36 protein-coding genes, 1 other RNA gene and 1 pseudogene are annotated in these 45,110 nt (G+C 71.6%); 20 read left to right on the forward strand and 18 right to left on the reverse strand.

All coding sequences use genetic code 11. The annotated features are described in order from the left end of the window. From AWQ70_RS40075 to AWQ70_RS38270, 4 genes and pseudogenes are all read left to right on the forward strand, one after another. A pseudogene (locus AWQ70_RS40075) lies at positions 1-1,311 on the forward strand (hypothetical protein); the annotation flags it as partial. A gap of 52 nt (positions 1,312-1,363) precedes the next feature. After that, the gene (locus AWQ70_RS35155; RefSeq protein WP_067186190.1) at positions 1,364-3,664 is read left to right on the forward strand and encodes a SulP family inorganic anion transporter; all 2,301 of its coding nucleotides are present in this window, start codon (positions 1,364-1,366) and stop codon (positions 3,662-3,664) included. A gap of 85 nt (positions 3,665-3,749) precedes the next feature. After that, positions 3,750-4,766: an NAD-dependent epimerase/dehydratase family protein gene (locus tag AWQ70_RS35160; RefSeq protein ID WP_067186192.1), complete on the forward strand. Its 1,017-nt coding sequence runs from the start codon at positions 3,750-3,752 to the stop codon at positions 4,764-4,766. A 171-nt stretch (positions 4,767-4,937) separates the two neighbouring features. Further along, complete coding sequence (locus AWQ70_RS38270; RefSeq protein ID WP_084518154.1) at positions 4,938-5,594, forward strand: type II toxin-antitoxin system PemK/MazF family toxin; 657 nt, start codon at positions 4,938-4,940, stop codon at positions 5,592-5,594. Between the two features lie 54 nt (positions 5,595-5,648). Here AWQ70_RS38270 and AWQ70_RS35170 read toward each other — a convergent pair whose 3' ends face one another. The 4 genes from AWQ70_RS35170 to AWQ70_RS35185 form a co-directional block, all read right to left on the reverse strand. After that, positions 5,649-6,332: a hypothetical protein gene (locus AWQ70_RS35170; RefSeq protein WP_157530841.1), complete on the reverse strand. Its 684-nt coding sequence runs from the start codon at positions 6,330-6,332 to the stop codon at positions 5,649-5,651. After that, entirely contained in the window at positions 6,322-7,548 is a 1,227-nt protein-coding gene (locus AWQ70_RS35175; RefSeq protein WP_067186196.1) for a DUF7224 domain-containing protein, read from the reverse strand. The genes AWQ70_RS35170 and AWQ70_RS35175 overlap by 11 nt, the downstream gene beginning before the upstream one ends. Then, a complete protein-coding gene (locus AWQ70_RS35180; protein WP_067186198.1) occupies positions 7,545-8,300 on the reverse strand; it encodes an ATP-binding cassette domain-containing protein in 756 nt (251 codons plus the stop codon). The genes AWQ70_RS35175 and AWQ70_RS35180 overlap by 4 nt, the downstream gene beginning before the upstream one ends. Positions 8,301-8,364: 64 nt before the next feature. Beyond that, on the reverse strand, positions 8,365-8,679 hold the full coding sequence (locus AWQ70_RS35185) for a hypothetical protein (protein ID WP_157530843.1): 315 nt from the start codon (positions 8,677-8,679) through the stop codon (positions 8,365-8,367). Between the two features lie 530 nt (positions 8,680-9,209). Here AWQ70_RS35185 and AWQ70_RS40760 point away from each other — a divergent pair. Then, complete coding sequence (locus tag AWQ70_RS40760; protein ID WP_218004769.1) at positions 9,210-9,572, forward strand: hypothetical protein; 363 nt, start codon at positions 9,210-9,212, stop codon at positions 9,570-9,572. Between the two features lie 95 nt (positions 9,573-9,667). Here AWQ70_RS40760 and AWQ70_RS35195 read toward each other — a convergent pair whose 3' ends face one another. Continuing rightward, positions 9,668-10,336, reverse strand: coding sequence for a hypothetical protein (locus tag AWQ70_RS35195; protein WP_067186203.1), 669 nt, complete (start codon positions 10,334-10,336; stop codon positions 9,668-9,670). A 221-nt stretch (positions 10,337-10,557) separates the two neighbouring features. Between AWQ70_RS35195 and AWQ70_RS35200 the strand changes: the two genes are divergently transcribed. After that, on the forward strand, positions 10,558-11,232 hold the full coding sequence (locus tag AWQ70_RS35200; RefSeq protein WP_218004771.1) for a DNA alkylation repair protein: 675 nt from the start codon (positions 10,558-10,560) through the stop codon (positions 11,230-11,232). A gap of 253 nt (positions 11,233-11,485) precedes the next feature. Here AWQ70_RS35200 and AWQ70_RS35205 read toward each other — a convergent pair whose 3' ends face one another. From AWQ70_RS35205 to AWQ70_RS35230, 5 genes are all read right to left on the reverse strand, one after another. Beyond that, the gene (locus AWQ70_RS35205) at positions 11,486-11,920 is read right to left on the reverse strand and encodes a hypothetical protein (RefSeq protein WP_157530845.1); all 435 of its coding nucleotides are present in this window, start codon (positions 11,918-11,920) and stop codon (positions 11,486-11,488) included. 698 nt (positions 11,921-12,618) lie between these two features. Next, an RNA gene (gene rnpB, locus AWQ70_RS35215) (RNase P RNA component class A) lies at positions 12,619-13,020 on the reverse strand. Between the two features lie 236 nt (positions 13,021-13,256). Further along, positions 13,257-14,642, reverse strand: a complete 1,386-nt coding sequence (locus tag AWQ70_RS35220; protein WP_174552455.1) for a bifunctional RNase H/acid phosphatase — start codon at positions 14,640-14,642, stop codon at positions 13,257-13,259. Then, positions 14,639-15,379 carry a zinc ribbon domain-containing protein gene (locus tag AWQ70_RS35225; protein ID WP_067186213.1) on the reverse strand — a complete coding sequence of 247 codons (741 nt, stop codon included), beginning with the start codon at positions 15,377-15,379 and terminating at the stop codon, positions 14,639-14,641. Before AWQ70_RS35225 ends, AWQ70_RS35220 begins: the two co-directional genes overlap by 4 nt. Before the next feature lie 30 nt (positions 15,380-15,409). Further along, positions 15,410-16,225 (reverse strand): Nif3-like dinuclear metal center hexameric protein, encoded by an 816-nt coding sequence (locus AWQ70_RS35230; protein WP_067186215.1) that lies wholly within the window; start codon positions 16,223-16,225, stop codon positions 15,410-15,412. A 108-nt stretch (positions 16,226-16,333) separates the two neighbouring features. Here AWQ70_RS35230 and AWQ70_RS35235 point away from each other — a divergent pair, with 108 nt between their 5' ends. The 5 genes from AWQ70_RS35235 to AWQ70_RS35255 all read left to right on the forward strand — a co-directional run bounded on the left by AWQ70_RS35235 (position 16,334) and on the right by AWQ70_RS35255 (position 22,209). After that, positions 16,334-17,377, forward strand: coding sequence for a dipeptidase (locus tag AWQ70_RS35235; RefSeq protein WP_067186217.1), 1,044 nt, complete (start codon positions 16,334-16,336; stop codon positions 17,375-17,377). After that, complete coding sequence (locus AWQ70_RS35240) at positions 17,374-18,549, forward strand: M20/M25/M40 family metallo-hydrolase (protein WP_218004770.1); 1,176 nt, start codon at positions 17,374-17,376, stop codon at positions 18,547-18,549. The genes AWQ70_RS35235 and AWQ70_RS35240 overlap by 4 nt, the downstream gene beginning before the upstream one ends. Beyond that, entirely contained in the window at positions 18,546-19,523 is a 978-nt protein-coding gene (locus AWQ70_RS35245; RefSeq protein WP_245647304.1) for a GNAT family N-acetyltransferase, read from the forward strand. Before AWQ70_RS35240 ends, AWQ70_RS35245 begins: the two co-directional genes overlap by 4 nt. Before the next feature lie 70 nt (positions 19,524-19,593). Beyond that, positions 19,594-20,697, forward strand: a complete 1,104-nt coding sequence (menC, locus tag AWQ70_RS35250; RefSeq protein WP_084518155.1) for an o-succinylbenzoate synthase — start codon at positions 19,594-19,596, stop codon at positions 20,695-20,697. A 150-nt stretch (positions 20,698-20,847) separates the two neighbouring features. Then, complete coding sequence (locus AWQ70_RS35255; protein ID WP_245647305.1) at positions 20,848-22,209, forward strand: sensor histidine kinase; 1,362 nt, start codon at positions 20,848-20,850, stop codon at positions 22,207-22,209. A gap of 1 nt (position 22,210) precedes the next feature. Here the strand turns inward: AWQ70_RS35255 and AWQ70_RS35260 are convergent, their stop codons facing one another. Beyond that, entirely contained in the window at positions 22,211-23,809 is a 1,599-nt protein-coding gene (locus AWQ70_RS35260; RefSeq protein WP_067186258.1) for a thiamine pyrophosphate-binding protein, read from the reverse strand. A 130-nt stretch (positions 23,810-23,939) separates the two neighbouring features. Then, positions 23,940-24,929, reverse strand: coding sequence for a 2-hydroxyacid dehydrogenase (locus AWQ70_RS35265; protein ID WP_169808792.1), 990 nt, complete (start codon positions 24,927-24,929; stop codon positions 23,940-23,942). Positions 24,930-25,266: 337 nt separating this feature from the next. Between AWQ70_RS35265 and AWQ70_RS35270 the strand changes: the two genes are divergently transcribed. From AWQ70_RS35270 to AWQ70_RS35290, 5 genes are read left to right on the forward strand one after another with little or no spacing between them, the layout of a single operon-like run. Beyond that, on the forward strand, positions 25,267-27,099 hold the full coding sequence (locus AWQ70_RS35270) for an SCO2524 family protein (RefSeq protein ID WP_067186221.1): 1,833 nt from the start codon (positions 25,267-25,269) through the stop codon (positions 27,097-27,099). Positions 27,100-27,101: 2 nt separating this feature from the next. Further along, positions 27,102-28,016 carry an SCO2523 family variant P-loop protein gene (locus AWQ70_RS35275; protein ID WP_067186223.1) on the forward strand — a complete coding sequence of 305 codons (915 nt, stop codon included), beginning with the start codon at positions 27,102-27,104 and terminating at the stop codon, positions 28,014-28,016. Further along, positions 28,013-28,975, forward strand: a complete 963-nt coding sequence (locus tag AWQ70_RS35280; protein ID WP_084518157.1) for an SCO2522 family protein — start codon at positions 28,013-28,015, stop codon at positions 28,973-28,975. The genes AWQ70_RS35275 and AWQ70_RS35280 overlap by 4 nt, the downstream gene beginning before the upstream one ends. Before the next feature lie 27 nt (positions 28,976-29,002). Continuing rightward, on the forward strand, positions 29,003-29,980 hold the full coding sequence (locus AWQ70_RS35285; protein ID WP_067186225.1) for an SCO2521 family protein: 978 nt from the start codon (positions 29,003-29,005) through the stop codon (positions 29,978-29,980). A gap of 6 nt (positions 29,981-29,986) precedes the next feature. Further along, positions 29,987-30,931 carry a hypothetical protein gene (locus tag AWQ70_RS35290; RefSeq protein WP_067186227.1) on the forward strand — a complete coding sequence of 315 codons (945 nt, stop codon included), beginning with the start codon at positions 29,987-29,989 and terminating at the stop codon, positions 30,929-30,931. Here the strand turns inward: AWQ70_RS35290 and AWQ70_RS35295 are convergent. After that, the gene (locus AWQ70_RS35295; RefSeq protein WP_067186229.1) at positions 30,894-32,090 is read right to left on the reverse strand and encodes an NAD(P)/FAD-dependent oxidoreductase; all 1,197 of its coding nucleotides are present in this window, start codon (positions 32,088-32,090) and stop codon (positions 30,894-30,896) included. The two genes, AWQ70_RS35290 and AWQ70_RS35295, sit on opposite strands and share 38 nt — an antisense overlap. 218 nt (positions 32,091-32,308) lie before the next feature. Here AWQ70_RS35295 and AWQ70_RS35300 point away from each other — a divergent pair, with 218 nt between their 5' ends. After that, positions 32,309-33,112: an SDR family NAD(P)-dependent oxidoreductase gene (locus AWQ70_RS35300; protein ID WP_067186231.1), complete on the forward strand. Its 804-nt coding sequence runs from the start codon at positions 32,309-32,311 to the stop codon at positions 33,110-33,112. A 21-nt stretch (positions 33,113-33,133) separates the two neighbouring features. Here AWQ70_RS35300 and AWQ70_RS35305 read toward each other — a convergent pair whose 3' ends face one another. From AWQ70_RS35305 to AWQ70_RS35325, 5 genes are all read right to left on the reverse strand, one after another. After that, positions 33,134-34,705, reverse strand: a complete 1,572-nt coding sequence (locus AWQ70_RS35305; protein WP_084518159.1) for a glycoside hydrolase family 43 protein — start codon at positions 34,703-34,705, stop codon at positions 33,134-33,136. Between the two features lie 429 nt (positions 34,706-35,134). Next, positions 35,135-36,505: a glycoside hydrolase family 5 protein gene (locus AWQ70_RS35310; protein ID WP_067186232.1), complete on the reverse strand. Its 1,371-nt coding sequence runs from the start codon at positions 36,503-36,505 to the stop codon at positions 35,135-35,137. A gap of 67 nt (positions 36,506-36,572) precedes the next feature. After that, positions 36,573-37,427, reverse strand: a complete 855-nt coding sequence (locus AWQ70_RS35315; protein ID WP_067186233.1) for a carbohydrate ABC transporter permease — start codon at positions 37,425-37,427, stop codon at positions 36,573-36,575. After that, positions 37,424-38,314 carry a carbohydrate ABC transporter permease gene (locus tag AWQ70_RS35320; RefSeq protein WP_245647306.1) on the reverse strand — a complete coding sequence of 297 codons (891 nt, stop codon included), beginning with the start codon at positions 38,312-38,314 and terminating at the stop codon, positions 37,424-37,426. Before AWQ70_RS35320 ends, AWQ70_RS35315 begins: the two co-directional genes overlap by 4 nt. Before the next feature lie 253 nt (positions 38,315-38,567). After that, positions 38,568-39,830, reverse strand: coding sequence for an extracellular solute-binding protein (locus AWQ70_RS35325; RefSeq protein ID WP_218004772.1), 1,263 nt, complete (start codon positions 39,828-39,830; stop codon positions 38,568-38,570). 214 nt (positions 39,831-40,044) lie between these two features. Between AWQ70_RS35325 and AWQ70_RS35330 the strand changes: the two genes are divergently transcribed. The 3 genes from AWQ70_RS35330 to AWQ70_RS39605 all read left to right on the forward strand — a co-directional run. Further along, positions 40,045-41,061, forward strand: a complete 1,017-nt coding sequence (locus tag AWQ70_RS35330) for a LacI family DNA-binding transcriptional regulator (RefSeq protein WP_067186240.1) — start codon at positions 40,045-40,047, stop codon at positions 41,059-41,061. A gap of 423 nt (positions 41,062-41,484) precedes the next feature. Continuing rightward, positions 41,485-43,521: an alpha/beta fold hydrolase gene (locus tag AWQ70_RS35335; protein WP_169808793.1), complete on the forward strand. Its 2,037-nt coding sequence runs from the start codon at positions 41,485-41,487 to the stop codon at positions 43,519-43,521. Positions 43,522-44,156: 635 nt separating this feature from the next. Next, a partial coding sequence (locus AWQ70_RS39605) for a DUF222 domain-containing protein (RefSeq protein ID WP_157530847.1) occupies positions 44,157-45,110 on the forward strand: 954 nt, incomplete at its 3' end.

A 45,110-nucleotide genomic window follows, 5' to 3' on the forward strand; every position in this document is an offset into this window, starting at 1 on the left:
GCGCGCGGCCGGCGCGGTGTCGACGAGTGGGGCGAGCAGGACGACTACGACGACGGCTACTGGACCCGGGTCCGGGCCGACGAGGGCGGGTTCGACGGCGCGGCCGGCGGGCAGCCCGGCGCGTCCCGCCCGGTCGCCGTGCCCGAGCCCGACGCCGTCCCGCAGGCGGCGTCCGCGCAGCACACCGGCTCGCCCGGCCTGGCCGACCTGGTCGAGCCGCTGCGCGCCACCCCCACCTCGGCGCTCGCCGAGCAGAAGACGATGACGTTCTCCGCCTCCGACGCGCTCGGCGCGCTCGGCACCCCGGTCCCGGCCCCGGCCTCGCGGCCCGACCCGCTGCTCGACCGCGGCGCCCCGATGTCCACCGGCCCGCGGGCGGCCTCGCAGCCGACCGGCCCCTTCTCCGCTCCTCCGGCCGACCCGCTGACCAGCCCGCGCGGCAGCGGCTCCTTCGAGGCCGTACGCGGTGCGACCGGCCCCGGCGCGTCGACCGGTCCCTTCGAGGGCGTGATCCCCGAGACCGGCATGTTCGAGGCGATCCGCGACACCGGCCCCGCCCCCTCCGCCGCCCCGTCCACCGGCCCGTTCGAGAGCGTGATCCCCGAGACCGGCATGTTCGAGGCGATCCGCGACACCGGCCCCGCCCCGTCCACCGGCCCGTTCGAGAGCGCCGTCCCGATGACCGGGATGTTCGAGCGGCCCGCGTCCTACGACGTGCCCCCGGTGGACCCGTACGGCCCGACAGGGCGGTTCACCTCCGACACCGGACCGTCCTACGCGGTGCCCCCGGCGCCCGCTCCGTCCGCTCCGGCAGCCGAGGAACCGGCTTGGGGGCAGACGCCTCCCCCGCCCGCGACACCCGCCTGGTCGGGGGTGCGCGACGTGCTGGACGACCCCGAGCCCCCGCACGGCTACCAGTCCCCCTCGTACGGCGGCTACGACTCCTACTCCTCCCCTACCGGCGGCACGGCCTACCCGTCCACGCCGTCCACGCCGTCCTCGCCGTCGTACGAGGTGAGCGCCGGCTGGGCGACGATCGACGACTCCGACACGGTGACCGGCTCCACGCCCTCCTCCGCGCCTCCCGTCGGCCCGTCCCACGCCTCCCCGGCCACGCCGTACGAGCAGGGCGACCAGTACGGCCGGCAGGGGTACGGGGCCGCGCCCGAGCCCTCCGCGTGGCCGGAGCAGAAGCCCGCGGCCGGGAGCTGGCCGTCCTACGACGAGCTGTACGGGACCACACCCGAGCCGACCGGGCGGCGCGGCAGCCACCGCACCCCCGAGAGCGACTATCCCGACTATTACCGCTGACTTTCCCCCCGCTTGCCTGACCGGGACGCGACCCCTGTTTTAGGGTCGCGTCATGACGGAGAGCGGCTATTCGAGTACGAAGAGTGACTGGCGGTCGGTGCTCCGGCACGACGTTCCCGCCTCGCTGGTGGTCTTCCTCGTCGCGGTTCCTCTCTCACTCGGGATAGCCGTCGCGTCAGGGGCCCCGATCGCCGCAGGACTCGTGGCGGCGGTCGTCGGCGGCATCGTCGCCGGCGCCCTGGGCGGGTCCGCGGTCCAGGTCAGCGGTCCGGCCGCCGGGCTGTCACTGGTGGTCGCCGACCTCGTCCACACGTACGGCTGGCGCGCCACCTGCATGATCACGGTGATGGCCGGGCTGCTGCAGCTCCTGCTCGGCCTCGTACGGGTGGCGCGGGCGGCCCTGGCGGTGTCGCCCGCCGTCGTCCACGGCATGCTCGCCGGGGTCGGCGTCGTGATCGCGCTCTCGCAGCTCCACATCGTGCTCGGCGGCAAGCCGCAGAGCTCCGCGATCGAGAACCTCCTGGAGCTGCCCTCGCAGGTCGTGAACAACCACGGCCACGCCGTCATGGTGGGGGTCATCACCATCGCCGCCCTGCTGGTGTGGAACCGGCTGCCCCGCCTGCGCGCGGTCCCCGCGCCGCTCGCGGCCCTGCTGATCGGCGCGGTCCCGGCGACGGTGCTGGGCTGGGACATCACCCGGGTGGACCTGACCGGCGGGTTCTCCTCCCTGGAGGGACCTGTCCTGCCAGCGGGCGACTGGCACGCCATCGTGTCGTCCGTGCTGCTCGTCGCGCTGCTGGCCGGGGTCGAGTCGCTGCTCACCTGCGTCGCGTCCGACCGTATGCACGGCGGGCCGCGCGCCGACCTCGACCGGGAGCTGACCGCGCAGGGCGCGGCGAACGTCATCTCGGGCGCGCTCGGCGGCCTGCCCGTGTCCGGCGTGGTCGTACGGACCACGACCAACGCCCGGGCGGGCGCCCGCAGCCGCTGGTCGACCGTGCTGCACGGCGCGTGGGTGCTGGTCTTCACCCTGGCCTTCGGCTGGGCGATCACGCTCATCCCCATGGAGGCGCTCGCCGCGCTGCTGCTCTTCATCGGCGTCCAGATGGTGAACGTCGGCCATGTGCGCAACCTGCGCGGCCACGGCGAGATGCCGGTCTACTTCGTCACCATGGCGGGCGTGGTGCTGGTCGGGCTCGCCGAGGGCGTCCTGGCCGGGCTCGGCCTGGCCGCGCTGCTCGCGCTCCGGCGGCTCACCTGGCTCTCCGTACAGGCGCGGCCCGACGACGACCGCTGGCGCGTCGTCGTGACCGGCTCGCTCACCTTTCTCGGGGTGCCGCGCCTGACCGAGGCACTGCGGGCGGTCCCCGGGGGCGCGGCGGTCGAGCTCGACCTGCACGTCGACTTCATGGACAACGCCGCCTTCGAGACCCTGCACAACTGGCGGCTGGAGCACGAGCGCGCCGGAGGGACGGTCGACATCGACGAGCTGCACGACGAGTGGTACTCGGCGGCCGTGCGTGGCACCCGGATGTTCCCCGCCAAGAGCCCGTTCCGGCACGACCGGTGGTGGCTGCCGTGGGCGTACCGGCGTTCCGGCCCGCACCCCGGGGAGATCGCGCCGATCCCGGCTCCCGCCCTGCCGTCCCCCACATCCGAGGGCAGAGCTTCCGAGAACGGGGCTTCCGGGGGTGCGGCGCACGCCGTGCCGGACCTGCTGAAGGGGGCGCAGGAGTTCCAGCGGCGGACGGCCCCGCTGGTGCGCCCCCTGCTGACCCGGCTGGCGCGCGGGCAGGCGCCCTCCCACCTGTTCATCACGTGCGCCGACTCGCGGATCGTGCCGAACATCATCACCGCGAGCGGGCCGGGCGACCTGTTCACGGTGCGCAACATCGGTAACCTCGTCCCCCGCCACCGTGCCGCGCCGCACGACGACTCCGTCATGGCCTCGATCGAGTACGCCGTGGGCGTCCTCGGCGTACGGAAGATCACGGTCTGCGGGCATTCCGGGTGCGGCGCGATGGTGGCCCTGCTGGGCGAGATCCCGGCCGCGCCGGCCGAGTTCGACAGCGGCTTCCCCGCCCTGCGCGGCTGGCTTCGTCACGGGCGGCACACGCTGGCCAGGTTCGTGGCGTCGGAGAGCACGGAGGACGACGCGGGCCCGCTCGACCGCCTCTGCCGGGTGAACGTGATCCAGCAGCTCGAGAACCTGCGTTCCCATCCCCGCCTGGACGCCCTGCTCCGGTCGGGGGAGCTGGAGCTGTCCGGCCTGTACTTCGACATCGGCTCGGCCAGCGTCCATCTGCTGCAGCAGGAGCGCTTCACGCCCGTGCCCGCGCTGCGCACCGGTTGATCCGGGGCCGTCCGCTCCGGGCGCACTCCGTCCGCCCATCGTGAAACGGGGAGACAGCCGCGACCCGCGGGCGAAGGATGACGGCATGAGAATCTTGGTCATCGGCGGTTCCGTGTTCCTCGGCCGGGCGATCGTGGCGGACGCGCTCCGCCAGGGGCACGAGGTCACCACGTTCAACCGCGGCAAGAGCAGGCCGGACATGCCCGGCGTGGAGGCCGTGCACGGGGACCGCGAGGTGCCCGCCGACCTCGACCGTCTCGTCGAGGGGCGCCGGTGGGACGCCGTCATCGACGTCTGCGGCTACACCCCGCGGGTCGTCCTCGACTCGGTGCGCCGCCTGTCCGGCCACGCGACGCACTACACGTTCATCTCCAGCATCTCCGCGTTCCCGGACTTCCCGGCCGTGCCGGGCGTGAACGAGGACTCGCCGACGTACGAGTGCCCGGCGGACGCGGACGCGGACCACGGCGACTACGGCGTTCTCAAGGCGGGCTGCGAGCGCGCGGTCGAGGAGCACTTCGACGGCGACACGCTGATCATCGACCCGGGTCTCATCATCGGGCCGTACGAGAACGTGGGGCGGCTGCCGTGGTGGCTCACCCGCATCGCCAGGGGCGGCCGGGTGCTCGCGCCGGGTGACCCGTCGCAGGCCATGCAGCTCATCGACGCCCGGGACATCGCGGCGTTCACCGTGGAGCAGGCGGCCAAGGGCACGACCGGCCGGTTCCTCACCTCCGGCGTTCCGGGCAACACGACGTACGGCGACTGGCTGCGGGACTGCGTCGAGGTCACCGGCTCCGACGCCGAGCTGGTCTGGGTCGACGACTCCTTCCTGCGGGAGCACGACGTCCAGATGTGGACGGAGCTTCCGTTGTGGATGCCGGAGGGGCCCGAGACCGCCGGGGTGTGGCTGCCGTCCTCGGCCAAGGCCCTCGCCGCCGGGCTCACCTGCCGTCCCGTCAGCGAGACGGTGCGGGACACCTGGGAGTGGCTGAAGGACATCCCGGAAGACCGGCGCAGCTTCGGGTCCTCCGCGCTCAGGCACGGCATCGACCCGGAGAAGGAGGCCCGCATCCTCGCCGCCTGGGACGCCCGCTCCTGACCGGGGCCGCGGTCTCGTCCCCGCGCGTGCCGGGCGCGTCGAGCCGTGCCGGGGCGGCGACCCCGGCACGGTGCCCGCCGCTGAGCGGCCGCCGGGGCGCGCGTCCCCGGTCGGTCTCGTTGTCCACAGGCCGGCTTCGCACGGTTTCCGCGGCGCTCTAGGCTTGCGGCCATGCGGGATCTGCCACAGCTCGTCATTCCGATCATCGTGCTCGGGGCCGTTCTCGTCGCGGCGCTGACGGCCGCGTCGAGGCGGCGGAGCCGGGACGCGCACCTGCCCTCGACCGGATCGCGCGGTCCTTCACGCGGCGGCGCGCGCGGCTCCGGCGGCGGCTCGCGCGGGACCGCGTCGGGTGCGCGTGGCGGGCGCGCGGGCGGAGCACCGTCCAGACCGGCCCAGAGGCGCCCTGCGGGCCATGGGAGCGGCGCTCCCGCCCCCGGCCATCGGACCACCGGCACACCCGCCGGGCAGCGCCGAGGAGAGCCGTCACGCGGGCGGGACGCGGCCGCCGTCCAGCATCCCGGGGAGATCTGGTGGGCGGACGTGCCGTTCGAGGACGGGCCGGGCTCCAAGGTCCGGCCCTGCGTCGTCCTGCGGACGCACCGGGGCGGGGCCGAGGTGCTCAAGATCACGAGCCAGGATCAGCGGCATCGCAGCGACCACATCGAGATCCCCACGCGCACGTGGGACCACGACGCCGACCACAACAGCTTCCTCGACCTCAGCGACCCGATCCGGGTCACCACGTCGGCGTTCCAGGACCGCGCCGGGGAACTGGACCGCTCGGTCTGGCGTCACGTGTGCTCACTGCACGGGATCACACGTTAGGGAGGGTCCGGCAAAGGCCGCGGGCGGCAGGGGCGATGATCTCTCGGAGTCTCCCTAACGGCCGCGGGGCGCCGACCGGACGGCCGGCGATCGTGGAGGTACGCCGAGTGACGGGCCTCTGCTCCACCATCGGGTCAGCGCCGTACGCCGGATCAGCAGCGTCGTTCCGACGGCCATGAGGACCGCCGACACCGCCCAGGTGTACCCGCGCTCGGCGGGCAGCCGCGGCACCGCCCACGCCTGGAGCCCGCCCTCGCCCAGTGTGCCGAAGACGTAGACGAGGACGAGCACCGCCAGCGGCAACGGCCAGGCCAGCGCCCGGCCCATGAACGCGCCGGAGAGACAGCTCACCCCGATCCACCACATCAGGTTCCGGAGGGCCTCGGGAGCGAGTTCCAGCCCGCCGCCCGCGAAGAGCGCGGCCAGCAGCCCCGCCGTCGTCGCCAGGGTCAGAACGCCGAGCTGTGCCGCGTCCACCCAGTGCAGCGGGCGCGCCGCGGCCAGCTCGAAGGAGCCCATCCGGCTGGCCAGGCTGAGCACGATCAGGCAGGCGAGAGGCAGCGCGGCGAGCACGGCGATCGGCTCCGCCTCCGCCGACGAGTCCAGGAGCCGCGGGGCGTCCGTGGCGGTCTTCCCCCACACGCCGACCGCGGCCAGGATCGCCGCCTGGGCGTACAGGATGTGGGCGAGCCCCCTGGCGCGGAAGAGCAGCACGAGACCGGAGGCCCTATCGCTCATCGCACGACCAGGCCGTTCGCGCCTGCCGCCGCGCCCACTGGCGCTGGGACTGCGCCGGCTGCGCCAGGACCCCGTCCACCTCGGCCCGGTCCTGGTCTCTGATCTCCTGCGGGCCGAGCCCCGCGCTCTTCGCCACGTGCAGGGCCCTGCTCTCCAGCCAGGTCTCCAGCATCACGTTGGCGCGGAAGCGCTCCGTCGTCGCGGGGTCCTCGCAGTCGGCCAGTGGGACCAGCCAGAACGCCATCTCGCCGACCACGCGGCCACGGTCGCCCGTCGCGGTGAACGTCAGGCAGGAGCCACCGTTCCCGCACGCCAGACCCACGTCGACCACTCGCCGGGGGATGGGGACCGTGCCCATGGACGCCTCCACCAGCCTGCCCACGGCCTCCGTCGCCACGGCGAGGTGCGACCGGTTCTCCGGCCACACGCAGACCTCGGGCGCCGGGTCGCTGTCAGGGCGCGCACAGGCGGCGTGCGAGGGCTGCGCTCTCTCGATCTGCAGCGGCCCGGCCGCCCATACGGCCAGGAGACTCAGGGGGACGGCGACGGCCGCCGTCGCGCGTATCGCACGAGCCCGGCCTCCCCCGCGGAGCGACACGGCCAGGACCACGACCAGCAGGGCCATCAGACAACGGGTGGCCAGCGCCGCCGCAGCGACCGTGAGATGAGGCGGTCCTGACAGAGGGACGAACGAGAATATCTCGCTGAACTCCCGCAACCCCATGAGGACCAGGAAGACGACCGCGACGGCCAGGGCCGTCAGACGCGACCGCCACCGCAGTCCCGCGGCGAACCCGAGCCCGGCCGCGACCGTTATCGCGGCCACCGCCGACAGCGGGTAGGCCGGCCAGACGAACCCCGGCGACCCCCAGGCGACCGCGATGCCGACGAGCAGCGCGAGTGCCAGCGGCACGAGCGCCAGACACCAGAGAGCCGCGAACTGGACCGCCGCCACCTGCCACGCGGGGCGGGCCGCGGTGAACTGCGCGTCCGTCGCGGATCGGTGTACACGCTGGGCCGACCAGGCGCCGAGCGCCGCCACCACCGGCCATTCCAGATAACCGGCGACCATCGCCACTTCGGCGCTCGCCCGCGGCCACACGTCGGCCCAGAGATCCACTCTGCGGAACAGCGCCGCGATCACGGCGAGCGACAACAACGCGATCCACAGCAGCAGGGACGAACGCCGGATCTCAAGGAGAAAGATGTTCCTCATGCCTGGTGGGCCACCTGCTTGAGAACCGTCATGTAGCCGCGTTCCAGGGGGGTGTCCCCCTTGGCGTCGGGATTCGCCATGTTCTCGAGCGCCTGCGCCCTGCCCGCGAACACGATCTTGCCGTCGGACAACACGAGCAGGTCGCCGCACACCGCCGCGACGTCTTCGACCAGGTGGGTGCTGAGCAGAACGGCCGTGTCGTCCTCCACGAGGCTCTTCAGCAGTTCTCTGAAGTCCAGCCGCTGCTCGGGGTCGAGTCCGACGGTCGGCTCGTCCAGCAGCACGAGGCGCGGTCCCGCCACGATCGCCTGCGCGATGCCCGCCCGTCTGAGCATTCCTCCGGAAAGCGCGCCCATCTTCGTACGAGCCCGGGAAGAAAGGCCGACCCGCTCCAGCGCCTCGGAAACGGCGGCGGGCCGCACCTTCCGCGGGACCTCGCGAAGCCAGGCGCAGTAATTCACGAACTCATATGCGGTGAACGAGGCGAAGTAGCCGAAATCTTGCGGCAGAAAGCCTATGTTACGGCGCGCTTTCCTGATTTCACGCTCAGAGCGCAGTTCCTGTCCCAGGAAAGCCAGACGCCCTCTTCGCGGAGGCGCCACCGTGGCGAGAGTGCGCAGCAGCGTCGTCTTTCCCGCCCCGTTGGGTCCGAGGAGTCCGGTTATCCCGACGGAGACGGACAGCGTCACCTCCGGAATCACTTCCTTGGCCCCGTATCCCTGCGCCAGACCCTCTGCTTCGACTACCGGCATAGTCCCTCTCAGGACAGAGAAGAGGGCGATTGTGGTGACGCTTTCCCCACAATCGCCCTCGGCTTCAGTTTCCGCGGATCTGGTAGTCTACGCCGAGCAACTCGAAAACGCACTCGTTGTAGTAACTTCCAGAGTTCGTGTGCCATCCGGTCCGCGAGGGAACCCAGACGTCGGTCTGCCAGTCGCAGTCGAAAATGGCTCGCCACTGGCCGGTGCCGGAGCAGGTGGCCGTAGCGGCCAGCCCGTCTCCCTTGTAGTACGTCTTGCAGCTGAGCGCGGCGTTCGCGGTCCCCTGGGTAACCGCGAGCGTCCCCATGGCGAGGAGACCCGCGGCCGCGAGGCCACCGATCGTCCTCCGCGCGTAGTGCGCGATCCGCATGGTGAACTCCTTCACTGAGGGGGTCGGACATCGCACGGGGCGATTTCCACTGAAAGGGTTCGACCGGATCACAGAGATCATGACTCGGCGGGTTCACAATACTCAAGATCTCCTGTAAATCAACAGAGAATTGTTGTGTGATCCACGTCACCACGCGCATAAACGGTAGTTTTGGATGACCCCTGCCTTTCGATTTCCCTTCGTCCGGATATCCCATTTCTGGTTATCCGGACCACGACGGCAGGCCGTTCGACCATCCGGCGGGCAACGCCGGCCCGAGTGCGACTCGCATCGAAGCAGGGTGAATGCACGAGCTCCATGCGGTGTCAACGAATGGCGGCGTTGCGGCACCGCCGACCGGGCGCCGGCCGCGCCGATTCGGCTGACTTATCGCAGAGTGATGCCGAAGGAGCAAATCTCATGGAGAGTGTGTACGACGAGGAGCTCGCAGGAGAAGAAGCGGACAGCCCGCGGATTCACATTCCCGCATCGATGAGACGATGGCGACGTGACGATCACCGGAAAGAGCGATGCCCCGTAGACGGCCCGGCCACGTCCGTACCGGGCTTGCGCGCCGCTCGCGAACGCAGGACGGGACCAGGATCATTCCTGGTCTGTCCCGGGCGGCCCTCGCCGAGGTCCGGCGCATCGAGCGTGAGAAGAAGTACCTGTGGCCGGGCTCGGTCGGGTCCTCCTTCATTCGTTGGCGAAGCTTCGTCCACGACCCCGGTCGACGCCTGTGGGACGACGAGAGCGACGGTTGCACGGAATGGGCATGTTGCGGCGACCCGTGGCAGGCCCGTGAACAGCTTGAAGCGGTGATCTCCGGGATGTCGCGGCGGAAGGCCCGGGAGTTGCGCGGCCTGGTCGAGGCCCTCGATGGACGCTACTGATTCCGTGCGTCGCCGCCTCGGCTCATCGCATCGGACGCTTTCACGCCCGGCGGCGCCGGAGCCCGCCGATCGTCGCTCGCCGATCCAGCCGTCTCTCACCCAGCGGCGGACGGATACCGGCATGCCGCGAGGTCTTCGGCGAGGTCCTCCACGGTGAGGTCGGCGTTCAGCGCGGTGACCACCGCCTGTGTCAGCGGGCGAAGGGCATGAACGTGCCGCACCGCGTCGAGGTCCACGGGAACTTCGTAGTAGTCCTCGGCGAACCGCTGAAACGCCTCCGGAGACGGATCGACGAGCAGAGCGAACAGGTGCGCCGAGCCGTCCGGGTCGTCCACACCGCCGGGGTACTCGATCTCTCCCACGCGCCAGCAGGCGTCGGCGGCCTCGCGCGATATGCAGGTGGTCACGATCGGCATGCCGTCCTCGTCACAGAACGCGGGCTCCTCCACGCAATGGCGGAATGCGGCGGGGACGCCGTCCAGCACTCCCGGCCATGGGCCGTCGTTCCTGTACGGGCTCATCACCGCCTCGTGATCGAAGCCGCGAACGTACGCGCCTCCGGCCGAGAAGACGATGGAGTATTCGTCTCCCGAGCCGTTCCGCATCGAGGCCATCTCCCCGGCCACGCTCCAGCTCGGGTCGAAGGAGTGGCAGCGGTCCTCCCAGTCCGGGCTCAGGACCGCCTCCAGCAGGGCCATGGACCGGCACAGGTCACGCAGCACCGGCACAGCGGGCAACCGCCGGGCCACATCATGAGCAGTCATGAGCCCCATCCCATGCGGAAGCCGAACGGACGAGTCGGCGGGCGTCAGTCGATCTCGATCATGGAGTCACTGCCAGGACCGCGGCATGGCCGATTTTGAGAAGGCTGAGCTGACATGCGAGTGCTCGTAGGCTGAATCTCGCAGGTGATGGACAGGAGGCTGAGGTGGCCGAGACCACGCTGACCGAGACGACGGTGACCGAGACGACGGTGACCGAGACGATGGTGGCCGAGACGATGGTGGCCGAGGTGATGGCCGAGCTGGCCGGGCTCGAGGACCCGAGGACACGCGAGGTGAACGAGAGACACGGTGACGATCACGGTGTGAACCTCAGCAAGCTGCGCGCGCTCGCGAAGCGGCTGAAGACGCAGCAGGAACTCGCGTGCCGCCTCTGGGAGACGGATGACACCGCCGCGAGACTGCTGGCGATCCTGATCTGCCGTCCGAAGGCGTTCGAGCGTGACGAGTTGGACGTCATGTTGCGCGAGGCGCGCACGCCCAAGGTGCACGACTGGCTCGTGAACTACGTGGTGAAGAAGAACCCGCACTCCGAAGAACTGCGCCTGGCCTGGTCCGCCGATCCGGATCCAGTGGTCGCGAGTGCCGGTTGGGCGCTGACCACCGAACGCGTGGCGAAGAAGCCCGAAGGTCTCGACCTCGCAGGACTGCTCGACGTCATCGAGGCGGAGATGAAAGACGCCCCGCATCGCCTGCAGTGGGCGATGAACCACTGCCTGGCTCAGATCGGGATCGAGCACGCCGAGCACCGCACCCGTGCGATCGACATCGGTGAGCGCCTGGAAGTGCTCAAGGACTATCCGACTTCCCCGGGCTGCACGTCTCCGTTCGCGCCCATCTGGATCACCGAGATGGTGCGCCGACAGCACGACGAGTAGGAAGGCTCACGATCCTGGGAACAGCCCGGAACAGCGGCAGCCGACCTGAACATAACCCAGGTCAGAAAAGTAGGGGCGGACGAGTCGGCCTGCAGGCCGGGCTCTAATTCGGCAAGCTCACGACCTGCACGGAGATAGCCGACTGGCATTGACCTGGAAAACGCTCTCGTCGTTTGACAGTGATTGCCCCCGCTTCTCGGAGCGCTGCGCCCTGGATGTGCCCTGCTGAGAGACCCGTTACCAAGGCGGCAACTCAGCCCGAGCCGTATCCCTTGACGAGCCAGCGCCCGCCTTCGTTCTGGACCGTGAACGGGTGGGTCCACGGGTCGCCGTCACCGGTGAACTCGTGGGCACACAGCTTGAAGCTGACCGGGACCCGGACACACTGTTCGCCCGGTTCGCAGTCGATGGCCTCGTAGGGTTCACCGACTTCGAGGCCCGAAATGTCGATCCAGTTCTTGAAGGGGCCCTGTGAATGCTCGAACTCCATCGAGTGGTCCTCGCCGGGGACCATCAGGGCCAGCGCCGTCTCCGAATCCTTGGCGGTCATCGCCTCCAGCCACACCGTGACGACCTCCTGCGGGGTCGCGTTCGCGGGCGGCATGGCCACTTCGTGCCGGGATGGAACGCACACGCACCCCGCCATCAATGGCAGCGCCAGCAGATAGCACCAGACCCGGAAAGTCATGAATCGACATCGTAGATCGACTCAGGACTCCAGTTCATCGTGAACGAGTTCTCCGTCGGCGTAGTCTCGATGCGCTTCAGGTCGGCCGGCCCCCTGGGCCGGGACGAACGCCGCGAGCCCAAGGGCACCACGGTCAGGCGTCATGTGTCGTAGATCTGATCCCTTGTAACGGCTGACCCGCGATCGCCGCCCGGCTCGTACGCCGAGCTGGGCTTTCGGAGTTCGCTGGTTCTCGTCGTTTCGCGCGGCTTCTCACAGTCATGTGCCCTGGATGTGCCTCGACCCAGCCGCGCCTCTTCGGCGAGAACGAGATCTTCACGAACCCGTCGGTCACCACCTGGGCACAGTGGCCGACAACGAATGCCTACTCTTCCTCGCTGCTCCCTGTCGCCTCCGCCCATGCCTTCTCAGCGCCGTAAGGCCACGCACCCATCGGGGGCTACGCCGGAACGGGATCATCGGGCTCCTCCGAGTCGCCAACGACGGCGTAAGCGATGTTGGCCGCGCCAAGCAGCTCGATGGCAAGGTCACGCAGAGCCGCCACGGAGTCGAAGCGAACGACGGCCGTTCCGTCAGGGACGGTTTCCTTAACCTTGCGCCACATGGCATCGGCGTACCGCCACAGTGCGCTCCGGGCGCGGAGCTGCACCGCGCGCTCGGCCGGAGTCAGCGCGAGAAGCGCGGCACAGGCTTTGGGGCGGACGAGTCGGCCTGTAGGCCGGGTTCTGTGGCCGGCTTTCGCCGACCGGCGGCCATCCATCTAGGACCGCCGTTGCCGGCGGCCTCAAGCGGTCTACCCGCGCGGCTCGGGCGGGCCGCCCTCGAACGTCGCGCGCGGGACGCTCCTCGCGGAGCGTCCCTTCTTGACCTTGCTCCAGGTGGGGTTTACCGAGCCGCCCACGTCACCGTGGGCGCTGGTGGTCTCTTACACCACCCTTTCACCCTTACCCCCGCGAAGGGGGCGGTCTGCTTTCTGTGGCACTGTCCCGCGGGTCGCCCCGGGTCGGCGTTACCGACCACCTCGCCCTGTGGAGCCCGGACCTTCCTCGGCGGGATCCGTGCAGAACACGAGACCCCGACGCGGCCGCCCGGCCGGCTCGTCCGCCGTGCGTCCAAGCCTAACGGCCTCCCAAGCACCGTCCAACTCGGCGGCAAGGGCCAAAGGCCGTCCCACACACGATCGCTGACGGCAAGGGGGCCGCCGGGCGCTCGACCGGCGGGGCAGGGGCCGGAGGCCGGGCTCTACGCGACCGATGACGGGGAAGGGCACCACGACCGGTAGCGGCGGCCCGAGCCCTCCTCGACCTGCGGTGGCGAGTCGGCGCCCGCCTACGGCTCAGCCCAGGTGGGCGGTGTCGTTCAGGGCCCGTACGACGGCGGGGCCATCGGCGTAGTAGTCGATGACCGAGAGGCAGGCCAGGTCGAGATGCATCCGGTACAGGGCCTCGGGCGGCGCCATGAGCGCGAAGCGGAGCAGCAGCTTGATGGGCGTGACGTGCGAGACGACGAGCACGCTCTTGCCCTCGTGCTCGGCGACGATCCGTTCCCTGGCGAGCTCGACCCGGCGTCCCGCGTCCGCGAAGCTCTCGCCGCCGGGCGGCGCCACCGAGGGGTCGCCGAGCCAGGCGGCCAGCTCGGCCGGCCAGTCCCGCTGGATCTCGGCGAACGTGTGGCCCTCCCAGGCGCCGAAGTCGGCCTCGCGCAGGTCCCGCTCGACCAGTACCGGCACGCCGGTACGCGCCGCGACCGCATCGGCGGTCTGCCTCGCCCGCGTCAGCGGGGAGCTGACGATCACGTCGACCGTGTACGGCTCGCGCGAGAGGCGGAGCGCGGCCGCGTCGGCCTGGGCGAGGCCCGCGGGGGTGAGCGAGGGGTCGCCCACGCCGGAGAAGCGCTTCTCGAGCGACAACGGCGTCTCGCCGTGCCGGAGCAGCAGGAACGACGTGGCGACACGGGTGGGGCGGGCCATCCAGCCGGTGCCCTCGGCCCTGACCCGCTCCCGCTGGACCGGAGCCGCCGGAGCGGTCCCGGCGGCGGGCCTCGACGGCGCGGACGGCGCGGACAGCGAGGCGGCGGGCTCCGGCACAGTCTCGAGCTCGGGCTCGGGCGCGGCGCGTACGGGCCCCCGGGCGGGCGGCGCGGCTTCCGCGTGAGGCAGAGCCTCAGCAGCGGACTCCGGGATGGTCGGCGCGGCTTCCCCCAACGGCAGAGGCTCGGCGAGTACGGACTGCCGGGCGGGCTCCCGCACGGACTCGGGCTCCGGCGCGGCGGCCGGGGGCAGGGACGCGGCGACTCCGGTGGACTCCCACTTCAGGCCCTTGGCCGCGGCGTCCATGGCCTCGTTGGCGAGGCGGTCGGCGTGGCGGTTCTGCTCGCGCGGGATCCACTTCCAGGTGACACGGAGCCTCCGGGCGAGTGCCCCGGCTTCGAGAGCGAGCGGCCGCAGCCCCTCGTTCTTGATCTTCCATCGGCCGGCCATCTGCTCGATGACGAGCTTGGAGTCCATCCGCACCTCTGCGGACGCGCCCTCCCCGCCGAGAGTCAGCACGGACGACAGGCCCGCGATCAGGCCGCGATATTCGGCGACGTTGTTGGTCGCGGTGCCGATGGCCTCGGCGGCTTCGGCGAGCACCTGGCCGTCGGCGTCCTTCACCACGGCGCCGTATCCCGCCGGGCCCGGGTTGCCCCGGGATCCGCCGTCGGCCTCGACGAGGAACCTCACAGGCCGGACTCCGCGGTGCGAACCAGGATCCGGCGGCACTCCTCGCAGCGGAGCACCTCGTCGTGGGCGGCCGCGCGGATGCGGTTGAGGTCGGCGATGGACAGGCTGGTCCGGCAGCCCAGGCAGCGCCCGCCGTGCAGCATGGCGGCACCGACCCCGAACTGCTCCCGCAGCTTGCCGTACAGCGCCAGCAGGTCGTCGGGGATGTCGGCGGTGATCGCGGGACGCCGGTCCTGCAGCTCGGCCGCCTCCTTGTCGATCTCGGTGAAGGCGGCGTCGCGCCGCTCCTCGGCGGCCGCCAGGGTCGCGGCGGCCTCGTCGCGCTGCGCCTTCAGGGTCACGACGTGGGCGTCGGCCGCCTCGCGGCGCTCCATGATCTCCAGCACGACCTCTTCGAGATCGCTCTGGCGGCGGTGCAGCGAGGCGATCTCCGACTGCAGGCTCGACAGGTCCTTCGGCGAGGTCACCTGGCCGGAGTCGAGGCGCTTCTGGTCGCGGTCGACCCGCGTCCGGACCGCGTCCACGTCGGCCTCGGCCTTCGCCTGCTCTCTCGCGAGGTCACCGGCCTCGGTCTCGGCGGCGATGGTCTGGGTGGCGGCGCGGGCGAGGCTCTTGGACAGCTCCTCGATCTCGGCGAGCTCGGGCAGCGTGCGGCGGCGGTGCCGGAGCCGGTCGATGCCCGCGTCGAGCTCCGCCAGGTCGAGCAGACGCTTCTGTGCTTCGGGTGCGGCCTTCATCGCAGATCCTCAAGGTGCTCGCGGGGGCGATTACGGTGTCGTCGACGTCCACGCGTCGGTGACGATGCGGGAGACGCGCGCCTCAACATTAATGCCCTTCGCCGCCAGGGCGGACGTCAGACGCTCGGCGGCGTCGGCCAGCCAGGGCCACTCCGTCGCCCAGTGGGAGGCGTCGATCAGCGCGGGGCCTTCCCCGGCCTCCACGAACTCGCTCGCCGGGTGGTGACGCAGGTCGGCGGTGAGGAACACGTCGGCGCCCGAGGCGCGGGCGGCGCCGAGGAGGGAGTCTCCCGCTCCCCCGCTGACCGCGACCGTGGCGACCTCGCGCCCGGGGTCGCCCGCCACCCGCAGCGGACCCGCCGTACGGGGCAGGCCGGAGGCGGCGCGCTCGGCGAACTCGCGCAGCGGGACCGGGGACGGCAGAGTCCCGACCCGGCCGAGGCCGCGGCGGGGGTCGTCGGCGGCGGGCAGCAGCGGGCGCAGCTCCCCGGTCAGGCCGACGGCCCTGGCCAGCGCGTCGGAGACCCCGGGGTCGGCGACGTCGGCGTTGGTGTGCGCGGTGTAGAGCGCGACGTCGTTCCTGATCAGCCGGTGGACCACCCGGCCCTTGAACGTGGTCGCCGCGACGCTGGTGGTGCCGCGCAGATAGAGGGGGTGGTGGGTGACGAGGAGGTCGGCGCCGTATTCGAGCGCCTCGTCCACGACGGCCGCGACGGGGTCGACGGCGAAGAGGATCTTCCGCACGGTCCGCCCGGGGTCGCCGCACACCAGCCCGACGGCGTCCCAGGACTCCGCCCAGGCGGGGTCGTACAGCGTCTCGATCTCGGTGACGACGTCGGCAAGCACACGCGCAGACTACCGCCGGCGGGGGGCGTCCGGAGATCGCTCCGGCACCGGTGGAGCGGGGGCGGTGAGTGTAACGTCCGACAGACAACCTCTAGAAGGGACTCCAGGATGCCCTTTCGGGACCTGCACAGGGACGCCGTCGTCGCCGACACCCACAACGACCTGCTCATGGCCGTCTCGGCCCGGCCGCCGCGCCAGTGGGCCTCGTTCTTCCGCCGGCAGTGGCTGCCGCAACTCGTCGAGGGCGGCGTGGACGTGCAGGTCCTCCCGGTGTTCATCGACGACGAATTCCGGCCCGAGGGCGCCCTCCGCCAGACCCTGCGCATGATCGAGTGTGCGCACGTGATCGCCGAGGGCAACCCCGAGTCCGTACGGCTCTGCCTGGACGGCGACCAGATCGACGAGGCGCTCGCGCTCGGCCGGATCGCCCTGGTCCTGGCGATGGAGAGCATGCCCGGCATCGACGCGAGCGTCGAGCTCATCCCCACGATGCACCGGCTCGGCGTACGGGTCGCCTCGATCGCCCACTGGAGGCGCACGCCGCTGGCCGACGGCAGCGGCGAGGACGCCACCGGGTCCCGGCTGACCGACGCGGGCGTCGAGGCCGTCGGTGAGATGGAACGGCTCGGCATGATCTTCGACGTGTCGCATCTCGGGGCGTCCGGGGTGGAGCACGTCCTGGAGATCGCGACCCGCCCGGTCATGGCCACGCACTCCTCGGCGCGGGCGCTGCGCGACCACCACCGCAACCTCACCGACGCGCAGCTGCGCGGCGTCGCGGCGACCGGCGGCGTGATCTGCGTCAACTTCCTGGCCGCCTTCCTGCTGGAGGACGCGCGCTCGGCCACCGTGGACCACCTGGTGGACCACATCGAGCACATCGCGGGCGTCGCCGGGATCGACCACGTGGGGCTCGGCCCGGACTTCGTCCGCGAGGTGTACGCCGACCTCACCCCGCCGTGGTGCTGCGAGGAGGCCGGCTTCAGCGGGCTCGACACCGGCGCCGCCATCCCGGGCCTGGACGGCCCGCGCGGCATGCCGCTGGTGACCGAGGGGCTGCTCAAGCGCGGCTTCTCCGAGGACGAGATCGTCAAGATCCTCGGCGGCAACGTGATGCGGCTGTTCCGCTCCGAGCTCGGGCGCGGCCGATGAACCCGGAGGCGATGCTGGCCGACCTGGAGGAGCTCGTCCTGTGCGAGTCGTACTCCTCCGACCTGGCGGCCGTGGAGCGCAGCGCCGGGGCCGTGGCGGCGCAGGGGGCCCGCCTCCTGGGCGCGGAGCCCGAGACGATCGTGATCGACGGCGTCACCCATCTGAAGTGGACGTTCGGCACGCCCCGGGTGCTGCTCCTGGGCCACCACGACACCGTGTGGCCGATCGGCTCGCTGCGGGCGCACCCGTGGTCGGTGGTCGACGGGGTGGCCCGCGGGCCGGGGGCGTTCGACATGAAGGCGGGGCTGGTGCAGCTCTTCCACGCCCTGGCCTCGCTCCCCTCGCTCGACGGGGTGTGCGTGCTGGTCGTGGGCGACGAGGAGCTGGGGTCGCCGACCTCCCGTCCGCTCATCGAATCGGTCGCCGCGGGCCTCGCGGCGACGTTCGTGCTGGAGGCGAGTGCGGACGGCGGCGCCCTCAAGACGGCCCGCAAGGGGGTCTCCCGGTACGAGCTGCTCGTGCAGGGGAGGGCCGCCCACGCCGGGCTCGAACCCGAGCGCGGCGCCAACGCCGGGGTGGAGCTGGCCCACCAGATCCTGGCGATCACGGAGATCGCGCAGCGGGTGAACTCCTCGTCGGAGGCGGGCATGGTGTCGGTGACGCCCACCCTGCTCTCGTCGGGGACCAGCACGAACACCGTCCCGGCGGCGGGCAGAGTGGCCATCGACGTCCGGGTGCCCGACCTCGCCTCGCAACTGAAGGTGGACGAGCTCATGCGGGCGCTCACGCCCCGGCTCTCCGGCACCCGGCTGGAGCTCCACGGCGGGCCCAACCGGCCGCCCCTCGACCCCGCGTCGTCGGCCGCCCTGTTCGCCCGCGCCGTACGGCTCGCGGACGATCTCGGGATCGGGCCGCTGGAGGGGGTGGCCGTCGGGGGCGCCTCCGACGGCAACTTCACGGCGGGCGTGGGCTGCCCCACCCTGGACGGCCTGGGCGCGGTCGGCGGCGGGGCGCACGCCGCGCACGAGCACGTGATCGTGGCCGAGATGCCGGTCCGGGCCCGGCTCGTCGCCGCGCTGGTCGGCTCCGTGCTCGCGGACACGGACCCGCGGCCGCGACCCGCCGCGGGAGCGGTGACCGTCCCGGAACCCGTCCCCGGAGCCACGCCGTGAGCCGGGACGCGGACGCGGACACACGAGCGGACGCGGGCACAGGCGCGGACGCGGACACACGAGCGGACGCGGGCACAGGCGCGGACGCGGACACAGGAGCGGACGCGGGCACAGGCGCGGACGCGGACACAGGCGCGGACGGGGAGGGCGACGACGAGGCGTGGGCCGCCGCCGAGGAGGCGGCGGCGCTCTGCCGCGTCCGCGTACGCGAGCTGCGCGAGATCGCGGACTTCGAGCGCGTGATCCGGGTGTTCGACGAGATCTGGCACCCGGAGCCCGCCAACCCGCCCATCACGGTGGAGCTGATGCGGGCCCTGTCCCACGCGGGCAACTACGTGGCGGGCGCGTTCGACGGCGACACGCTCGTGGGCGCCTCCGCCGGGTTCTTCGCCTCGCCCGCCGGCGAGGCGCTGCACTCGCACGTCACCGGCGCGGTACGGCGCGGCGCGGGCTTCGCGCTCAAACTGCACCAGCGCGCCTGGGCGCTGCGGCGGGGCCTGACCCGGATCACCTGGACCTTCGACCCGCTCGTACGGCGCAACGCCCACTTCAACCTGGCCAAGCTCGGCGCGCTGCCGGAGGAGTACCTGCGCGACTTCTACGGGCCGATGGCCGACGCGGTCAACACCGGCGACGAGTCCGACCGCGTGCTCGCGGTGTGGCGGCTGGACGCGCCGCACGTCGTGCGGGCGTGCCGGCGGGAGCCTTACCTGCCGGAGGTTCCCCCGGGCGCGGTCCGGGGAATCTCGCACGAGGGCGGGCGCCCGGCGGTCCACGTCGTGGACGGTGTTCCGGGCGACGGCGAGGTGGTCCTCGTCGCCGTCCCCGAGGACGTCGAGTCGCTCCGCCGCTCCGATCCCGGCGCGGCGGCGGCCTGGCGGCACGCCGTACGCGAGGTCCTGGGCGGGCTCATGGAGGGCGGCGCGCGGGTGATCGGGTTCGCCCGCGGCCACTACGTGGCGCGGACCGGGTGAGGCGCGGGGCGGGAGACATGCGAGGGCACCCGGGTGGGGACAACGCGACGGGAACGGGCCGGAGGGGCTTGTGAAGATCACTGGGGTGGAGCTGCGCCGGGTCGCGATGCCGCTGGTCGCGCCGTTCCGCACGTCGTTCGGGGTGGAGCGCACGCGTGACGTGCTGCTGGTGCGGGTGGTGACGCCGGACGGCGAGGGCTGGGGCGAGTGCGTGGCACCGGCCGAGCCGGCGTATTCCTCCGAGTACGCCGACGGCGCGGCCGACGTGATGCGCCGCTTCCTGATCCCGGCGCTGACCGCGTTGCCCCAGGTCGACGCGTACGCCGTGGGCCGGACGCTCGAACGGTTCAAGGGGCACAGGATGGCCAAGGCGGCGCTGGAGGCCGCCGTGCTCGACGCCTGGCTGCGCGCCGCCGAGCAGCCGCTTTCCGGGTTCCTCGGCGCGTCGCGCGAGCGGGTGCCCTGCGGCGTCTCGGTGGGCATCGCGGACTCGGTCCCCGAACTGCTCGACACGGTCGGCCGCCATCTCGACGAGGGGTACGTCCGGATCAAGCTGAAGATCGAGCCGGGGTGGGACGTCGAGCCGGTGCGGGCGGTCCGGGAGCGGTTCGGCGACATCCCGCTACAGGTGGACGCCAACGCCGCGTACACGCCGGCGGACGCGCCGCATCTGGCGCGGCTTGACGCGTTCGGGCTGCTGCTGATCGAGCAGCCGCTGGCCCACGATGACCTGGTGCGGCACGCGGAGCTGGCCCGGCGGATCTCGACGCCGATCTGCCTGGACGAGTCGATCGAGTCGGCCGAGCACGCGGCGGCGGCGATCTCGCTCGGGGCCTGCTCGGTGGTGAACATCAAGCCCGGCCGGGTGGGAGGCTATCTGGAGGCGCGCCGCGTCCACGACGTGTGCCGCGCGCACGGTGTCGCGGTGTGGTGCGGCGGGATGCTGGAGACCGGCATCGGCCGGGGCGCCAACGTCGCGCTCGCCGCGCTGCCGGGGTTCACGCTGCCGGGCGACACGTCGGCGTCCCGGCGGTACTTCGCCACCGACCTGACCGCTCCGTTCGAGCTGCGCGACGGCCATCTCGACGTACCGGCGGGGCCGGGCATCGGGGTGGAGCCGCTGCCGGACGTCCTGGACGAGGTCACCACCGCGGTGGAGTGGATCCCGGCCTGACCCGGACGCCGACCGGCCTGCGGGCCCCCTGCCTGACGTGCAGGCAGGAGAAAGGGACCCGGAAGGGACGTTTGCTCACTTTTGACGGCAAATCTCCCTATGTCCCGCCCACCCTGACCTACTGTGATCATCTGGTCACAGGGGGATCGGGTGAGCGTTTGGCACAAGTGGTCGGTCAGGACGCGCCTGACGGCGGTGACGAGCGCCGTCATGGCGCTGCTCTGCGTCATCGCGTCCGTGTTCATCCTGCTGACCGTCCACGGCAGCGCGACCGACTACCGCGAGGAGCAGCTCGTGGCCGACTCCGTACGGGTCGTGCAGCAGTTGCGCCGCAAGGGCGTCCCCGCCACCATCGCCGATCCCGGTGACGCCTCCATCCAGCTCTACAACCCCGTCGGCACGCTGGTCGCCGCGACCCCGGACGTGCGGGCCGGGCCGCCGCTCGGCGCGTTCGGCACGCCCGACATCGACAACTACGTCATCAGGCACCTGTGCGACATGCCGTCGTTCCCCGGGCAGTGCAAGATCGTGCTGGCCTTCCCGATCGACCTGGCCAACGGCATCTGGTGGCTCTACGCCGCCAGCCCCCAGGTGCCCTGGTACGTCAGCGGGCCCCTGCTGGGCGCGCTCGTCGGGGGCTCGTTCCTGCTCGTCCTGCTGACGGCGCTCGGCGCCTACCGCGTGGTCAGCAAGACACTCGCCCCGGTGGACGCGATCACCGACAAGCTCGCGCGGATCACCGCGAGCGACCTCAGCCAGCGGGTGCCGGTGCCGCCCTTCCAGGACGAGCTCGAGCGGCTCGCCGTGACCGCGAACCAGACGCTGGACCGGGCCGAGTCCGCGGTGGACCGGCAGCGCCGCTTCGCCTCGGACGCCTCCCACGACCTGCGCAGCCCGCTGACCGCGATGCGCGCCGAGGTCGAGGAGGCCCTGCTCCACCCGGACGACACCGACTGGCAGGAGACGGGCAAGGCGCTCCTGGACAGCCTGGAACGCCTCCAGCACCTGGTCACCGACCTGCTGCAGATCGCCAGGCTCGACGCCGGCGCCCCCGGACGCAGCGACCCGGTCGACCTGGCGGAGATGGTCGCGGTCGAGCTCGACCGGAGGCCGCGCAAGATCACGGTGACCCGGCGGCTCTCCCCCGGCGTCGTGGTGAAAGGAGACCGGCTCCGCCTGGCCCGGCTGCTCACCAACCTCCTCGACAACGCCGAACGGCACGCCGAGAGCGAGGTGACGGTCCTCGTCGAACGCCGGGGGGACACCGCGGTGCTCGAAGTCGTGGACGACGGCGGGGGCGTCCCGCCCGAGAAGCGCGAGGTGGTCTTCCAGCGCTTCGCCCGGCTCGACGCGGCCCGCAGCAGGGACGCCGGGGGCACCGGGCTCGGCCTGCCCATCGCCCGGCAGATCGCCGAGAGCCACTGCGGCACGCTGACGCTGGAGGACTCGCCCAAGGGCGCGCGGTTCGTGCTGCGCATCCCCTGCCCCGTCGAGCCGCCGGGCGCCGCCTGAGTCAGCCGGGCTCCTGGAAGGAGACGACCGTCGGCAGCGGCGTCTTGAGCGCCTCGGCGACCGCGTCGCCCAGCTCCTCCGGGCCGTCGGCCACCCGCCCGTGCGCGCCGTACGCCGCGGCGAGGGTCATGAGGTCGGGCGCGTGCAGATCGACCCCGACGGGCGGCATGCCGCGCTTGCGCATCCCGTCCCTGATCTCCCCGAAGCCGCCGTTCACCGCGACCACGATCGGCAGGCTGAGCCGCAGCTCGACGGCGGTCGCCAGCTCCTGGACGCTGAACTGCAGCGCGCCGTCCCCGGCCAGCACCACGACCGGCCGGTCCGGCCTGCCGACCTTGGCGCCGATCGCGGCGGGCAGCGCGAACCCGAGCGTGCCGTACCCGGCCGGGAAGAGGAACCGGCCGGGCGGGTCCACCGGCATGCCGACGATCGCTCCGTGGTAGCTCATCATCGAGTTGTCGCCGACCACGACCGTGTCGGCCGGCAGGACCTCGCGCAGCGCGGCGAGCTGCGGGGCCCACCGCCGGGCGACCTCGCGCAGCTCCGCGTCGCGCTCGCGCTCCACCCGCCCGTCCGGCGCGGGCGCGCCCTCCTCCGGCTCCGGCACCCGGTCGGCCAGGCCGTCCAGGGCCAGCGCGGCGTCGGCCAGCACCGGAACGCCCGCGACGTGGTCGCCGTACATCTGCGCCGGGTCGACGTCCACCCGGATCAGCGTGCCGGTCAGGGCGAAGCGGTCCTCCCACAAATCCGCCGGACCCAGCTCGGTGCCGACGGCGAGCACGACGTCGCACGAGGCGAGCCAGCGGCGTACGCCGGACAGGTGGAGGGTGGCGCCGAGGCAGAGGGGGTGGCTCTCCGGGACGCAGCCCTTGCCGTTCACCGTGGTGACCACGCGCGCCCCGGTGCGCTCGGCCAGCAGCATGGCGAGCCGCCCGGTGACCGGATCGTCGTCGCCGGGCCGCTGCGCGCCTCCGCCGAGGACGATCCCGGGCCGCCGCGCCCCGCGCAGGAGCCCGGCGGCCCGGTCGAGCGCGGCGGGGTCGGGCACCCGCGGCATCGGCCGGTACGGCGTGGCGAGGTCGGCGCTCCCCCGGCGGTCGAGCAGGTCGGCGGGCACCTCGACGTGGACGGGGCGGGGCCGGCCCTCGGCGAACGAGATGAACGCGCGGCCGACGGCGGCCGGGATTTCCCGTATGGAGGTGACCCGGTGACTCCAGGCGCAGAGCGCGTCCAGGGCGCCCGTCTGGTCCTTGCTCTCGTGCAGGTAGCCGCGTCCCAGCCGGGGATGGTCGCTCGGCACTCCGGGCGACAGCAGCAGGACGGGCGAGGAGTCGGAGTACGCCTGGGCGAGCGCCGCCGCCGCGTTGACCACGCCGGGGCCGGTGGTGGTGAGCGCGACGCCGGGGCGTCCGGTGACGCGGGCGTACCCGTCGGCGGCGTACCCGGCGCCCTGCTCGTGCCGGGGGGTCACGCAGGCGACGCCGCACCGGGCGAGCTGCTCGTAGACGGCCAGGTTGTGCGTGCCCGGGATCCCGAAGACCGTGTCCACACCGTGCGCGCGCAACGCGGCGACGAGCACCTCCGCCCCCGTGGCTTCCATCTCCACCCCCACCCGGAATTCGACGCCAAGGGCTGGTACCTGCGCATCGTATCTTCGGGTTGTCACACCGTGACAGAGGATCTCAATTCCGGGCCATCCGGATATAGAGGTATTAGATGGGCTGAATTTCTCAACGAATGACGACGTTGGGGTCGGACCGGCCGTTCAGCAGGTTGACGACGGAATCCACGGCCTGGCGGACCATCCGCTCCATCGACTGTTTCGTGTGCGACGCGATGTGCCCGGTGACGTACATGCGGTCGCCGAAATCGTTCAGCAGGTCCTTGGCGACCGTCGAATCCTGGTAATAGCCGTCGAAGACCGCCATGCCGAGCCCGCCGCGGGCGAGCGCGTCGCGCAGCGCCCCGGGATCGACGACGGAGGCCCGCGCGGTGTTGACCAGGATGGTGCCCGGACGGACCCTCCCCAGGACGCGGCGGTCGATCAGCGCGGCGGTCTCGGCGTTGCCGCCCACCATGACGACGAGGACGTCGCTCCACTCGGCCAGCTCGGGGAGCTGCCGGAAGCGCACCCCGAGCGTCATCTCCAGGTCCTCCCTGCGGGTCCGGTTGTAGTAGGAGACCCGGCAGCCGAACCCGAGCCGCAGGATGCCCGCGATGCGGGTGCCGATCTGCCCGAGGCCGACGATGCCGATCTTCTTGCTGACCAGCTCGTCCGGCAGCTCGTCCGCCCCCGACCAGTGCGGATAGACGGTGCCGAGATGCCGGGGGATGCGCCTGCTCGCGTTGATGATCTGGCCGACGGTGAACTCGGCCACGGCGTCGGGCGTGCGCTCCGGCGTGTTGGTCACCACGATCCCGCGCCGCCTGACCGCCGCCGCGTCGATGAAGGTCTCGTAGCCGAGGCCCAGGAACGCGATCACCCTGAGGCCGTCCGCGAGCTCGAGCGCCTCCTCGGTGACGAGCTCCTCGCCCCCGTGCAGGTAGGCGACGGCGCCCGCCAGCTCGTGTCGCAGCGCCTGGGCCGTGGGCGGCTCCCTCCGGCCGATCGGCACCACCTCGCACCCCAGGCCGTACAGCGGGCCGAGGAGCCGCTCGTCGATGCCCGCGCCGCTCACGACGATCTTCGCCGACCCGATCTCCACCCCTGTGCGCGTCACCGCGCGATGTGCGACATCCACCGCGGATATGAGATTACTTGTCCGCATTTGAGGCATCATCAGGTCTTTCGGCGTAAAAAGGCGGGCATTTCGGATTTTCGGCGCGGCCGTCCTTCCTTGTACAGAACCGCCGGAACGGATCGCGCAGCGTCGGGAAACCCGGAATACCACAACGGTGTCGACCTCCCCAAGTGTAGGTCCGGCCGGGGGCGAGGTCCCGCCGGGCGTGGCGGAATCTCACCTTGACTTATTGTTGAAACGCCATTCAGCGGCAACAATGGCAGCGAATCCGCGCCGACGACGCATCCGGCCGGATCGTCGTGGCGAGGGGGCATCGATGAAACTTCAGCCGCGCCAGCAGCTCCTGGAGCTCTGGGAGGCCATCGCGCGCACCTCCTATCGGGAGAAGGCGTGGGCCTGGGGCGGTCGCGACAGCTCCAACTCGATCTCGGACGCCGAGCAGCTCCTGTGCCTGATGTACCCCGCGGCCGAGCTCCCCGGGTTCCGGCTCGACACTCCCGACGAGACCGCGGACGACGTGCTCGAGGCGCTGGAGAACCTGGGCGACAGCGTCGAGATCCCCCGGCTGTTCCTGCGCCTCTTCTCGCACTACCTGAACACCTACACGCACGACGACGGCCGCCCGGACTTCTCCGGCGGCAGCTACTTCCGGCCCTCGGCGGAGGGAGACGAGGTCACCGCGGACCAGCGCGGGATCGACATCGTCGACTCCTACTCCATGTCGATCACGCTCATGCTGAGCATGCTCGGCTTCCTCAAGGTGTTCCGCCAGAGCGTGCGGCGCGAGGGCATCCGCAGGCAGATACGCGAGCTGGAGACCATGGCCGGCGACCGGCTCTCCGCCGCCATGGTGGGGATGCTGCGCAGTTTCTCGGTCAACGCCTTCGAGCCCTCCTCCCCGGAGGGCGAGGCGCTGCTGCGCACCGCCAACCAGACGGGCGCCCCCAGGCGGCGCGTCCTGGACGACTTCCAGAAGCGGCTCGAGGAGGTCCGCGCCGGGCTGCGCGACCTGACGATCGGGTCCGGCGTGGTCGACCTCGACAACCCGAACCTGCTCTTCGAGTGCGGCTGGTCGTGGGGCGTCGTCAAGGACGCCCCGGCCGTCGAGACGAACCTGCAGGTGGGGCAGCAGCCCAAGGGCATCGCCGCCGACACGCCCTACCTCTACTTCACCGTGAACGCCCTGGTCGGCCTCGTCGACCTGTGGTCCGAGCGGACCAGAGTCCTCGGCCTGCTCAACGACGACCAGCAGCGGCTCGCCGCCGCGCTCCAGCTCCGCTGGGACCTCACGCAGGCGTACTGGCGCACCGTCGCGACGTACGGCAAGGGCCGCTGGCCGCTGGAGGACATCCCGTGGCGGACCACCGACGGCAAGGAGTCCGACTACTACAGCCTCGGCGTCACCGCCATGGTCGTGCAGTACCTCGCCCGCAGCAGGGCGGGCGACGTGGACCTCAACCGGGTCGCGGGCATCCTGGAGGAGCTGGCGATGCGGGCGCGCATCACCCGCCGGGCGATCCCGGGCGACCCCCCGGTCGCGCTGCACGAGCCCGGCGTACGGGTGAACCTCGCCGGGACCGAGGAGCTCGGCCCCCCGCTGATCTGGGTCGTCTCCGACTTCGCCATCACGCTGCTCAAACGGACGATCTGGGTGGCCAACGTCGCGCAGAGCTCCCGCACGAGAGAGCGGCTGCACAACCTGGCCGACCAGATCTGGCAGCACATCCTGGCGCGCCAGTTCGGCGGCGGCCTCCACAAGGGCCTCTGGGACCAGCCCGCGAACGCCTTCCCCGACATCGCGACCCGGCACGAGCAGCCCTCCTGGTACTTCACCGAGCGGGTCGTGGAGTTCCTCGTCTCGCTGGCCCAGGCGTCGGGCGAGCCCCCGCTGCGCAGCACCCAGCTCTTCGAGCTCGCCAGCGAGATGCTGAGCGAGGCCGAGCACCTGCTCAACCGGGAGCAGGTGCTGCGGCCCACCCGCCCGGGGCAGCACCTGCGCTCCAGTGTCAGCGGCGTCCAGGCCGGGCTGCAGCGCGCCCGCTCCATCATCGGCGAGCGCCCCGGGAGCGCGATCGCGCTCATCACCGAGGCCCTGCTGGAGCTGGAACGCCAGGCGACCGCCCGGGAGAACGCCTCGGAGGCGATGTAGCGATGCTCGTGTTCGCGATATCGGACAAGGGCGGCACCGGCCGCTCGGTGACGAGCAGCAACATCGTGTACCGCCGGGCGCTGCAGGGCAGCGACGTGTGCTACCTCGACTTCGACTTCGGCTCTCCGACGGCCGGCGCCATCTTCAGCGTCAGCTCGGTGGCACGGGGCACCGCCCAGGGCGGGATGCACCGCTACTTCGAGGGCCGGCTCGCCGATCCGCACCGCATCGACGTCTGGGTCGAGTCCGACCGCGAGGGACTGCGCGGCAAGCCGCCCGGCGCGGGCCAGATGGTGCTCTTCCCCGGCGACGAGGGCGGCGGCGAGTTCTCCACGGTGAGCGAGGAGATGCTGCGGCGCTGCGTCCGGCTCTTCTCCCGCCTGGAGGAGGAGTTCGACCTGTGCCTGGTGGACCTCAGCGCCGGCCGCTCGTTCGCCGCGCAGATGGCGCTCGCCGCCACCGCGCGGCTCCCGGGCGTGCCGTTCCGCTGGCTCGTCTTCCACCGCTGGACCCGCCAGCACATCATCGCGGCGCACGGTCTCGTCCGGGGCAGGCAGGGCCTGCTCGCGGCGGGGGTGGAGCACGGCCACGACGAGGAGAACCTCGCCGACCACATCCGGTTCGTCCGCACAGCCGTGCTCGAGCCCGACGCGGCCGAGCTGGAGGGGCTGCGCGAGACGCAGAAGGCGTGGCTGCACGAGTGCGACCGCGAGCTGCGCGAGCTGGCCCGCAAGTACGGCGTCGGGCGCACGGCGATGCTCGGCAAGATCCCGCTCGACCCGGTGCTCCAGTGGCGCGAGCAGCTCATCTCCGACGAGGACGTCCTGTCCAGCCAGATCGCGAACGCCGAGACCGTCGCGGCCTTCGACGACCTGGCGAAGAAGATCGTCGACGACAGCGCGTGGGAGGCCCTGTGACGCCGGCGCAGGCGGTGTTCGGCGAGGTCGAGGCGGAGCGCAGGGTCGCCTCCGCCCCGCTGTCGCACGTGTCCATCGAGCTGGGACACCTCTACATGGAGGACTTCCAGGCCGGGCCGGACCGGCTCAGGGAGCAGTTCCGGCAGGTGGCCCCGTGGGCCGAGACGATGCGCAGGAGCTGGCAGGCGCGGGTGCCCGGCGGCCGGGCCAGGGTGAGCACCTGTTTCCTGATCGACGACTACTTCAGCAGGTTCAGCACACCCGCCGAGCTGGTGCCGGCCGTGCTGGAGGCGGCCGCCGAGTGCGACCTGACCATCGACTACCTCGCCCGGGAGTCCGCCTGCGCCGAGACCGACGGCGTGAAGCTGGCCCGCCTGGTGGAGGACCGCCTGGTCACCGACCCGCCCGCCGGCACCAACGGGTCGCGCCCGCCGGTCACCGAGACCGGCTGGCTGTGCAACGGCGCCAGGTCCCCGTACGGCGGCGCCGTACAGGCGATGGAGTCGGCCCGGGCGTGGGAGCCGCCGGCGCAGAACGCCAAGCGACGGCACTCGATCTTCGTGGACGTCGAGCTGTGGGACTCCGACAGCCGGGGGCGCACCTGGTCGTGCCCGTTCCTCGCCGCGGTCTGGCAGTTGCTCCGGCTGGGCCTGATCCGCAACGACGGCGAGCTGCCGGTGCGGCCGGTGCCGGGCGGGCCGCCGTTCCCCTCCGACTGGGAGGAGCTCCCGGCGATCGTCCAGCTCAACCCGGCCGCCGCCCCGTTCAGCGCGTACAGCACCATGTCGGTGCTGTCGTCGCGCTTCCTGCCGGTCGAGCTGGCGGTGCGGACGATCCTCAGCCAGGTCTTCGTGGACGCGGAGGTCCTGCGGCAGGTGGCCGGCCGCAGCGCCGGCGAGGGTGTCCCTCTGCCGGACGAGCTCGTCGACCGCATCTCCTATGTCTTCCTGGGGGCGTGAACCGCCGGATCCGCGAACGGAGCGCACATGCTGCTGATGGGGGAAGTCCGGACCGGGCTCCTGCAGAACTCGGGGGAGATCCCCGAGTCGCTGTGCCAGGCCGTCCTCGGGCTGCTCTCCGGAGAGCGGGTGCGGGTCTCGCGCCGCCCCATCATGTACGCGGTGTCGCCCGACCAGCTCACCGGGGTGGACTGCCGGCTGGCGTCGGCCTCGCGGGCCAGGGTCCGGGGAGTCGGGACGGTGCTGTCACGGGCGTCGGTGACCGGCGGGCGGGTGCTGCAGGGGTCCTCGCACATCCGGGTGGTGCGGGCCGGGTCCGACCACCGGCTGTCCTGGTCGCACTACCTCGCCCGGCCGGGCGTGGTCGAGGTGTTCGGCAAGGTGCGCGTCCCCGATCTCGTGGAGGGCTTCGCCGAGAGCGGGGCGTGGAACGACTGCCTGGACCTCGGCAGCGTGAGCGAGCGCTTCATGGACGCCGTCCAGGGGTCCCCGCTCCTGGACAGGAAGGCGCCGTTCAAGAGCGCGCGGACCCGGCTGCGCTGGGTCGCGGTGAGCGCGGAGCGGGAGCCGGGACACGAACCGGGACACGAACCGGGACACGAACCGGGGCAGGAGGGGCCGGGCATCCGGTTCGTCCTCGGCCGCGACCGGGTGCGGACGCTGCGCCTGGTGCTGCCGGGCGGCCTCACCCCCGGCGTCGTCGACTTCTGCGAGGACCTCGCCCTGCACGACTGGCTGCTGACCACCCTGCAGGTGATCTTCGAACGGGCCGGGGTGGGCACGGCGACGCGGGCGGAGGTCACCGCGAGGCTGGCTCCCGCGGTGGACCACCTGCTGCACCTGTGGATGCCGGCGGCCCGGCTCGACGACGAGTTCACACCGTTCTGGGAGCGCCTGGAGCGACGTCCGGGCTTCAGCCGCCAGTGGCTGTCGCTGGTCGCGCGCGTACGCGACCAGATCGCGGTCAACACATTGGCTCTGCTGAGGGAGGCGGGCGGGTGGTAGGTGCCCATGCCAGGTAGGACGAGGCTCTCCGCCGAGATCATCCCCCGCACCCTCCGGAAGATCCTCATCACCGCGGCGGTCGGGGTGCCGACGTACTTCCTGACCAACGACAACGGGTCCGCCTTCAACGGCGAGCACACCGCGTGGGCGCTGCTGCTGACCGTGTTCATCAGCGCCGTCGTCTTCCTGACGCAGTACCTCATCGAGGTCGACAAGCAGCTCGAGGCGACCCGCCACGAGATGATCACCGGGCTGTCGCGGATCACCAAGGCGACCGAGCTGTTCAACCGGGTGGAGGCGTCGGCGGTGCAGACCGACGTGATCACGCAGTTGGTGAGCAACGCCACCCGGGTGGACAAGGAGATGCCGGCGCTGGTGCAGGCGTTCGCCCAGTCGGAGATCGCGCGGATCTCAACGCTGCTCCGGGAGCTGAGCGAGGGCAACGTCATCTACGAGGGCGAGGACCGCGACTGGCTGCTCGGCCTGACCCGGAACACCCAGCGCACCCTCGACGCCCTCAGTCTCAACGTGGTGGACCAGGGGCCGAGCGAGTTCGACGGCGGGTTCTGGACGACGGACGCGGGCCAGCGCTATCTGGAGGCCCAGCGCGACCGGCTCAGGTCCGGGGTGCGGATTCGTCGGATCTTCTTCGTGGACCGCGCCGAGCGGGTGGAGTCGGAGATGTTCGGCCGGATCTGCAAGATGCACACCGAGATCGGGATCGAGGTGCGCATCCTCACCCCCGAGGACCTGTCCAGCCCGCTGGGGCTGCTCGACTTCATCATCTTCGACGACGACGTGAGCTACGAGATCACGCCGTCCGCGCCGCAGGTGGGGCAGATCACCACGCACACGTTCGTGCACACCCTGCTGGTGCTGGAACCGCCCCGGGTACGGCAGCGGATCGAGCGGTTCAAGGAGCTGTGGGAGCTGGCGTCGGAGCCGTCCTGACCGGGGCGAACGTGCGGTCGGGGCGGCAGATCTCCAGCCTCCGCGCGGTCTCCTCGTCGGCGTGGCCGTCCAGCACGGCCGCGACCAGCTCGGCGGTGGCCGGGGCGAGGGTGATGCCGAGGCCGGCGTGCCCGGTCGCCGCCACCAGCCTGCGGTGGTCGTCGACGTACCCGATGATCGGGATGTGGTCGGTGCTCGCCGGGCGGAGCCCGGCCCAGTGGCGCTCGACCGGCCAGTCCGCCACCGCGGGCATGAGGGTGGCCGCCCACCTGGAGATCTCGTCCCGCCCGGCGGCGGTCGGGGTGGGGTCCCCGACGCCCTCCTCGTACGTCACGCCGACGGCCAGCCGCCCGTCGTGCCGGGGCACCAGGTACGGGTAGCCGGTGCGGCCGTCGGAGGTGATCTCGGCGAAGACGTGGTGGCGCAGCGGATAGGTCGTGAAGCCGGGGCGGCGCACGTTGTACGCCTCCCCCTTGATCGGCAGCATGACGGCGTCGAGGGCGGGCAGCAGCAGCCCGCTGAGGTGCCCCGCGGCGACGACGACCGTGCCCGCGTGGATCTCGTCTCCGCCGCGCAGCTCGACGCGCGCGCCCTCGGGGCCGGAGGCCACGCCCAGGGCGCGGGCGTCCAGCCGTACCGCGACGCCCGCCCGCTCCATCGTCCGGCGCAGCGCCTCCATCAGCTCGCGCGGGTCGAGGGCCAGCTCGTCCGGCAGCAGGAAGCCTCCGACCACGGCCTCGCTGAGGAGGGGTTCGAGCGACCGGGCCTCGGCGGCGGTGAGCTGCTCGACCGCGAACGGCGACGCCTCCCACCGGGGCAGGATCTCCGTCTCCAGGCGGGTCATCTCCTCGTCGTCGAGGGCCACCTGGATGTCGCCGCCGTCCAGCACCGGGACCTCGACGCCGGAGACCTCGGCCAGCTCGGCCAGCCAACCGGGGTAGAGGTCGCGGCTGTGCTTGATGACGGGGCTCAGCCGGCCGAGGCACGAGCTCTCGGTCTGGGTGAGGATGCCGCCCATCGCGGCGTCGGAGGCCCCGAGGCCGAGCTGGGACGCCGCCTCGACGAGGACGACGCTCCGGCCCTGCGACCTGATCCTGTGCGCGATCGCGCATCCGATGACTCCGCCGCCGACGATCGCGACATCACAGGTCTCACGCACGCAAGCTCCCCATGCTTCGCCGTTTCCCGGCTTCCACAGTAGGTGAGGTCAGGTCGTTCCAGAAGGTCACACACGCGTGGCCCACGGGAACTTTATCGCGAAAGAATCTTGAGAGTAGGGCGAACGCACAAGATTGCTGGAGTGCCCTGTTTGCACCGATGCCGGGCGGCTCGTACAACCGAAGAAGGGCCCGCGGGAGCACCGGGAGAGGGGCGCGCATGAGCAGGACCGCCGTCGTCACGGGCGGAGCCTCCGGGATCGGCCGGGCCGTCGCCCGCGAACTGGTCGCGCGGGGCGTGCGGGTCACGGTCGCCGACATCCGCGGCGCCGAGGAGGCGGCGGGCGAGCTCGGCTGCGCCCACGCCGTCCTCGACGTGACCGACGCGGACGCGGTGCGCGACCTGCTGACCGCCGTCCGGGACGAGCACGGGCGGCTCGACTACGTGTTCAACAACGCGGGCATCGCCATCGGCGGGTACGCGGACGAGCTGACGCTCGACCACTGGAACGCCGCGATCGACGTCAACCTGCGCGGGGTCGTCCACGGGGTCCACGCGGCGTACCCGATCATGGTCCGGCAGGGCTTCGGGCACATCGTGAACACCGCGTCCCTCGCCGGGCTGACGCCCGCGCCGATGATGGCCCCCTACACCGCGACCAAGCACGCCGTCGTCGGCCTGTCGCTGGCGCTGCGCGCGGAGGCGGCGGCCAAGGGGGTCCGGGTGAGCGTGGTCTGCCCCGGCTTCGTGGACACGCCGCTGCTCGACCGCGCCAATCCCGGGTTGCCGCCGACGGACGTCGGCGAGCAGGCCCGGCGGGCGGCGGTGCGGGCGCAGGGGCGCCTCTACCCGGTGGAGTCGATGGCCCGCGACATCCTGCGCGGCGTCGCCCGCGACCAGGCGCTCATCGTGGCACCCGGCTCGGCCCGGCTCGTCTGGCGGCTGGTACGGCTGTCGCCCGCCCTCGCGACCCGGGTCGCCGGCCTCGCCGTACGGCGGGCGCGGTGGCAGGGCGGACGGTAGCCGGACGAGCCGCGGGAGCCGTCAGAGGCCGAGGTACTCGAACCAGTCGAACGCGGCGGAGTTCCCGCTCGGATGTCCGTTCGAGCTGGCGTACATGCCGATGTAGGCGCCGGTGAAGCCGCCCGCGACGGTGGAGGACAGGATCCGGCCGTCGACGGGGCCGCCGAGGTCGCGCCACTCTCCCGGCCGGACGGCGTACCGCGCGCGATAGTCCTGGCCGCTCGCCTCCACGCCGAGGTGGACGCGTCCCGGGGGGACGTCGGCGCGGGCCAGGAGGCGCTCGGCTCCGGCCTCGCGCACGCGCAGTTCGAGGCCGCGCGCGGCGAGCACCAGGAGGATGTGGAAGTCCTCGTTCTGCACCAGCGCGAGGCCCGCGCACTCGTCGCCCTCCGGGGTGAAGTCGAGCGCGGCGTGCGCGGCGAAGTCCCGGTGCTGCTGGCGCCGGGCGACCAGGCTCGGGTTCTCCCGCCCCGCCAGCGTCTCCGGCCGGGCGCGCAGCAGGAGGCGTCCGCCGGACAGGCTCCAGTACGGCTCGCGCGGCGTGCGCAGGTGGTTCCAGACGGGCGACAGCCGTACGCCGTCGAAGTGGTCGCAGGCGGGCGCGGCGGGCCACCGGTGCGGGGCGAGGGCGGGAGCGCGCCGGACGGGGGTCACCTCGCCGACGACCGGCCAGCCGTCCTCCCACGTGACGGGGGTGAGGAAGGTCTCCCTGCCCAGGTTGGGGAAGTCGCCTCCGTAGGGGCGGGTGGCGAGCAGGACCATCCACCACTCCCCCGCCGGGGTGTCGACCAGGTCGGCGTGGCCGGTGCAGGCGATCGGGTGGTCGCGGCCCTTGGCGCGGTGGGTGAGGACCGGGTTGCGCGGGTCGGGCTCGTACGGGCCGGTCACGTGCCGGGACCGGGCGATCATGACGGCGTGGTCGCGGGCGGTGCCCCCTTCGGCGGTGAGCAGGTAGTACCAGTCGCCGATCCGGTAGAGGTGCGGCCCTTCGGACCAGACGGCGCGGCGTTGCACCGCCTCCCAGATGACGTGCTCGTCACCCGCCGGGGTCAGCCCGTCGAGCCGCCGGAGCCAGACCTCGGTCTCGCCGGGGTAGCGGCCCTCGGACTTCTCGCGGGTGCCGAGCACCCAGGCGGTGCCGTCGTCGTCGAAGAACAGGGACGGGTCGATGCCCCGGGTCTCCGGCAGCCAGTGGGGGTCGCTCCACGGCCCGGCCGGGTCGGTGGCGGTGACGACGAAGTTGCCTCCGCCGCCCACGAGCGTGGTGATCAGGTAGAAGACACCGTCGTGGTGCCGGATCGTCGGGGCGTAGACGCCGTCCGAGGAGGCGACGCCGTCCAGGTCGAGCTGCGACGGCCGGTCGAGGACGTGTCCGAGCTGCCGCCAGTGGACCAGGTCGCGGCTGTGGAAGACCGGTACGCCGGGGAACCAGGCGAAGGTCGAGGTGACGAGGTAGTAGTCCTCGCCGACCCGGCAGATCGAGGGGTCCGGGTGGCAGCCGGGAAGCACCGGATTACGGAAATGTCCGGATGTCAGGGGGAAGGCCGCGGGGGCCTCCGCGTCCCCCGTCGCCGCGTTCGTCCACTGGGTCATGCGGGCGGTTCTCCTCTCGGGCGGGCGTGCGTGCCCGGCGCTGCACAGCTGCCTCACACAGCTGCCTCACACAGCTGGCTCCATACAGCTGGCTCCATACAGCGGCTCCGCATAGCGGCTCCGCACCCCCGGCTCCGCGTACCAGGCGAAGGCGGGCGGCGCACCGGGCGCGGGACGGTCGGACCGGCGGGTGACGCCGGGGAGATCAGGGGGTCGGAGGGCGGGCGAGCCGCGCCGAGGAGGAAGGCGGCCGGGCCCCGCACGCTGCGGAAGACGAGACCCGGCCGTTTCCAATTGGAACATGCCGCTCTGTGAAGTTCACCGCGGTATCCCGGAATTGATCTGATCCGCCGGGTACGGCCGTTCCGGTGGCCGGTCGAACGACCCCGGACGCGTGCCCCGCGGCTTCCGGGGTCGGGAGACCGCCGGCTAGCGGGACAGGTTGGCGGCGAGGAGCTCGATCAGCGGCTCGCGCCGTACGCACCGGTCGAGCGCGAACGAGTCGGCGAGGGCCACGAGCTCGTCGTCGGACAGGCCCCGGAACAGCTCCGCGTACTCCGGAAGCAGGGCCTGGGCGACGAGGATGTGGCGCACGAGGTCGTCGATCTGGTAGCGGGCGCCCCACGGGAACGGGTCCCAGGCCGGGAACTCCCGCTCCATCAGGAGGTGCAGCGACGCGAGGTCGGCCGCCGACTCCTCCATGGTCGATCCCCACCGGTCGGCGCCGAGCCGGTTCTTCTTGGCGATGAACGGCCCGAACCTGCGCATGTACGCCCCCGCGGCGTGGACGAGGCCCTGGAGGCCGACGTCCTTGTACGTCCACAACGACCATCCCGCGTCGTGCGCGTCGTAGATCTCCAGTTGGTCGCGCAGGATCTGGTACCGCTGCGCGTCGACCTCCGGGTCTCCCGTGTAGACGGGGCCGAACTCGCCGACCCAGACCGGCGTCCCCGTCTCCCGCTGGAAGGCGGTCCGCCGCTCGAAGGTCTCCTCCAGCTCGGCGCGGTCGCACCACTCGCCGCGCGTGTAGCCGGGGTACGGCCCGCCGTGCGCGAACCCGGCCAGCGCGTAGTCGTGGCAGACGAACACCGTGTTCTCGTACACCTCGCGGAAGATCGAGAAGTCGGTGGAGTAGCGGTTGCCGTCGAGGAACAGCACGTGCGCGGGGTCCACCGCGCGCAGCGCCTTGACCAGGCGGTCGTAGAACGGCCCGACCACGCGCCCCTCGACGTCGCCGGGCTCGTTGACGGGGTTGTAGCCCGCGACCCAGGGGTTGTCCCGGTACCGGTCGGCGATCGCCTCCCACATGTTGACCGCCCGGTCCTGGAAGTGCCGGTGCAGCCAGAAGGAGGCGACGTGCGTGGGGTTGTCGGAGTGCCAGTGCTGGTTCTGCGCGCCGGGGAGGGCGTGCATGTCGATCACGGAGTAGATGCCCCGGTCGCCGAGCAGGCCGACGACCCGGTCCAGATGGTGGAAACCGCGTTCGATGATCTCCATCGGGCGGTCGTCGGACTCGAAGTGCCGGTAGTTGACCGGGATGCGCACGCAGTTGATCCCGAGATCCGCGAGCAGGTCGGCGTCGGCCGGGCCGAAGAACGCGGTCAGCAGCCGGTCGAAGAACAGCTCGTAGCGCTCCTCCCCCAGCACCTCGCGCACGGCGGCCCGCATCGACGACTCGTTGGCCGGGTAGCCGGTGATGAAGTTCTCCATGTTCATCCAGCCCCCGAGGCCCACTCCGCGCAGCCGCACGGGGGTGCCGTCGGCGGTGACGAGGCGGGATCCGGACACACGCAGGGTCATCACAACTCCTTCTCGTACGTGCCGGGCCGCGGCCCGGCGGTCATCGTGTTCGGCCGAACGCGGGAGGTCATCCCTTCGTGGCTCCCGCGGTCAGACCGCCGATGAGCTGCCGTTCGGCGACGCTGTAGAAGGCCAGTGCCGGCACCATCGCGAGCACGATGTACGCGAGGACCTTGGCGGTTTCGGATGCGTACTGGCCGGAGAACTGCTGGACCCCGAGCGGGACGGTCCACCAGTTGGGGTCGGTGAAGATCACCAGTGGCAGGAAGAAGTTGTTCCAGCTCGCGACGATCGCGAGCACGGACACCGTGGCCAGCGCCGGCCGGGCCATCGGCAGCAGGATCCGCCAGAAGAAGCCGAAGGCGGAGCATCCGTCGATGGTCGCCGCCTCCTCGACCTCCCTCGGGATCGTACGGAAGAAGGAGCGCAGGATGATGATCGTCATCGGCAGCCCGAAGGCGGCCTGCGGCAGGATCACCCCGAGCGGGTTGTCCAGCAGGCCGATGGCCCGCACCAGCACGAACAGCGGCAGGATCGCCACCGTGAACGGGAACATCAGCCCGACCGTGAACAGCGTGTACAGCGCCTCCCGGCCGCGGAACGCGAACCGGGCGAACACGAAGGCCGCCATGGCCGCCAGGCCCACCACGACGAGCGTCGTGGCCAGCGCGATGAAGACGCTGTTGAGGATCTGCCGCCAGAACGAGCCCGACGCGAGCACGTCCGTGTAGTTCTCCGGAACCCACGGGGACGGCAGGCCGAACGGGTTGGTGGAGAGCTGGGACGTGTCCTTGAACCCGCCCACGAGCGCGAAGAGCAGCGGCACGACGACGAACGCGCCGAGCACCGCGACGAGGGTCTGGAGGGAGACGGACCGCAGGAGGGCGCCCTGTCTCCGGGCCTGGGTGCGGTGGACGCTCATCGCTGGTCCCGCATGGTGGTGATGGCTCCTTCTGTGTCGCGGCGCATGACGTAGCGCTGGTAGCCCAGCGCGAAGACCAGGCTGATCAGGAACATCACGACGCTGATCGCGGTGCCGTATCCGACCTGGGACCGCTTGAAGCCGAACTGGAACATCGTGACGGCCATGGTCTCGGAGGAGTGGACGGGTCCTCCGGCGGTCAGGACCCACACCAGGTCGAAGAGCTGGATCGCGCCGATGACCGAGAGGAAGACGCTGATGCGGATCGTCGGGCCGAGCAGCGGCAGGGTGATGTAGCGGAACTGCTCCCACGCGGTCGCCCCGTCGATCGAGGCGGCCTCGCCGAGCTCCTGCGGGATGCCCTGCCGGCCGGCGAGGTAGAGGATCATGTGGAAGCCGAAGTACTTCCAGGTCATGACGATGAACACCGACATCAGGACGGTGGACGGGTCGCCGAGCCACTCCGACTCCAGCGCCTCCAGGCCGAGGGCGCCGAGGATCTGGTTCGCCAGCCCCTGGTCCGGCGAGAGGATCATGGTGAACAGGACGCCGGTGATCACCTCGGACAACATGTACGGGGCGAAGAACAACATCCGGTAGACCGCCCGGCCGCGCATCCTCTGGTTGAGCAGCATCGCGATGCCGAGCGCGAGCGGGAGCTGGATCGCGATCGACAGGACGATCAGGACCAGGCCCCGCCACAGGTCGCCGAGGAAGACCTCGTCCCCGAACATCCGGGTGAAGTTGTCCAGCCCGATGAACTCCGTGGGCAGGCCGCCGAGGCCGTTCCACTTGAACAGGCTGGTGTAGCCGGCGACCGCGATCGGCACCAGGACCAGCAGGCCGAACAGCACCAGCGCCGGGAGCAGGAACAGGGTGATCGTCACCAGGCCCCGGAACCGCCGGCGGCGGGCCTCGGGCGGCGCCTGCGCCCGTGGCGTACGGGGGTGTGCCGCGTGCCTCTCCGATCGCTCACCCGTGAGGGCCGGGGGTGTCACTTCGCTTCGCTCCGTCCGTCGTCTCGTGAGTCCGTGCCGGGTTCCTGGGCCGGGTTCTTGCCCCGGGTTCTTGGCCCGGGTTCCTGGGCCGGGCGCGCGGGCCGGGCGGGATCGTGCGCCCGGCCCGCGTCGCCGTCCGGACCTATTCGGACTTCGCCGTCTCGGTGATGGCCTGCGCGACCTGCTCGGGGCTCTTGGAGCCCGCGATGAGCGCCGCCACGCTGTCGTTGACCTCCTGACCGACGGCGGGCGGGTACGCCTGGTCGAGGTAGAGCTGGAAGCCGCTCGCGGAGGCCAGCGCCTTGGCCACGACCGCGAGGTTCGGGTCCTTGACCGCGTCCTCCTCCCCCTTGAGCACGGGCAGGATCGCGCCGGACTCCACGACCTTGCGGTGCTGGGCGGCGTCGTGGAGGTATTTCAGGAAGTCGATCGCCTCGGCCGGGGCGTCCGCGCCCACGGCGAAACCGCCGCCCCCTCCGAAGGCGTCGGCCGCCGAGCCCTTGCCCCCCTCGACGGCGGGGAAGGGGAAGAAGCCCAGGTCGTCGCCGAGGCCCTTGCCCGCCTCGGCCTGGACGGACGGCCCCCACTGGCCCATCAGCTCCATCGCGGCCTTGGCGTTGCCCACGGTCGCCGCCTGGCCGTCCGGGGTCGAGTAGCCCGCGCCGAGGAAGCCCTTCTGGAACGGCTGGAGATCGACGAGCTGCTTGAGGTGCTCACCCGCCGACACGAACTCCGGCTTGGTGAAGTCGTGGTCCACGCCCGCCTGCCTGAGCGCGTCGAGCCCGGCGATGCGCATGGCGAGGTAGGCCCAGTAGTAGTGCCCCGGCCACTTCTCCTTGCCGGCGAGGGCGATGGGGGTGATGCCCGCGGCCTTGAGTTTCTTCACGTCGTCGAGGAACTCGCTCCACGTCGCCGGCGGCTGGTCGATGCCCGCCTTGGCGAAGAGCGCCTTGTTGTACCAGAAGCCGACCATGCCGATGTCGTTCGGGATCGCGTACGTCTTGCCGTCGAACTGGTACGCCTGCAGGGACGCCGGGGTGAAGTTGCCGATCCAGGACGCGACGTCGCCCGAGATGTCCTTCACCAGCCCGGCGTCGATCTGCTGCCGGAGGACGCCCCCGCCCCAGGTCGCGTAGATGTCGGGCGCCTTCCCCGACTGGGTGGCTGTCGCGATCTTGGCCTTGAACGCCTCGTTCTCGATCGGGAGGTTCTTGATGGTGACATTCGGATGAGCGGCCTCGTACGCCTTGGCCTGCTCGGCGAAAAGAGACTTCAACGGCTCGGTGGTGCCGATGTTCCACCACTCGACGGTGACCTTCTCGGACGCCGCCTTGTCGGACGTCCCGTCGCCGCCCTGGCTCGAACAGCCGGCCAGGACGAGCGCGGCCGTCGCGAGCAAGACCACACCTCGTCGCGTCAACGACATGTCAGTGCTTCCCTTCCTTATCTACGGACCCGCACGGAGCCCCGTGAAAGTTTCAGGTGCACCCCCGAATATTTCGTGACCCGGAGAATAGGTAAACCTCACGTTACGCGTCAATAGTGTTCGTGGGAGCGATCCCATAGCCCGTGGATACGCGGGAGAGCGGATCCGAAAGTTTTCGGCTACGCTGTCCGCCATGCCAGCGAAGAGACGGGTGACGATCGCCCTGATAGCCAAGGAGGCCGGTGTCTCCGTCCCCACGGTCTCCAAGGTCATCAACGGGCGGCCCGAGGTCGCGTCCGACACCAGGCAGCGGGTCGAGCGCCTCCTCCACAAGCACGGCTACCAGCGCAGGACCGGCCACGGGGACGGGCCGGTCGGCCTCATCGACCTGGTCTTCGCCGAGGTCGAGAGCCCGTGGGCGATGGAGCTGATCCGCGGCGCCGAGACCGCGGCCCGCGAGGCGGAGGCGAGCGTCGTCGTCTCCGTGCTGCACACCCACTCCGGCCCCGGCCGCGACTGGATCGACCGCATCGCCGCCCGCCGCACCGACGGGGCGATCATCGTCGGATCGCACCTGTCCGCGCGCCAGCAGGGGCAGCTCAACGCCCGCGCCATCCCCTTCGTCGTGGTGGACCCGGACGGCGAGCCCGCCCCCGGCATGACGTCGGTGGGCGCCACGAACTGGCACGGCGGGCTGGCCGCGACCCGGCACCTGCTCGAACTCGGCCACACCAGGATCGGCATGATCGGCGGCCCCCCGGACATGTTGTGCAGCCGGGCCCGCATCGACGGGTACCGGGCCGGGCTGGAGACCGCGGGCCTCGACGTCGATCCCGAGCTGATCAGGAACGGCGACTTCCTCGTCGGCTCCGGACGGGACCAGGGGCACGCGCTGCTGTCGCTGCCCGAACCGCCGAGCGCGATCTTCGCGGGCAGCGACATGCAGGCCTTCGGCGTCTTCGAGGCGGCCAGGCGGCGCGGCCTGCGCGTGCCGGAGGATCTGTCCGTGGTCGGCTTCGACGACCTCCCGCTCGCCCGCTCGGCGTGGCCTCCCCTGACCACGGTCCGCCAGCCGCTCCAGGAGATGGCCGCGCTCGCCGCCCGGATGGTCCTCGCCATCGGACGGGGCGAGGTGCCCGAGCCGCGCCGGGTCGAGCTGGCCACCGACCTGGTGGTCCGGGAGAGCACCGCGCCTCCGCGCGTCATCTGACCACACCGTCCGACCGCGCGGCCTTCCTCCGGGTCAACCTGGAGATCCTGGGCAACAGCGACGGGTCACCCGGCAGATGGCGCTCGCCCTCTGCCCGCGGCACGACCCGCTGCGCGAGGCGCCCGACCATGCCGTCCGACCGCGCCGCCCGCCTCCACTGGCAGGGGACCCCGGCGGTCCGCCCGGCTGTCAGTCCGGCGCTTCGTCCGGCTGTCAGTCCGGCGCTTCGTCCGGCGGTCCGTGCGGCTGCCCGTCCGGCGCTTCGTCCGGCTTCAAGGGACTTAGAGGGGCTTCGAGGGGCTTCCCGCAGCGGGCGCGCTCGCCGGTCGTCGCCGGGCGTTGACCTGTTCAAGGTCCGTACGGGTCGCCCGGCGCGCTAGGGTTTCTCGCGATATGTCCGGGTGGGCGAGACGGAGCGGACGGTTGCGGGGTTGGCGTGGAGCGGCCGTCACGGCGCTCATGGCGGCGATCGTTACGGTTCTCATCGGCGGCCCGAAGGCGGCGTACGCCGCCGGGAGAGCCGCCGGGACCGAGGAACGACCGTGCCCGGTCGCGGTTCCCGCAGGCACGACCTGCGGCTATCTGCTCGTCCCCGAGCGCCGGGACGTTCCCGGCAGCAGGACGATCCGGGTGGGCTACGCCGTCCACCGGTCGGCCTCGCCCCAGCGCCGGCCCGACCCCGTCGCGTACACCAGCGGCGGCCCGGGGTCGCCCTCGCTGCGGCTCGTCGGCTTCCTCGCGGACATGTTCCCCGACCGTGACGTGGTCGTCGTCGAGCAGCGTGGGGGCCGCTACTCGGAGCCCTCGCTGGCCTGCCCCGAGGTGGTGCAGGGCCTCGTCGAGACGCTCGAGACGCCCAAGGCGACGGCGGACGAGACCGGGCCGATCACCAAGGGCGCGCTGGCCTGCCAGAACCGCTACCAGGCCGAGAGGATCGACCTGCGCGGGTACCGCACCGAGGAGATCGCCGCCGACGTGGTGGACCTGCGGGCGGCGCTCGGCTACGAGCGGTGGAACCTCATGGGCGTCAGCTACTCCACCCGCTCGATGGCGGAGGCCGCCGCCAGGGACCCGCAGGGCACCCGTGCCGTCGTGCTCGACTCGTTCCTGCCCGCCGAGGTCGCCTGGTACGACCAGGCGGCTCCCGATCTGCGGGCGTCGCTGGCCAAGCTGGGCGCGGCGGACCGCTTCGACGAGCTGCTCGCCCGGTACAACACCCGCCCCGCCGCGTACACGACCGAGGACCCCGTGACGCGCAAGCGCATCGTCGTGCGGCTCACCGGCGACGACATTGCGACGATCCTCGGGGAGGCCATGCGGGAGACGGAGTTCCTCCCGCTCGTGCCCGCCCTCGTCGACGCGCTCGCGGACGGCCGGCGGGAGCTGCTCCAGCCGGTCGTCGACGCCGCCGGCGGCGCGCTGACGTCCCACGACTGGGGCCTGTACTACGCGGTCCAGTGCCAGGACGAGGTGCCGTTCAACGCCTTCTCAGGGCAGGCCGGGCCCCGGCTGTTCACCGGTGTCGCCGACGCCGCCGTATGCTCCGCCTGGAACCTGCCCCGCGCCTCAGGCGAGCCGGTGGCCGTCACGGCGCCGACGCTGGTCCTCGGCGGGCAGTACGACCCGACCACGCCGCCGGAGAGCGCCCGGAAGGCGGCGAGCGCCTTCCCGAACGCCCGGTTCGCGGAGTTCGCGGGAGTCGGGCACGGGGTGTTCCTGGCGAACGAGTGCGGACGCCGTACGATCTCCGGCTTCCTGGACGACGCCGCCACGACGGCCCCCGACACCACGGCCCCCGACACCACGAGCACCGGTTCGGCGAGCACCGGAACCGAAGGCGCCGGTTCGGGAGACGCCGGCACTGAGGGCACAGGCGCCGAGGGCACGGGCGCCGGTTCCACTGGCACCGATGCTGAGGGCACCGATTCCGGGAGCTCCGGTTCGGGAGCTGCCGGTTCGACGGTCTCCGGCCCTGGGACCGCCGGTTCTGGGGCATCGGCCACGTCCGACCCGGCCGGGGCGGCGTGCGCCCCTGGGGCGGATGCCGCCGCTCTCGTCCGGCCGGGCGACCTGCACCTGACGGCCGCGCCGTACCAGATCTCCCAGTCACCGGCGTTGCTCGCCCCGCTCGCGATCTTCGTGCTGACGGCGGCGGTGCAGTTCGTGGCCGGGCTCGTCACGCTGGTTCGCCGCCGGGGCGGCGTACCGCGCGTGCTGGCCGGCCTGACCGGGCTCGCCTTCGCGGCCCTGACCGCGCTGAGCGTCACCGGCGTGCCGGACGACGTCGTGTTCGCCATCGGCCTTCCTCCGGCGATCGTCTGGTACGGCCTGCTCGCGGTGGCCTCCACCGTGCTGTCGGTCGCGGCCGCCTTCCGGCTGCGCGCCGCCTCGGCCGACATCGTCCCCGTGATGACCGGCCTCGTCTTCGTCACCTGGTTGTACGGCTGGTTGATCGGCTGACGCAGGGCCCGCCCCACTCGGGCGGGCCCGCTCGCGATCCCGGCCCGTGCTTCCAGCCCAGGACCCGTTCCATAAACCGCCAACTGCTTCGCCACGCCTGAAGGCGGGGATTCCAACCCGGAGGTTGGCGGTCGGCGCTTCGCGAACCGCCCACCAGCAGGTCTCCCGCCCCGTCAGCACGAGCTGTGGCAGGTCCGCTTGGTCATGGCGGACTCCATTGCCGTACGCATGGGCTGACCTCACAGCATCGAGCCGGGGGCTGCGCCTTCGTCAGCGGAGATCAGCCCTGAGAGGATCTGGGGATCGGGCGGGCACGAGGCCGCCGTGATCATATCGGCCCCCCCCATCGGCCCCACCCTCACGCCGCTCTCCGAGCCCCACGCCGTACGGGGAGCAGGGGCGGGGAACGGCGACGGGCGCGACGGCATCCCTTGCATTTCCGGACGAGAGTGAACTTGAAGGATATTTACCGCTTTCAAATAAGCCTTACGGGAGCAAATGGACATATCTCGATATTTCATATCGAAAGAATTTGCCGATCAGGCCCCAATTCTGTTGCGAACACACCTTCGACTATGGCATTATTCGTATGCGCATTCGAATAGGCAGAGAGGCCAGGAAGGGGGCTGGGTGAAATGCCGAAATTCTTCGGATCCTTCGAGTTCTTCGCACCGGGCGAGCGCCCTCCCCATCCAGGACCATGCGATTCCGACTGGTGGGAGCAAATCGCCTCAAAGGCGAAAACCTGGAAATCTGACGGCAGTTCCGCCCTTGACTCCGACCGCGCCTTCGACATCTTTCCCCATGGCGTCCCGGATGCGGTTTCCGGCGATGCGCCCGAAGCAGGCCGGACAGAATCTGCCGATGACACGTCGCCGGGCGTGGGTGAAAGTCAGCCAGGCGTGGGCGAAGGTCAGCCAGCCGCCGGCCGTGACACTTCCACCGGCCCTGACACTTCCGCCGATCGGGCAACCCCCGACCACACCTCCACTGGTGGTGACGCTTCCGTAGGCGCTGGTGGGGTGTCGTGGCCGTTGGTCGCTCAGGTGCGGCAGGCCGCCTCCGCGCTCGCGGTAGCCGTGGTACCGGAGGAGGCGGGGGTGTGTCTGGCCGAGGCGGAGGACCTGCTGTACGCGCGGGATCGGCTGACCTCGGCGATCGCGGTGCGGGTGGGCCGGGTGCACGCGGCCGGGGAGGCCAAGGGACACGGTCATGCCTCGACCCGGTCGTGGCTGCGTTCGGCGGCGGGGATGAGTGTTGCGGGTGCGGGGCGGGTGCTGGCGCTTGCGGTGGAGTTGGCTCGTCTGCCTACGGTGCGGGCGCGGTTTGCGCGGGGGAGTCTGGCCGAGGGGTATGTGACGGCGATCTGTGCGGCTACGGCCCGGTTGGATGATGCGCAGGCGGCGTTGGCCGAGCCGATCCTGGTGGCGTTGGCGGATCAGGCGACTCCGGCGGAGATCGCGCGGGCGGGGCGGTATCTGCATGCGGTGTTGAATCCGGATGGGGAGGCCGATGACGCTGAGGCTGACTATCGGGAGCGGTTCGTGCTGGTGCGGGAGAGCGCCACGGGTGGGTTGGAGGGGGAGTTC

The sequence above is a fragment of the Microtetraspora niveoalba genome, assembly GCF_001570405.1.
In the GTDB taxonomy this organism is placed as follows: domain Bacteria; phylum Actinomycetota; class Actinomycetes; order Streptosporangiales; family Streptosporangiaceae; genus Microtetraspora; species Microtetraspora niveoalba.

Excerpts from the sequence above, each read along its gene's own strand:
- AWQ70_RS35155 (WP_067186190.1), top strand. The coding sequence starts at position 1,364 with ATGACGGAGAGCGGCTATTCGAGTACGAAGAGTGACTGGCGGTCGGTG.
- AWQ70_RS35160 (WP_067186192.1), top strand. The coding sequence starts at position 3,750 with ATGAGAATCTTGGTCATCGGCGGTTCCGTGTTCCTCGGCCGGGCGATC.
- AWQ70_RS38270 (WP_084518154.1), top strand. The coding sequence starts at position 4,938 with ATGCGGGATCTGCCACAGCTCGTCATTCCGATCATCGTGCTCGGGGCC.
- AWQ70_RS35170 (WP_157530841.1), bottom strand. The coding sequence starts at position 6,332 with ATGAGCGATAGGGCCTCCGGTCTCGTGCTGCTCTTCCGCGCCAGGGGG.
- AWQ70_RS35175 (WP_067186196.1), bottom strand. The coding sequence starts at position 7,548 with ATGAGGAACATCTTTCTCCTTGAGATCCGGCGTTCGTCCCTGCTGCTG.
- AWQ70_RS35180 (WP_067186198.1), bottom strand. The coding sequence starts at position 8,300 with ATGCCGGTAGTCGAAGCAGAGGGTCTGGCGCAGGGATACGGGGCCAAG.
- AWQ70_RS35185 (WP_157530843.1), bottom strand. The coding sequence starts at position 8,679 with ATGCGGATCGCGCACTACGCGCGGAGGACGATCGGTGGCCTCGCGGCC.
- AWQ70_RS40760 (WP_218004769.1), top strand. The coding sequence starts at position 9,210 with ATGCCCCGTAGACGGCCCGGCCACGTCCGTACCGGGCTTGCGCGCCGC.
- AWQ70_RS35195 (WP_067186203.1), bottom strand. The coding sequence starts at position 10,336 with ATGACTGCTCATGATGTGGCCCGGCGGTTGCCCGCTGTGCCGGTGCTG.
- AWQ70_RS35200 (WP_218004771.1), top strand. The coding sequence starts at position 10,558 with ATGGTGGCCGAGACGATGGTGGCCGAGGTGATGGCCGAGCTGGCCGGG.
- AWQ70_RS35205 (WP_157530845.1), bottom strand. The coding sequence starts at position 11,920 with ATGACTTTCCGGGTCTGGTGCTATCTGCTGGCGCTGCCATTGATGGCG.
- AWQ70_RS35225 (WP_067186213.1), bottom strand. The coding sequence starts at position 15,379 with ATGAAGGCCGCACCCGAAGCACAGAAGCGTCTGCTCGACCTGGCGGAG.
- AWQ70_RS35235 (WP_067186217.1), top strand. The coding sequence starts at position 16,334 with ATGCCCTTTCGGGACCTGCACAGGGACGCCGTCGTCGCCGACACCCAC.
- AWQ70_RS35240 (WP_218004770.1), top strand. The coding sequence starts at position 17,374 with ATGAACCCGGAGGCGATGCTGGCCGACCTGGAGGAGCTCGTCCTGTGC.
- AWQ70_RS35260 (WP_067186258.1), bottom strand. The coding sequence starts at position 23,809 with ATGGAAGCCACGGGGGCGGAGGTGCTCGTCGCCGCGTTGCGCGCGCAC.
- AWQ70_RS35270 (WP_067186221.1), top strand. The coding sequence starts at position 25,267 with ATGAAACTTCAGCCGCGCCAGCAGCTCCTGGAGCTCTGGGAGGCCATC.
- AWQ70_RS35275 (WP_067186223.1), top strand. The coding sequence starts at position 27,102 with ATGCTCGTGTTCGCGATATCGGACAAGGGCGGCACCGGCCGCTCGGTG.
- AWQ70_RS35285 (WP_067186225.1), top strand. The coding sequence starts at position 29,003 with ATGCTGCTGATGGGGGAAGTCCGGACCGGGCTCCTGCAGAACTCGGGG.
- AWQ70_RS35290 (WP_067186227.1), top strand. The coding sequence starts at position 29,987 with ATGCCAGGTAGGACGAGGCTCTCCGCCGAGATCATCCCCCGCACCCTC.
- AWQ70_RS35300 (WP_067186231.1), top strand. The coding sequence starts at position 32,309 with ATGAGCAGGACCGCCGTCGTCACGGGCGGAGCCTCCGGGATCGGCCGG.
- AWQ70_RS35305 (WP_084518159.1), bottom strand. The coding sequence starts at position 34,705 with ATGACCCAGTGGACGAACGCGGCGACGGGGGACGCGGAGGCCCCCGCG.
- AWQ70_RS35310 (WP_067186232.1), bottom strand. The coding sequence starts at position 36,505 with ATGACCCTGCGTGTGTCCGGATCCCGCCTCGTCACCGCCGACGGCACC.
- AWQ70_RS35315 (WP_067186233.1), bottom strand. The coding sequence starts at position 37,427 with ATGAGCGTCCACCGCACCCAGGCCCGGAGACAGGGCGCCCTCCTGCGG.
- AWQ70_RS35330 (WP_067186240.1), top strand. The coding sequence starts at position 40,045 with ATGCCAGCGAAGAGACGGGTGACGATCGCCCTGATAGCCAAGGAGGCC.